This window comes from Lysinibacillus xylanilyticus, assembly GCF_001183605.1.
GTDB lineage: Bacteria > Bacillota > Bacilli > Bacillales_A > Planococcaceae > Lysinibacillus > Lysinibacillus xylanilyticus.
Genome location: NZ_LFXJ01000008.1, coordinates 403,700 through 456,391, shown reverse-complemented (window position 1 = coordinate 456,391; position 52,692 = coordinate 403,700). Strand labels below are relative to the sequence as shown.

General features: G+C 37.8%; 52 protein-coding genes, 1 pseudogene, 1 riboswitch and 1 other annotated feature. Of the genes and pseudogenes, 8 read left to right on the top strand and 45 right to left on the bottom strand.

All coding sequences use genetic code 11. The features are described from left to right. Nucleotides 1–135: 135 nt before the first annotated feature. Nucleotides 136–1,962 carry a translation elongation factor 4 gene (lepA, locus tag ACZ11_RS17285; RefSeq protein ID WP_049667766.1) on the bottom strand — a complete coding sequence of 609 codons (1,827 nt, stop codon included), beginning with the start codon at nucleotides 1,960–1,962 and terminating at the stop codon, nucleotides 136–138. 228 nt (nucleotides 1,963–2,190) lie between these two features. Here lepA and ACZ11_RS27095 point away from each other — a divergent pair. After that, a pseudogene (locus ACZ11_RS27095) lies at nucleotides 2,191–2,337 on the top strand (GNAT family N-acetyltransferase); the annotation flags it as partial. Between the two features lie 386 nt (nucleotides 2,338–2,723). Here the strand turns inward: ACZ11_RS27095 and ACZ11_RS17280 are convergent. From ACZ11_RS17280 to gpr, 5 genes are all read right to left on the bottom strand, one after another. After that, nucleotides 2,724–2,993, bottom strand: coding sequence for an FmdB family zinc ribbon protein (locus ACZ11_RS17280; RefSeq protein WP_049667765.1), 270 nt, complete (start codon nucleotides 2,991–2,993; stop codon nucleotides 2,724–2,726). Nucleotides 2,994–3,013: 20 nt separating this feature from the next. Next, nucleotides 3,014–4,192: a formamidase gene (gene fmdA, locus ACZ11_RS17275; RefSeq protein ID WP_049667764.1), complete on the bottom strand. Its 1,179-nt coding sequence runs from the start codon at nucleotides 4,190–4,192 to the stop codon at nucleotides 3,014–3,016. 481 nt (nucleotides 4,193–4,673) lie between these two features. After that, nucleotides 4,674–6,569, bottom strand: a complete 1,896-nt coding sequence (locus ACZ11_RS17270; protein ID WP_049667763.1) for an acyltransferase family protein — start codon at nucleotides 6,567–6,569, stop codon at nucleotides 4,674–4,676. 558 nt (nucleotides 6,570–7,127) lie between these two features. Further along, entirely contained in the window at nucleotides 7,128–8,036 is a 909-nt protein-coding gene (gene spoIIP / locus ACZ11_RS17265; RefSeq protein ID WP_236690897.1) for a stage II sporulation protein P, read from the bottom strand. Nucleotides 8,037–8,088: 52 nt separating this feature from the next. Beyond that, nucleotides 8,089–9,105, bottom strand: coding sequence for a GPR endopeptidase (gpr, locus tag ACZ11_RS17260; protein WP_049667761.1), 1,017 nt, complete (start codon nucleotides 9,103–9,105; stop codon nucleotides 8,089–8,091). Nucleotides 9,106–9,267: 162 nt separating this feature from the next. Here gpr and rpsT point away from each other — a divergent pair, with 162 nt between their 5' ends. Further along, nucleotides 9,268–9,516, top strand: a complete 249-nt coding sequence (gene rpsT, locus ACZ11_RS17255; RefSeq protein ID WP_049667760.1) for a 30S ribosomal protein S20 — start codon at nucleotides 9,268–9,270, stop codon at nucleotides 9,514–9,516. A gap of 171 nt (nucleotides 9,517–9,687) precedes the next feature. Here rpsT and holA read toward each other — a convergent pair whose 3' ends face one another. Beyond that, on the bottom strand, nucleotides 9,688–10,698 hold the full coding sequence (holA, locus tag ACZ11_RS17250; protein ID WP_049667759.1) for a DNA polymerase III subunit delta: 1,011 nt from the start codon (nucleotides 10,696–10,698) through the stop codon (nucleotides 9,688–9,690). A 164-nt stretch (nucleotides 10,699–10,862) separates the two neighbouring features. Between holA and ACZ11_RS25340 the strand changes: the two genes are divergently transcribed. Continuing rightward, nucleotides 10,863–11,000: a YqzM family protein gene (locus ACZ11_RS25340; RefSeq protein ID WP_049667758.1), complete on the top strand. Its 138-nt coding sequence runs from the start codon at nucleotides 10,863–10,865 to the stop codon at nucleotides 10,998–11,000. On the opposite strand, the gene ACZ11_RS17240 is transcribed toward ACZ11_RS25340, so the two are convergent. The 13 genes from ACZ11_RS17240 to ACZ11_RS17185 form a co-directional block, all read right to left on the bottom strand. Continuing rightward, nucleotides 11,001–13,214 carry a DNA internalization-related competence protein ComEC/Rec2 gene (locus tag ACZ11_RS17240; protein WP_236690896.1) on the bottom strand — a complete coding sequence of 738 codons (2,214 nt, stop codon included), beginning with the start codon at nucleotides 13,212–13,214 and terminating at the stop codon, nucleotides 11,001–11,003. 107 nt (nucleotides 13,215–13,321) lie between these two features. Beyond that, on the bottom strand, nucleotides 13,322–13,891 hold the full coding sequence (locus ACZ11_RS17235) for a ComE operon protein 2 (RefSeq protein ID WP_049667756.1): 570 nt from the start codon (nucleotides 13,889–13,891) through the stop codon (nucleotides 13,322–13,324). 125 nt (nucleotides 13,892–14,016) lie between these two features. Further along, on the bottom strand, nucleotides 14,017–14,664 hold the full coding sequence (locus ACZ11_RS17230; protein ID WP_049667755.1) for a helix-hairpin-helix domain-containing protein: 648 nt from the start codon (nucleotides 14,662–14,664) through the stop codon (nucleotides 14,017–14,019). A gap of 106 nt (nucleotides 14,665–14,770) precedes the next feature. Next, the gene (locus ACZ11_RS27090; RefSeq protein WP_236690895.1) at nucleotides 14,771–14,926 is read right to left on the bottom strand and encodes a hypothetical protein; all 156 of its coding nucleotides are present in this window, start codon (nucleotides 14,924–14,926) and stop codon (nucleotides 14,771–14,773) included. 720 nt (nucleotides 14,927–15,646) lie between these two features. Continuing rightward, entirely contained in the window at nucleotides 15,647–16,429 is a 783-nt protein-coding gene (locus ACZ11_RS17225) for a class I SAM-dependent DNA methyltransferase (protein ID WP_049667754.1), read from the bottom strand. After that, the gene (gene rsfS / locus ACZ11_RS17220) at nucleotides 16,390–16,734 is read right to left on the bottom strand and encodes a ribosome silencing factor (protein WP_049667753.1); all 345 of its coding nucleotides are present in this window, start codon (nucleotides 16,732–16,734) and stop codon (nucleotides 16,390–16,392) included. Before rsfS ends, ACZ11_RS17225 begins: the two co-directional genes overlap by 40 nt. Next, on the bottom strand, nucleotides 16,731–17,303 hold the full coding sequence (yqeK, locus tag ACZ11_RS17215; protein ID WP_049667752.1) for a bis(5'-nucleosyl)-tetraphosphatase (symmetrical) YqeK: 573 nt from the start codon (nucleotides 17,301–17,303) through the stop codon (nucleotides 16,731–16,733). Before yqeK ends, rsfS begins: the two co-directional genes overlap by 4 nt. After that, nucleotides 17,272–17,862: a nicotinate-nucleotide adenylyltransferase gene (locus tag ACZ11_RS17210; RefSeq protein ID WP_049667751.1), complete on the bottom strand. Its 591-nt coding sequence runs from the start codon at nucleotides 17,860–17,862 to the stop codon at nucleotides 17,272–17,274. Before ACZ11_RS17210 ends, yqeK begins: the two co-directional genes overlap by 32 nt. 9 nt (nucleotides 17,863–17,871) lie before the next feature. Next, complete coding sequence (yhbY, locus tag ACZ11_RS17205) at nucleotides 17,872–18,174, bottom strand: ribosome assembly RNA-binding protein YhbY (protein ID WP_049667750.1); 303 nt, start codon at nucleotides 18,172–18,174, stop codon at nucleotides 17,872–17,874. Nucleotides 18,175–18,179: 5 nt separating this feature from the next. After that, nucleotides 18,180–19,010, bottom strand: coding sequence for a shikimate dehydrogenase (gene aroE / locus ACZ11_RS17200; protein ID WP_049667749.1), 831 nt, complete (start codon nucleotides 19,008–19,010; stop codon nucleotides 18,180–18,182). Between the two features lie 30 nt (nucleotides 19,011–19,040). Then, complete coding sequence (gene yqeH / locus ACZ11_RS17195; protein ID WP_049667748.1) at nucleotides 19,041–20,144, bottom strand: ribosome biogenesis GTPase YqeH; 1,104 nt, start codon at nucleotides 20,142–20,144, stop codon at nucleotides 19,041–19,043. Then, a complete protein-coding gene (locus ACZ11_RS17190; protein ID WP_049667747.1) occupies nucleotides 20,141–20,662 on the bottom strand; it encodes a YqeG family HAD IIIA-type phosphatase in 522 nt (173 codons plus the stop codon). Before ACZ11_RS17190 ends, yqeH begins: the two co-directional genes overlap by 4 nt. Nucleotides 20,663–20,698: 36 nt before the next feature. Next, nucleotides 20,699–21,481, bottom strand: a complete 783-nt coding sequence (locus ACZ11_RS17185) for a phosphatidylserine decarboxylase (RefSeq protein WP_049667746.1) — start codon at nucleotides 21,479–21,481, stop codon at nucleotides 20,699–20,701. Nucleotides 21,482–21,617: 136 nt separating this feature from the next. Here ACZ11_RS17185 and pssA point away from each other — a divergent pair, with 136 nt between their 5' ends. Both pssA and sigK read left to right on the top strand, forming a co-directional pair. Next, the gene (gene pssA / locus ACZ11_RS17180; RefSeq protein WP_049667787.1) at nucleotides 21,618–22,118 is read left to right on the top strand and encodes a CDP-diacylglycerol--serine O-phosphatidyltransferase; all 501 of its coding nucleotides are present in this window, start codon (nucleotides 21,618–21,620) and stop codon (nucleotides 22,116–22,118) included. An 87-nt stretch (nucleotides 22,119–22,205) separates the two neighbouring features. Then, nucleotides 22,206–22,913 (top strand): RNA polymerase sporulation sigma factor SigK, encoded by a 708-nt coding sequence (sigK, locus tag ACZ11_RS17175; RefSeq protein ID WP_049667745.1) that lies wholly within the window; start codon nucleotides 22,206–22,208, stop codon nucleotides 22,911–22,913. Nucleotides 22,914–23,670: 757 nt separating this feature from the next. Here the strand turns inward: sigK and mtnN are convergent. From mtnN to hpaB, 23 genes are all read right to left on the bottom strand, one after another. Then, on the bottom strand, nucleotides 23,671–24,363 hold the full coding sequence (mtnN, locus tag ACZ11_RS17165; protein ID WP_049667743.1) for a 5'-methylthioadenosine/S-adenosylhomocysteine nucleosidase: 693 nt from the start codon (nucleotides 24,361–24,363) through the stop codon (nucleotides 23,671–23,673). 61 nt (nucleotides 24,364–24,424) lie between these two features. Continuing rightward, a complete protein-coding gene (locus tag ACZ11_RS17160) occupies nucleotides 24,425–25,078 on the bottom strand; it encodes a YrrS family protein (RefSeq protein WP_049667742.1) in 654 nt (217 codons plus the stop codon). 492 nt (nucleotides 25,079–25,570) lie between these two features. Then, nucleotides 25,571–26,059 carry a transcription elongation factor GreA gene (gene greA / locus ACZ11_RS17155; RefSeq protein WP_049667741.1) on the bottom strand — a complete coding sequence of 163 codons (489 nt, stop codon included), beginning with the start codon at nucleotides 26,057–26,059 and terminating at the stop codon, nucleotides 25,571–25,573. 187 nt (nucleotides 26,060–26,246) lie between these two features. Next, nucleotides 26,247–26,885 carry a uridine kinase gene (udk, locus tag ACZ11_RS17150; protein WP_049667740.1) on the bottom strand — a complete coding sequence of 213 codons (639 nt, stop codon included), beginning with the start codon at nucleotides 26,883–26,885 and terminating at the stop codon, nucleotides 26,247–26,249. Next, nucleotides 26,885–28,165 carry a peptidase U32 family protein gene (locus tag ACZ11_RS17145; protein ID WP_049667739.1) on the bottom strand — a complete coding sequence of 427 codons (1,281 nt, stop codon included), beginning with the start codon at nucleotides 28,163–28,165 and terminating at the stop codon, nucleotides 26,885–26,887. Before ACZ11_RS17145 ends, udk begins: the two co-directional genes overlap by 1 nt. 14 nt (nucleotides 28,166–28,179) lie before the next feature. Further along, the gene (locus tag ACZ11_RS17140) at nucleotides 28,180–29,112 is read right to left on the bottom strand and encodes a peptidase U32 family protein (RefSeq protein ID WP_049667738.1); all 933 of its coding nucleotides are present in this window, start codon (nucleotides 29,110–29,112) and stop codon (nucleotides 28,180–28,182) included. Between the two features lie 5 nt (nucleotides 29,113–29,117). Then, nucleotides 29,118–29,750 (bottom strand): O-methyltransferase, encoded by a 633-nt coding sequence (locus tag ACZ11_RS17135; RefSeq protein ID WP_049667737.1) that lies wholly within the window; start codon nucleotides 29,748–29,750, stop codon nucleotides 29,118–29,120. 595 nt (nucleotides 29,751–30,345) lie between these two features. Continuing rightward, a complete protein-coding gene (gene mltG, locus ACZ11_RS17130) occupies nucleotides 30,346–31,473 on the bottom strand; it encodes an endolytic transglycosylase MltG (protein ID WP_049667736.1) in 1,128 nt (375 codons plus the stop codon). Between the two features lie 329 nt (nucleotides 31,474–31,802). Continuing rightward, nucleotides 31,803–32,087, bottom strand: coding sequence for an acyl-CoA/acyl-ACP dehydrogenase (locus ACZ11_RS27085; RefSeq protein ID WP_053093231.1), 285 nt, complete (start codon nucleotides 32,085–32,087; stop codon nucleotides 31,803–31,805). Between the two features lie 15 nt (nucleotides 32,088–32,102). Next, nucleotides 32,103–32,861, bottom strand: coding sequence for an acyl-CoA dehydrogenase family protein (locus tag ACZ11_RS17125; protein WP_082172832.1), 759 nt, complete (start codon nucleotides 32,859–32,861; stop codon nucleotides 32,103–32,105). 64 nt (nucleotides 32,862–32,925) lie between these two features. After that, nucleotides 32,926–33,183, bottom strand: a complete 258-nt coding sequence (locus ACZ11_RS17120; RefSeq protein ID WP_049667735.1) for a hypothetical protein — start codon at nucleotides 33,181–33,183, stop codon at nucleotides 32,926–32,928. After that, nucleotides 33,183–34,526 (bottom strand): LLM class flavin-dependent oxidoreductase, encoded by a 1,344-nt coding sequence (locus ACZ11_RS17115; RefSeq protein ID WP_049667734.1) that lies wholly within the window; start codon nucleotides 34,524–34,526, stop codon nucleotides 33,183–33,185. Before ACZ11_RS17115 ends, ACZ11_RS17120 begins: the two co-directional genes overlap by 1 nt. A 94-nt stretch (nucleotides 34,527–34,620) precedes the next feature. Continuing rightward, nucleotides 34,621–35,457 (bottom strand): MetQ/NlpA family ABC transporter substrate-binding protein, encoded by an 837-nt coding sequence (locus ACZ11_RS17110; protein ID WP_049667733.1) that lies wholly within the window; start codon nucleotides 35,455–35,457, stop codon nucleotides 34,621–34,623. A gap of 14 nt (nucleotides 35,458–35,471) precedes the next feature. Then, nucleotides 35,472–36,125, bottom strand: a complete 654-nt coding sequence (locus ACZ11_RS17105) for a methionine ABC transporter permease (protein ID WP_049667732.1) — start codon at nucleotides 36,123–36,125, stop codon at nucleotides 35,472–35,474. Continuing rightward, complete coding sequence (locus tag ACZ11_RS17100) at nucleotides 36,067–37,146, bottom strand: methionine ABC transporter ATP-binding protein (protein WP_049667731.1); 1,080 nt, start codon at nucleotides 37,144–37,146, stop codon at nucleotides 36,067–36,069. The genes ACZ11_RS17105 and ACZ11_RS17100 overlap by 59 nt, the downstream gene beginning before the upstream one ends. Nucleotides 37,147–37,195: 49 nt before the next feature. After that, nucleotides 37,196–38,005 (bottom strand): MetQ/NlpA family ABC transporter substrate-binding protein, encoded by an 810-nt coding sequence (locus tag ACZ11_RS17095; protein WP_049667730.1) that lies wholly within the window; start codon nucleotides 38,003–38,005, stop codon nucleotides 37,196–37,198. 300 nt (nucleotides 38,006–38,305) lie between these two features. Beyond that, entirely contained in the window at nucleotides 38,306–38,833 is a 528-nt protein-coding gene (locus ACZ11_RS17090) for a DUF1292 domain-containing protein (protein ID WP_049667729.1), read from the bottom strand. A 328-nt stretch (nucleotides 38,834–39,161) separates the two neighbouring features. Then, entirely contained in the window at nucleotides 39,162–39,470 is a 309-nt protein-coding gene (locus ACZ11_RS17085; RefSeq protein ID WP_049667728.1) for a DUF1292 domain-containing protein, read from the bottom strand. An 18-nt stretch (nucleotides 39,471–39,488) separates the two neighbouring features. Further along, complete coding sequence (gene ruvX / locus ACZ11_RS17080; protein ID WP_049667727.1) at nucleotides 39,489–39,905, bottom strand: Holliday junction resolvase RuvX; 417 nt, start codon at nucleotides 39,903–39,905, stop codon at nucleotides 39,489–39,491. A 2-nt stretch (nucleotides 39,906–39,907) separates the two neighbouring features. After that, a complete protein-coding gene (locus ACZ11_RS17075; RefSeq protein ID WP_004226839.1) occupies nucleotides 39,908–40,174 on the bottom strand; it encodes an IreB family regulatory phosphoprotein in 267 nt (88 codons plus the stop codon). Between the two features lie 299 nt (nucleotides 40,175–40,473). Continuing rightward, on the bottom strand, nucleotides 40,474–43,134 hold the full coding sequence (gene alaS, locus ACZ11_RS17070) for an alanine--tRNA ligase (RefSeq protein WP_049667726.1): 2,661 nt from the start codon (nucleotides 43,132–43,134) through the stop codon (nucleotides 40,474–40,476). A gap of 175 nt (nucleotides 43,135–43,309) precedes the next feature. After that, nucleotides 43,310–43,524: a binding site (T-box leader), on the bottom strand. A gap of 70 nt (nucleotides 43,525–43,594) precedes the next feature. Continuing rightward, a complete protein-coding gene (locus tag ACZ11_RS17065) occupies nucleotides 43,595–44,560 on the bottom strand; it encodes a magnesium transporter CorA family protein (protein WP_049667725.1) in 966 nt (321 codons plus the stop codon). Nucleotides 44,561–44,846: 286 nt separating this feature from the next. Beyond that, nucleotides 44,847–45,012, bottom strand: a riboswitch (M-box (ykoK) riboswitch). Nucleotides 45,013–45,111: 99 nt separating this feature from the next. Continuing rightward, on the bottom strand, nucleotides 45,112–46,548 hold the full coding sequence (hpaB, locus tag ACZ11_RS17060; RefSeq protein ID WP_049667724.1) for a 4-hydroxyphenylacetate 3-monooxygenase, oxygenase component: 1,437 nt from the start codon (nucleotides 46,546–46,548) through the stop codon (nucleotides 45,112–45,114). Nucleotides 46,549–46,891: 343 nt separating this feature from the next. On the opposite strand from hpaB, the gene ACZ11_RS17055 reads away from it, so the two are divergent. Next, nucleotides 46,892–47,080, top strand: a complete 189-nt coding sequence (locus ACZ11_RS17055; protein WP_049667723.1) for a hypothetical protein — start codon at nucleotides 46,892–46,894, stop codon at nucleotides 47,078–47,080. A 261-nt stretch (nucleotides 47,081–47,341) separates the two neighbouring features. On the opposite strand, the gene recD2 is transcribed toward ACZ11_RS17055, so the two are convergent. Next, nucleotides 47,342–49,780, bottom strand: coding sequence for an SF1B family DNA helicase RecD2 (recD2, locus tag ACZ11_RS17050; protein ID WP_049667722.1), 2,439 nt, complete (start codon nucleotides 49,778–49,780; stop codon nucleotides 47,342–47,344). Nucleotides 49,781–50,024: 244 nt separating this feature from the next. Here recD2 and hisA point away from each other — a divergent pair, with 244 nt between their 5' ends. Next, nucleotides 50,025–50,792 carry a phosphoribosylformimino-5-aminoimidazole carboxamide ribotide isomerase gene (hisA, locus tag ACZ11_RS17045; protein WP_049667721.1) on the top strand — a complete coding sequence of 256 codons (768 nt, stop codon included), beginning with the start codon at nucleotides 50,025–50,027 and terminating at the stop codon, nucleotides 50,790–50,792. Between the two features lie 421 nt (nucleotides 50,793–51,213). After that, nucleotides 51,214–51,954: a GTP pyrophosphokinase gene (locus tag ACZ11_RS17040; protein ID WP_049667720.1), complete on the top strand. Its 741-nt coding sequence runs from the start codon at nucleotides 51,214–51,216 to the stop codon at nucleotides 51,952–51,954. 58 nt (nucleotides 51,955–52,012) lie between these two features. Here the strand turns inward: ACZ11_RS17040 and ACZ11_RS17035 are convergent, their stop codons facing one another. Then, complete coding sequence (locus tag ACZ11_RS17035) at nucleotides 52,013–52,672, bottom strand: tetratricopeptide repeat protein (RefSeq protein WP_049667719.1); 660 nt, start codon at nucleotides 52,670–52,672, stop codon at nucleotides 52,013–52,015. Nucleotides 52,673–52,692: the final 20 nt, after the last annotated feature.

Sequence of the window (52,692 nt, the reverse complement as noted above, 5' to 3'; positions counted from 1 at the left end):
ATATTTTTGATTCCATCGCAAAAGATTTATAAATTGCTGTCACAATTTAAAAGCGGTGGCAAATCGGTGGCAACTTCCACCATACTAATATAAAAACACACAATTCAAATCCTTATAAACGTTGTTATATCAACGTTACTTCGAATCATCCATCTTCAGAACAGCCATGAATGCTTCTTGTGGTACTTCGACTGAACCTACTTGTTTCATACGTTTTTTACCTTCTTTTTGTTTATCAAGAAGTTTTCGTTTACGGGAAATATCTCCACCGTAACATTTCGCTAATACGTTTTTACGCATGGCTTTAATTGTTGAACGAGCCACAATTTTTTGACCAACTGCTGCTTGAATTGGCACTTCAAATTGTTGACGTGGGATTAATTCTTTCAACTTTTCAACGATGATTTTACCACGCTCGTACGCAAAGTCACGGTGTACGATAAAGCTTAGTGCATCGACTTGCTCACCATTTAATAAGATATCCATCTTCACTAGTTTTGAAGTCTGGTAACCAATAAGTTCGTAGTCGAATGATGCATAGCCCTTCGTATTTGATTTTAAATAATCAAAGAAATCATAAACGATTTCTGATAACGGCATTTCATAAACAATGCTGACACGTGTCGTATCAATATAATCCATCGTCATAAAATTACCGCGCTTTAATTGACAAAGCTCCATAACAGCTCCTACATAATCGTTTGGTACCATAATTGTAGCTTTTACATATGGTTCTTCCACTCGATCAATTTTTTGAGGATCCGGCATAAATGATGGGTTGTCAACCTTAATTGTAGATCCATCCGTCATTTGAACATTGTAAATTACAGAAGGTGCTGTTGTAATTAAATCAATGTTAAATTCGCGCTCGATACGCTCTTGAATAATTTCCATATGTAGAAGCCCTAAGAAGCCACAACGGAAACCGAAACCAAGTGCTTGTGATGTCTCTGGTTCATATTGTAGTGCTGAGTCATTGAGCTCTAGCTTTTCTAACGCTTCACGTAAGTCATTATATTTTGCTGTATCGATTGGGTATAGTCCACAGTAAACCATTGGATTTAAACGGCGATAACCTGCTAATGGCTCAGATGCAGGGCGATTAGCAAATGTAACTGTATCCCCCACACGAGTATCACCTACATTTTTAATGGATGCTGTTAAATAGCCTACGTCACCTACTGTTAGTTCAGTCTGTGATACAACTTTTGGTGTGTGTACCCCTACTTCTATAACTTCAAATTCTGCTCCAGTAGCCATCATACGAATTTTATCGCCAGGTTTTACAGTACCATTCATGATTCGAATGGAAATAATAACACCTTTATAAGCATCATAAATAGAGTCAAAAATAAGGGCTTGTAGTGGTGCATCTGGATCACCAGTTGGTGCAGGTACCTTCTCTACAATTTGCTCTAAAATATCTTCAATTCCGATGCCAGCCTTGGCAGAAGCTAGTACCGCTTCAGAAGCATCTAATCCGATTACATCTTCAACTTCTTGACGTACACGTTCTGGATCTGCTGCTGGTAGATCGATTTTATTGATAACTGGTAAAATTTCTAGGTCATTATCAAGGGCTAAATAAACATTTGCTAATGTTTGCGCTTCAATACCTTGTGCTGCGTCCACAACTAAAATTGCGCCCTCACATGCAGCTAAACTACGTGATACTTCGTATGTGAAATCGACGTGTCCTGGTGTGTCGATTAAATGGAATATATACACTTCGCCATCTTTCGCTTCATATTTTAATTGGACTGCATTTAATTTAATCGTAATGCCTCGCTCACGCTCTAAATCCATTGAGTCAAGGAGCTGTGCTTTCATTTCACGAGATGTTAATGATTTCGTTTGCTCTAAAATACGGTCAGCAAGCGTTGATTTCCCGTGGTCAATATGTGCAATAATAGAGAAATTTCGGATATTCTCTTGTCTTTTTAAACGTGCTTCTCGGTTCATCTTTTCCACTCCTAATTAAACTATAATAAATTATACTATGAACCTTATACAAACCACAACAATAGAACGGCATAAATGCTGTTAAATCAATGATTATTCTAAATAGTGTGCCGTTCCTCTGCAAAACAATGCATTTAAAAGAAATAGTGTGGGGCTGATTGAGGCTGATGAAAACGGCGAGCGTGTGTACAGGAATGTGTGAGTAAGAAAGATTGAGGCTAATTGCTTAATCAAATCCACGGCGGCATATTAGGAGAAATTTGTTGGAATTGGTTAGAGATCTATACACTGATGATTGATGAAGATATTCGCGGATTATGTTACGGTTCTAACTTATTATTTGAAATCGAACAAATTACTTTAAATAACAAATGTTATGCCTCTCCGTTTGTCAGAATTGTGTCTAAGTTATGTCCAGGCCAGCTGTTAAACCGCTTGGCGCTTTAATAATGCACTTCAAGACTCCACAAAAAGCTGATTGGCCATTTTACAACGGGCAATCAGCTATTTTGTCGTATAGAGATGATTAATATACGTTGAATTGAACTACTCGTCACTTAGCTAACGCTTGAAGTGGGAGTCTTCTGTCGGGATCTGATAAAAAATCCTACCGACAACGCTCGGCGCTTGGGGATACCACCCGCAATAAACTAAACAGAAAACTACTGTCAGTCTTATTATTTTCACCTATCACAGTAGGCGCCTTCGCTGAATGATAGAATAGCATCTTTATCCAATATATTCAGTAAAGCAACAGGCGCTTACCCGAATTGCCACGGACGATTTGCACCCGCCTTTTTCCTTGGCTTATTGGGCCCTAATTCTTTTCGACTCATAATTTGCGGCTCCATTCCCTTTTCGATTTGCGAACTAAGTGCTCTCGAAAGTGAATACACATTCGGTGCAAAATAGACCCGATTTGACTCTAATTGGCAAATAGGACAAGTTGATTTGTCTTTATTCCCTGCCATTGATTTAAAAAATAACGTAAAATCTCCACAATCATTGCATCGAAATGTGTAACTAGGCAAGAATAAACCTCCTTATCCTATCATTTTGGCATAATATTTTTATCGAATATTTTTGTAGGGATTGCAATGGTACAACAAGCATTTGGAACATCGACTATGCCATTGATTCGACTTTCAACTGGTGCTGTACTCAGCAGCATATAGGCTTGTTCACCTGTATAACCCAGCGTTTTTAAATACTCAATGGCATTCAAGCATGCCCGACGAAACGCAAGAGTAGCATCTAAATAATGTTGTTTCCCATCCTTATTATCTACTGAAATCCCTTGGAAAACGAGGAAATCATTATAGTTTGGATCTACTGGGCCCGGTTGGAATACAGGATTTTCGTAAATTTTATAGGTTTCCATGCCACCTTTAATGACATCCACCTTTAGATCAATCCATCCTGCCATCTCGATACCACCACAAAATGTGATTTCTCCATCCCCTTGTGAAAAATGAAGATCTCCTACCGATAACTTCGCTCCCTCCACAAATACTGGGAAGAAGATTTTCGACCCTTTAGATAGATTTTTAATATCACAGTTCCCGCCATTTTCCCTTGGTGGTACTGTTCGAGCTCCTTCCTTAGCTACTCGATCAAACTCAGTCCCTTTTAATGTGCCGAGCACTGCCCTCTCCGGAGTCGGTGCATTGGCCAATGTTGGAACCCGGCCCGGGTTGGTCATGATGAGTTCTTTTTCTCGTTCATTCCATTTTTGCAAAAGTTCCATAGAGGGAGCAACGCCTATTAAGCCAGGATGGATAATCCCAGCAAACTTCACACCAGGTACATGTCTCGAAGTGGTATAAATGCCTTCAAAATCCCAGATTGATTTAGCTGCTTCTGGAAATTCGTCAACTAAGAAACTTCCCCCATTCTCTCTTGCGAAAATGCCGTTAAACCCCCACGCCGAATCTTGAAAAGTACCAATATCTAAAATATCTACGACAAGTAAATCTCCAGGTTCAACGCCGTTCACATAGACCGGTCCACTCAACACATGAACACGTGCAAGATTCACATCCCGAATATCATTTGGACTATCATCATTTTTAATTTGTCCATCTGTCCAGTCTTTACATTCCATTCTAAAAGAAGTGCCTGGATCTACTGAAAATGCTGCTGGTATGTCTGGGTGCCATCGATTGTGACCAGGATGTGCCTGTTCTTCCATTGATTTGCTTAAATCTAATTTGTACAGAGTTTTCACCATTTGATTTACTCCCCCCAGTTTATATCTAAGTGACGTATGCGATTTCATATTATCAAAGATAAGTAGAAGCGTCAAATTATTTTGAATATTCTATCTTTCTTTCGAGGAACAAACTAGAATGAATCGAGCTCAATCAAATGTATTATTTCATATTTAAAAACCTCACACATTCAGTATCCCCTTTAACTCATCCTAATTATCTAAATATTGTGGTTATTTATCAGAAAAATGGATGCAAACAACTATTTATATATAGCTGGATTATTTAATTTCTTTGTCATTTATTGTGCATCTAAAAATGGTTTGTAACTAGGATCATTAATCTTTCTTTTTTTTACGCAAATATGTACTGACAATAAAGTACAGTAAATAGCGTGCCATTTCCTCTGCAATCAATAAAAAAATGATAAAGAGTGCTTAAGATTTTCCTGCAAAAAATATCCAGCTACACTTACGTGCACTCTGGATATTTTATTACTAATTATATATTTATTGTTTGTTGGATAAGGTTTGTTAACGTATTAACACCTTTTTGTTCTAAATGTACGCCATCTGGAGCAAAGAATTCTGGATGGTTGATAGCAGCAGAATGCCAATCAATCAATGTAATATTATTATGCTCTTGAGCTTTTTGTTGTAATGAATAATTCACTTTACCTTCCCAAGAACGCGGTACCCGAGTATTCACTAAGTAAATATCTGCATTGGAGAAAGCTTCAAGTAGTGTTTCGATCTGATCATTCGTAAAGAAACCATTTGTGCCAAGTTGAATAATAACTGCTTTATTTGGCTGATTAAAACTAGCATAATTTGGTGCAAGTTCGACAGCTTGTGAAACTTGACGACCAATTTTTGCATCAATTGTAATGTTAGGATAGATATTATGTAAGCTTGTAGCAATATCTATCATTAAAGAATCTCCAATAGCTAATATCCCATTATAGGATTCATTAGGGTTAGCAGTTGCATCATTTTCTCCTTGCTTAGGTTCTTCTTTGTCCGATTGAGGGTTAGTTTCAATTTTTTCGTTCTCAACATTCGATGAATCGCTTTCTGTAGTTTCTTTTTCCGCTACTGAGTCATTATGCTTCGAAGGTTGTTCTCCACCATTTATTATAATTTCTGTTGGCTTAGATTCTTTTGATTGTGTTTGTTCTTCTCCTACAACGCCTGTCATTCCAGTAAAAAATACTAGAAGGAATAGTGGAACAAGCACCGTAGAAATTTTTCTAGTAAATGAAAAGCTGCCCCATTTATTTTTATTAAATACAAGATACTGTCGATAATAGGAGCGGAATCCTTCCTTCCGTATTGGCATTTCGATAAAACGATATGATAATTCAGCGATAATTAAAATAAGAACTAGCTGTAAAGCAACTCGCCAGTATGCAGGATTACCTATTTCATGGACTGGAGTGCCCAACACCATAATCGGATAATGCCATAGATAAATTCCATACGATCTTGAACCAATCCAACGTAGAGGCTTCAAAGAAAGTAATTTTCCTAAAATGCTAATCGGATGGCATACACACGCTATTAATATTGCTGCATTCAGACAGAAAAGGAACATGCCTCCTCTATATAAGAAAGTTTGATATTCATCTACAAAAATAATACTTAAAATGAAAATACTAAAAGCTACCAAACTTATAGCGTTTAGTTTATTGACATGGTCAGTAGATAGTTTTTGAGAAGATAGTCTTTTCATCGGCCAAATGAGAGCTAGCCAGCAACCTATAAGTAATTCAAAGGATCGTGTATCTGTCCCGTAATAAATACGGCTAGGATCAGCTCCTGGCTCATACAGTACGCCCATTAAAACAGCTGAGCATATTGCACCGATAAAGATAAAAATGGCTAATTTACTCTGTTTTTTAACAAGATAAAGCCCTAGCATTAACAGAATTGGCCAAATAAGATAAAATTGTTCTTCAATCGCTAAAGACCATAGATTTTTTATAGGTGAAGGGGATCCAAAGCTATCAAAATAAGAGAGCTTATGAAAAATGAACCACCAATTACTTGAATAAAAAATAGAGGAAATTGCGTCTCCGCGCAATGTATTTAGAAGTTCCTTATGAAATAAGGTAGCCCAAGCGAATGAAGTAATGATCATTACGTACGCAGCAGGTAATAAGCGTCGAAATCGACCAATCCAAAATTTACCTAGCCCTACTGTTAACTGATTTCCTTTTAAAGGTAAAATAGTAGAGGTTATTAAGTAACCTGATAAAACAAAAAAGATATCAACCCCTAGGAACCCACCACTGGCCCATTTGAAGTTAAAATGATAAGCTATCACAGCTAGTACTGCTAAAGCTCGAATCCCATCTAACCCGGGGATATAACGATGATTGACTGTCTTGCCTGACATAATATTCCTTCCTCTTCTTCCGATAATCTACAAACCTTTTTATAGTGTAAATTTTTTAAAGTCAATATCGTCCCCTTTTAACTAATGATTCGGTACATTCACTTATATAAATGACGGATGAGTATAAATAAAAGTTTACGATATCTTTAAATATTCTTGTGATCACTAAACAACTCGAAAATAAACTTTTCATATGTATGTTTTCCTTCATCTTTTTAAAAATAAAGGTTAATCTTTTTCATATTTTATCCATCAAAAAAGCATCTCCAAAATGGTAGATGCTTTAAAAGCGTATTTCGCCTATTGCATATGCCGATACAAAACTTTTACAGCTCATCGTCAAATCTTTATGTGCTGACTCGAAAATTATAAGGCAAGAAATGAATAATTAAAAGGCTTTACAACTATTTTTTCTAAAAAAAAATTCCTGGTATTTTTGTTAACAATCATTCAATTTTCATACTTTGTCCAAAAAATTTTTAAGTGCAACGTTTCAACAGAAAATTGGCAAAAAGAAGGCTATAAAAAATCCCTGCTTTCGCCAATTCCAAATTAAAATTATTGTTGTTTTCCTGTAATGAAGGATTTTGATATAGCTTTTCCTATTACAGCAATTGTACGATTCAATTCTTCTCCCGTATTGTCAATTCCACCCAGTTCAATTAATATCATTTCTTTTGTCAAATCTTGATTATAACGTCCATCTACATTGTCACCACTTTTTGATATAACACCTCTAGAAATCTTTGGCACAATTTCATTCATTGCAGCAGATAGACTTTCTGCATAAGCAGTATTCCATCTATAATTCTTATGTTCTGCACCAATAACAATTGCAATCCGTGCATAGGATTCATTGTTATATGTTAAAGTTGTCGCATTTTTCTTGGCAGAATCTCGATGCAAATCAATAACTAAATCGTAGGATTGCTCTTGTAAACGTTTTTCTAAATAAGGACGTACAAAGTTGTAAGAATCCGGAAAACTTTTCCCTTTAAGTTTTAGTTCCTTCATAACATCAACATCTAAAACGTCCGTTTGTATACCATTCATGCTAAAATGCTTAGAAATAGTATCTTTTAAATTTAAAATATTTGTTTTTTCATCATAAACGGCTGCTTTCCCGCTAGCAGCCTTCACCACTGGTTGATATGATTCCTGTGAATGCGTAAATAATAACAATACCTTAAATGGATCTTTTGATGAATCTTGTGTTTGATCTTGTGTTTGATCTTGTGTTTCCACTTTTGTTTGATCTTGTGTTTCCTCTTTAGTTTCCTCTTTTGTCTGCTCCAGTGCACTTTGTTCAGCTAAATTAGTAGCGGCATACACGACTTGTTTATCCTCTGGTTCTTTAATCGGAGTCGATGCTTGCTTGTTGAACGGAAGTTGCCCAGCAATGACAGGTAATACGAAGAAGAACAATAATAAACCAAATGACCACTGTAGTTTTTTTAGCAAAGTCACACCCTCCTCCACATATCGTATGGAGGGGGTGTGACTTTTAGAACGAAAAAAATTATAGATTATTGGCCCATTTCATAAGCATAGATGACACGAGTATTGCATATTTATCTACCCAATAATCCGCTTCCTTTGGCGTAACCATCAGCTGTTTATGCGAGGCTGCGAAAGTCTCTGCAAACAATTCCTGACGCTCTTCTTTAGACCACGTAGCCCATTCACCAAAAATCGGCTCAACTAAAGACATATCTAGTTCTTTATTTATATCTGGTTGCCAAGACGACAATGACAATTTCGATGAAGGTTTACTCCGCTCTGCCACCCGTGCAGCTATAGAACGTAACATTACCTCTACAGCATCCGCAATTAATACAGGTGCATCAACTACTGTTGGGACACCAATTGCGGTAACAGGAATACCAAGCATCTCATATGAAATTTCCTTACGCTGATTTCCTACACCTGAACCAGGGTGTATTCCTGTATCCGTTAATTGAATTGTTTTACATAAGCGATCACTAGCTCTCGTTGCAAGTGCGTCCACGACAATAATTAATTTAGGTTTAAGCCGCTCTGCCAACGCCGCTACAAATTCACCAGTTTCATATCCTGTTTGCCCCGTTACACCAGGCGCATACATGACGAATTTTTCATCAATTACATCTAAACTATGCAAATGATCAATAAGATACGGTCCTATAGCATCTGGTGTAATTGTACGATTCCCTAAACCGATAATTAAAATTTTGTCATCTTCTTTCCATGACATAGATTCATGCATATTTTTAAAATTCACAAGTAATTCTTTTTCAAGCTGCTCAAATCCATCCTGATCTTCTAGTGTCAAAGTAGGCACAGAAAGAGTAATGTACTGCCCTTTCTTCTTTCCAATTTGCTTCTCACCTTCTGCATTAACGAGCACATCAGTGATTTTTACCCGACCAGTATTGCGATCTTCAATTTGAATACCACTCGACTCTTTAAGCGTATCCTTTTGTTCTTTCGTTTGATGTAAAACTACCTCTTCAGACTCATCAATCAAATCCGTACGTTGCCAATTAAAATTTTGCATACAGTTCACCTCAACTGTAGTTTGTTCAAACTGTCAAGTAAATATTCTTTGCATTTATCTATTGCAATTTGTCCAAGCGTTTGTTAAAATGATTTTTGTTGTATTGACACAAGAAATCAATGAGAAGATATCATCTCGTACCTATTTTAGGAGGTGAAACATATGCCAAACATTAAATCTGCGATTAAACGCGTAAAAGTTAACGAAAAAGCTAACGCTGCTAACACTCAAGCTAAATCTGCAATGCGTACTACAGTGAAAAAAGCTGAAAACGCTGTTGCTGCTAAAGCTGAAAACACGCAAGAACTTTTACAAGCAGCTTATAAATCTTTAGATAAAGCAGCTTCAAAAGGACTTATCCACAAAAACGCGGCGGCTCGTAAAAAGTCTCGCCTTGCTAAAAAAGCGTAATTGTTAAAAAAGATCAGTTTACTCTATTAGGAGTAGCTGATCTTTTTAATTTATAAGAAAATTAATTACGCCTTGTCGTAACTTCATTATCCCACTATTGTACTTACTTTAAAGAGCTGCCCATATTGCTTCGGACAGCTCATCAATAGATGTTTTCTTATCGCTATACCCTTAAAGTTGACGCAATAAAAAGAGTTCTAAATAACGCTCACGATTGCCTCCTGTTGATTTCAGTTGTAAATCGACCTCTGCTAACTGATATAACGCCTTCAATAAGCTTTCCTCTGATGGACGATTTCGCTGCTCAACCATCAACTTGACACGATAAGGATGTATTTTTAAATTTTTTGCGATTTGCTGTGGATGATAGCCCTTTTTTAATAAATAAAAAACATTGGACATCGTACGTACATTTGATGCAAGCAATCCAACAAGCATGATAGGCTCTTGCTTTTGACGTAGTAAATCGTGATAAATAGAAAGTGCCCCTACAGAATCGTTCGCAAAATAAGCATTTAACATTTTAAAGGCATCCTGCTCTAACGTTTTTGCCACTAAATCCTCGACTAGCGTAGTAGTTATTTCACCACCATCTCCTATATAAAGAGTTAGCTTCTCAATTTCCATTTGCAACTGTAGCATATTCGCTCCAACCATTGAGACAAGCTGCTCAATCGCATTTTGTGAAATGCTGTTGCCCTCCGCTTTAACTATACTCTGTATCCACACAGCTAAGTCCTGCTCCTTCGGTGTTTCAGCTTGGACTAAAAACGCATGCTCCTTCATCATCTTTGTCACTTTTTTACGTTCATCCAATTTTTCATAAGGTGCGATAAAAACTGTTACTGAAAAATCAGAAGGATTAGCAAGCCATGCTTCTAAGCGTTTAATATCATGGTCAATTTTTTCTTTTCCTTTTTCGGTTGCCTTTAAAAAGGATGCGTTTTTAGCAATGATTAGCTTCCGCTCAGAGAAAAAAGGAATTGTATCTGCTTCATCCATAACGGCATCCACTGGCACTTCTTCCAAATCAAATGTTGACATCTCTATCTCTTCTTCGGGTCCAATTGCTTCTTTTAACCGTTTAACTGTTTCATCTATAAAATAGCCTTCCTCACCCACGAGTAAATAAACTGGTGAGAGCTCTCCTTTTTTGATATTATTCCAAACCGTTGAAATCATAATTTTCCCTCCATCTAGCAATACTACTAGTATACATGATTTGAATTCCTTTGTGACTTTGACCGAATTGTGTCGATTCTTTGCCACATGGTAAATTCTCCTTTTCGATATAGCTTTTATGAAAACGATGTCTTATAATAAATAACAGAATTGGAGGGATAACAATGAATCCATTTGAAGGAAAAAACATACAATGTCGCCGTAACGATGCAATCGATTCTGGAGTTGGCTTCGGTGTATCATTCGGAATGTTTGCAATTATGTTTCTCATCGCAATAGTAGTAGAAGTAGCATCTAGATAATTAAATGTAATGTACGAGGTAAAAGACCTTGCTCATTGGGACAAGGTCTTTTTCCTTTTGCACAGACCAACTATTTCCACGAATTTTTACTTCAATCGTCCCAACTATTCCTGTTGTTAATATAAATAAATCTCGACTTGTAAAACGCTTCACAACCTCATCATGCGGATGACGATAGCGATTATTAAGCCCAGCGCTGAAAATGGTTAATTCAGGTCGTAACAGCTCTACAAAAGGCTCAATACTTGATGTTTTACTCCCATGGTGTCCAGCCTTCAACAATGTCATATTCGCTAATAGCTTGTTGTAAAGATGAATAAGCTCCTGTTCACCATGTTCCTCTAAGTCACCCGTTAACAATGCTCTAAATGACCCCTGTTGCATATATAAAACAATTGAATCATCATTACCCTCATAAAGGGTGTCACGGGGCCAGAGATAATAAAAACTAGTTTCTCCTACGCGCCACGCTGTCCCCTGCATTTTTTCTTTCACAGGAACTTTCTGCTTTTTGGCTTCCATCAGTAAATCCCGCATTACAGGTTTATCCATTGAACCAGGAGTGAGGTGAATTTCACGCATGTTAATCTCTTGCAAAATCTCTTCAGCTCCCTCTACGTGATCGGCATCCGCATGAGTGGCGATAAAAATATCAATGTCCCGTATCCCTCTACCTTTCAAAAACGGTACAACAACTTGTCTCCCAACCTCATATGGGCTTTCTGAAGTCTTCCATCCTTCTTGCTCAAAGCGTAGTAAGCCGCCTGAATCAATAACATATACAGCCCTTCTAAACGGTAATTCAATAACAGTACAATCACCCTGACCAACGTTTAAAAATGTAAGCTTAGTTTCGTTAAACAACATTGGCGATAAATGAATACATAATGCAGGAATGAACATGACAACTGCAAATTTACCATAATGTTTTATTTCGATAAAATAGAAACCCGCTAATACACTTATCAAAGCCACGCAAATAAGCCATATAGCAGGCTTCCCTGGCGACCACAGCTGAAACGGCAATTCCTGAAGATATAATATAAACTTTGTAAGCCAAACTCGGAGCGGCTCGTACCCAACAAACAAAGCTTTTGCTACTGGCATTGATATAAACGTTATTACAAACATAGCAATATTTAAGGGCAAAATAACAAAGGAAAATAGAGGTACGAAAATAATATTTGCTAAAAATGAAGAAATTGAAATTTCATAAAAATGATGAAGTAATAATGGATAAACAAGAAGCTGGCACACAAATGTAATGAAAAATGAACGGATTAACCAGTTCGAGGATCTTCTTAAAATGACGCCAGAATAGACAAGACTAACCGTTGCTAAATATGACAATTGAAAGCCGATCTGATAAATGACACCTGGTTCAAGTAGGACAAAGCAAAGAAAACTAATTGCTAGGGCATCATCAATCGATATTTGCCACCTAGCGTAACGCATCAGCATGACTAATTCTACGACAGATACTGCACGCCATACAGAAGGAGCACCGCCAGCTAGCACCCCATAGATAGGTAAGACGATGAGCAAAACTATAGTCGCCATTTCCTTCCGTATGCCTATACGTAAAAGACCTTCAAAAAACAACCATGAGACAAGCGCCACATGCAGACCAGAGATAGCAAATAGATGTGTGATACCAAGCTTTTGATAGGCTCTCTGAAGCTCATGATCGACTTGATCCTGTGATCCTATTAGAAGTGCTTGTGCCTCTGCAACTAGTGACTCTGGGAATGTTGTTTCAATATGTTTTTTCATAGAGTGTCTCTGTTTAGCAAGAAACGAACGAATGGATTTATTCTCTTCTATAAAGGTCCAGCTTGAAATTTCAAATATTCCCCTGGCACCTTTACTTATCAAATATTTTTCCATAGAAAACGCATACGCATGTGCAGGAGGAAGAGGTGCTATAAGTTCTCCTTGAACTAGATAGGTCCTACCTGTCAATGAAGTAGTTTCATAAAAGCTTTTCTCTTCTTCTGATGAAAATGTAAAGACGACATACAGCTTCTCACCTGTTTCAGTTTTGACAAAGCCTCTAAGCTTTTGACCAGTTATTTTATATTCACTCGACCAAGTTATTTGGAATGCTGACGGTAGAGGGGGAGATTCCGTCAATTGAAATGTAATAATGAAGAAATAGGAAAGAAATCCACTGATGATAACAAGCGCTGAAATTAAACGTGTTTCACCTTTCAATTTAAGCCATAACGCTAAAAACAGAAGTATAGAGAGTAGCCAAGCTGACTTGTGTGCCGCTATTGAAGCAACAAGTACAGCTAGTGCTACGTAAATCCATTTATGCTTTAAAGCTCTTTGCCAAATAATGCACTCACCTTCTGTTCATATGGGAGCAATTTTTCTGCAGGCATACCACTCTCACGTAGCTCGTTTAGCATGTCTATATACAAGGCTAATTTTTCTTCGCTTAAAAAGTCGATTTTGCGTTCATCAAACGGAACGTGTACAACCTCTACACCTGCTTTTTCAAATAATTCTTGTGCATAAGGGTTATTTTTATAATCGGTAGCGTAATACACACGTTCAATACCTGCTTGAATAATAGATTTCGTACATGGCAGACACGGGAAATGTGTAACATATAAGTCTGCACCTTTTGTAGGCGTACCATATTTAGCACATTGTAGCAGTGCATTCATCTCAGCATGCACTGTACGTACACAATGGTTATCAACAACGTAGCAGCCTTGTTCAATACAATGTTCATCACCTGTAATTGAACCATTATAGCCACCTGCAATAATTCGCTTATCCCTAACGACAGTTGCTCCTACCGCAAGTCTTGTACATGTACTACGTAATGCGAGTAAATGGCTTTGCGCCATGAAAAATTGATCCCAAGTAATTCGCTCCATATGACTACCTCCGAAAATTTACTTATATTGATTATTTACGCTGTGCTTTTATTGCAACAGTCCTTTTCTACTATCAGTGTAGCCCTTTTTGAAAAGAGTCGTCAATATCATAAAACTTACTGTCATTACTTAACTGTAATAAAATCCTTTAGTTTCTCAAATGTTTTGTCGCCAATACCACTCACTTTTTTTAAATCCTCAATTGTTTTAAAGCCACCATTCTCCTCACGGTACGAAATAATGCTTTGCGCCTTTGATGGACCAATACCTGATAATGTCGTAAGCATTGCTTCATCTGCTTTATTTAAATTGACCTTTTGGTCTTTCATACCGTTGTCACCTTGTGATGTTCCACTAGTAGGCATTTCCAAGAGATTAGGAGTAATTTCGTCTAGCTTTTCACCCTTTTGAGGAATGTAAATAACCATCTCATCCTCAACTTTTTGCGCATGATTAATGAGTTGCGTATCAGCATCCTGAGTGTAGCCACCTGCAAGCTTTACTGCATCTATAATTCGCTGGTCAGTCTGTAACTCATAGACACCTGGATACATAACAGCACCCTTTATATCAACAAATACCTGCTGTATGACCGCTTCCTCAACAGATTCTTTCATATCAGGTTGTTCAATAGGTTGGATTGTTTCGATGAGCTCTTCTTGGGGAGGTGAAGAGTCAGAACTCGAAAAAAAGAAGTAACAGAGTCCACTGATTATAAGTATGCCGGGGAGCAACATACTTTTTTTATACTTTTGCCAAAAAGATTGGATCATCAAATAACATCCTTTCCTTTGCAAAAGGTAATCATATGGAGTCAATTTCATCTTACATTATCATTCATGCGTTGAAAAGATAAATTATTTATAGAAAGTGCTAAGACTAATAATGAAAGCCCATCACCATAACGTGGGGTTGATTTCCGTTCTGACTGGAGCTTTGTTGCTGTCGCTTCGCTTTCGCGCAGATAAAACATTTGTCGCTGTCGCTTCGCTTTCGTGCAGTTAAAACATTGTTGCTGTCGCTTCGCTTTCGCACAGAGCAAAGCTTCCTGGGGGCGTCCGATGAGCCGCTTCGCTCCAGGGTCTCGGGCCAACAGATGTTTTTTACGCGAAAGCGAAGCGGCAACAAAAGGGTTTCATTCTGTGCGAAAGCGTAGTGTAACGTAGCGACAGCAACAGGGGTTTCATTCTGTGCGAAAGCGTAGTGCAACGTAGCGGNTGTCGCTGTCGCTTCGCTTTCGTGCAGTTAAAACATTGTTGCTGTCGCTTCGCTTTCGCACAGAGCAAAGCTTCCTGGGGGCGTCCGATGAGCCGCTTCGCTCCAGGGTCTCGGGCCAACAGATGTTTTTTACGCGAAAGCGAAGCGGCAACAAAAGGGTTTCATTCTGTGCGAAAGCGTAGTGTAACGTAGCGACAGCAACAGGGGTTTCATTCTGTGCGAAAGCGTAGTGCAACGTAGCGGCAGCAACAGCACCGATGTTGGTCACGAAGGCGTTATCACAGGACGTGATGATTTTAGCTTTCGTTCCACTGTCGCTGATCCCCAAGGAGTCGCCCAGTCTCCACTCCAATCAACTTAATCACTTTTATTTCTACCGTTACAATAGGAAAAGAACCACAGTGCATATTTGTGCAAAGTGGCTCTTTTTAAGCAATACTTTATTAAGGTTTTCGTCTTCTAGAAGATCTTTAAATTCCGCTTGAAACAATGAAAAGTAAAAACGCTCACTGGTTAGTTAACCAGCAAGCTGTTTTACTATTTCACCGCACGGATAAAAATGCGTTCACTTTCATATTCAGGGCATTCATCTGTAAAATCTGCTGTTATTTCTACATGTTTAAAGCCAATTTCCTGAAGCCATGCCATATATTGCTCAATCGAGAATGTGCGTTGGTTATGTTCCTCGTCAAAGCGTTCATACAGACCACTCTCAGCATCACGCACATAAAACGTCATTTGGTGGATAACTGAATGTTCGAAATCGCCAGGTTCCGTATGCCATACATAGCTAATATCACCATCGTCATACGTAAAAGGTCCGTCTAAAAATATATCATTCATTTTAAATAATGAATGTACGTCAAAAAACAGCTGGCCTCCATCTCGTAAAGCACTATAAATTCGTTCTAATGTTGAATAAACTGCTTTTTCTTCAATTACATAATTCAGCGAATCAATAGCAATCGTTACAACGTCAAGCGCCTCAAAGCCCTCTAATTCATCCATCGACAGACAATAGAGGGGTACATGTAATCCTGCATCAGCAAAGCGCTCTGCGGCAATTGAGAGCATATTTTCAGATAAGTCAATTCCACTCACCTTGTAACCCGCCTTCGCAAACAGCAGACCAAGTACACCTGTACCACAGCCGATATCTAAAAGATTTGGGAATTGACTGCTCGGTGCATGCTGCAAAACCCATTCCACATAAAGATTGTAAGGGATATCGGTTTGCAGCTCATCATACACTTGAGCAAAACGTTCGTAACTACTCACACTTAAGCCTCTGGCATGTCTAGTTGCGGTGCATCGCCCCATAGACGCTCTAGGTTATAATAAGCGCGTTCATCTTTATGGAATACATGCGCTACTACATCTCCAAGATCAACAAGTACCCAGCGTGCTGCATCAAAGCCTTCTACACGGCGAATTTCATAGCCCTCTTTTTCTGCTATCTCTTGTAATTCACGTGCGATTGCTTGCACTTGGCGATCAGAATTACCATGAGCAATAATAAAGTAATCCGCTAAAAGTGAAATGCCTTGCATATTTAAAACGACAATATCCTCACCATGTTTGTCGTCAATTGCTTTGTAAGCTGATTGTAATAAAGTTGAAGTCATCCTTCACTGTCCTCTCTTTTTATCATATCGTTATAACATTCTATTGATAATGGATAAATTGGTTGTTTTGTGTCAATTAAAAATGCCAATGTATGGCGCACACAAGCACTCATCGCTTTATCCAAATTTTTCATTGCTTTTTTTCGCAGACGATCAACACCATCAAATTTACGATTAGGTTCAATCATATCTGCAACAAAAATTATTTTTTCTAGACGGCTCATGCCCACGCGTCCTGTAGTATGAAAACGAATAGCATTTAACATATCCTCATCTATAATGCCAAATTCGCTTTCTGCAATATATGCACCAACTGGACCATGCAGTAATTCACTACCCCAGCCAATAAGGCGAGCATCTAATTTTTCGTCACGGACGATTTTCTCCATCCATTCGATATCTGCATATTTTGCAATATCGTGAAGGATGGCAGCTATCTCAGCCTTTTTTTCATCCTCACCATATAATGTTGCTAGCTCAATGGCTGTTTCCATTACACCAATGGTATGAATATAGCGCTTCTCAGGCATGCGTGGCTTAATCGCTGCCAAGTACTGTTCGCGTTCCATATAGACCTTCCTCTCGTATGAACGTCTCTACCTCTTCAGGTAGTAAAAAAGTAACCGTTCCTCCATTGGCAAGTCGTTCACGAATCAGTGTGGACGATAAATCGATTTGGGGAGCCTCCACCATTACTATAGGATACTCTGTAGTGGCCTCTGTTCCTGGACGCTTTACTCCTACAAATTGCACAAGCTTCACTAATTCATCAATACAGTACCATGTATGAAGCGAATCAATCATGTCGCCTCCAATGATGAAGTAAAACTTCACATTAGGCTCTCTTATACACATCGCAGAAAGTGTTTTATATGAATAGGATACGCCACCCTTCTCCACCTCATACGACTCCATAGAAAAATACGGATATGGACTTATTGCACGCTTTACCATTTCAAGGCGTTCCTCATCGCTAGCATCATGACGCGCGAACTTATGTGGTGGCAACGCATTGGGCATAAAGCGAACTTCATTGAGATCTAATGCATGCATTACTTCATTAGCCATCATTAAATGTCCATTATGTGGTGGATTAAATGTACCTCCCAGTAAACCGACCTTTTTCATCGTCTCACCTTATTTCGTTGCTTTTGGTAATACAATCTTTTTATGATTGCGTGACTCTTTATATAAAACAACTGTCAGTCCAATTAATTGTACAAGCTCTGCATGAGTACCTTTAGCAAGTGCTTCTGCAACTTCATGCTTGTCCTCCTCACAGTTATCTAAAATACGTACCTTAATCAACTCTCGTACTTCTAATGCTTCACGGATTTGCTTTGTCATTTCGTCATTAACGCCGCCTTTTCCTACTTGGAAAATCGGTGATAAATGGTGTGCTTCTGCACGTAAAAAACGTTTTTGTTTACCTGTTAACATAAAAATTAATTTCCTCCTAATTGCGCCTTTAATTGCGCAATCATTGAATTTGTATTTGGGTATTCACCAATCCAATGCTCAAAAGCAATTGCCCCTTGGTGAACGAACATTCCAAGACCCGTAACGACGGTTGCTCCTTTTTCCTCAGCCGCTTTTAAAAAAGGCGTCATTAATGGATTATACACAATATCGGCCACAATTGCGCCTTTTGCAAGTCGTTCTAGTGAAAATGGCATTGAAAAATTGCCCGTAGCAAGTCCAGCCGATGTCATTTGCACTAAAATGCCGAAATCAGCTAATGTTTCCTCAGCCTCTGCTAAAGAAATAGCATTACCTATACCCATTTCATCGACAATTGCTTGGGCATTTGCCACTGTGCGGTTTGCAATTGTTAAATTCGTATAACCTTGCTGCTGCATTGCAAAAGCAATACCACGAGCAGCACCGCCCGCACCAATAAGAAGAACTGACTTGTCTTGATGTGACTTACCGACTGCCTCTTCTAACGAGCGTACAAAACCAACACCGTCTGTATTGTATCCCTTTAATCTACCTTCTTTTGTTCGGACAACCGTATTGACAGCTCCCATTTTTTGGGCCAACTCATCTAGCTCGTCTAAATAAGGAATGATCGCTGTTTTATGTGGGATTGTAATATTCCAGCCACTAGCACCTAATGTTTTCAAGCCAGCAACCGCTGACTCCAAATTTTCAGAAGATACATGCACTGGAATATACGTCGCATCTATCGACATTTCCTCGAACCAAGCATTATGCATCGTTGGGGATTTTGAATGCTTAATCGGATCACCCATAACTGCAAACCATTTCTTCATTTCCTAGTCCCTCTTCTCTACTTGTACATCCTAAATAAGTGATGGGCGAATTGAAACTTGCACACCCTTTGGCGCATAAGCCGCTACAACTACATTGGCATGCTGCACAGTAATCCATCCAAGACCAGAGAATACAACATCTGTTTTCGCTTCTTTGATAGAGAACTCATGACGCACTAATGGCGGTAGCTGTTCTATAAATTCAGCAGTTGGAGGCGCCAACAATTCACCCTTATGCTCTGCATACAATGCATCTGCCTTCTCCAGCTTTGTTCGGTGTATTGGTAAGTCATTTGCCACGTGAACCGTAAATGCTGAACGATCTCCTTGAATAAAGTCAAAGCGGGCAAGGGCGCCGATAAATAATGTTTGTCCAGCATTTTGTTGATACACTTTTGGCTTTATTTCTTTTTTAGGCATAATATATTTTAATTCGCTAGAGTCAATATGGTGTGCCATCTGATGATGATTAATAATTCCTGGAGTATCATATAATGCACTACCATCATCTAATGGAATTTCAATCATATCTAAAGTGGTACCTGGGAAATGAGAAGTTGTAATAATCTCACCTTCACCAGTAGCCTGCTTGATAATGCGATTAATGAACGTGGATTTCCCAACATTTGTACAACCTACAACGTACACATTTTGTCCATTACGGTACTCATCAATGGCTTCCATAGCTTCGGCCATCCCGTTACCTTTATGGGCACTCACTAAAAGTACATCGACAGGTTGTAGACCAAGAGCCTTTGCTTCACGTTTTAGCCAATTAATCACTTTTTTCGGTTTCACAGATTTCGGTAATAAATCGGCTTTATTCGCGATTAATAACACTGGATTATTACCTACGAAGCGGTGAAGTCCTGGTAGCCAGCTCCCATTGAAGTCAAATATATCAACAATTTTTACGATTAAGCCTTGCTGTGTTCCAAGACCGTTTAATATGCGTAAAAAGTCGTCATCTGTTAATGACACTGGTTGAATTTCATTATAATTTTTCAAACGGAAGCAACGTTGGCAAATGACCACGTCTTTTTCTAATGATGATGGGGGTGCATACCCAACTGCTGTTTTATCTTCTGTTTGAATTGTTGTACCACAGCCAATACAATTTGGCATTTCGTTCATTCTTTTTCCTCCCAAGTACTGATTCCTTTTCGTTTTAAATTATTGAACACACGACGTTCAATAAATCGGTTGAATTTTGTTACGAGACCATCTGATTGTGCAACTGGTTTTACTAGTACCGTATGCAAGCCTAAGCGATTAGCGCCCATTACATCTGTTAGTAGTTGGTCTCCTACCATTACTACTTCCTGTGGTCGTAGCCCTAATTGAACAATTGCACTATAAAAGGCATTACGAAGTGGCTTTCTCGCCTTATGAATATAAGGAATACCTAATGGCTCAGCAAATTGCTTAACACGTGCTTCTTTGTTATTCGACGCAATAATAACACGAATGCCTGATTCTTTCATAATGCGTAGCCAAATAATAAGCTCTTCCGTTGCATCTGCGCGGTCCCATTCCACAAGCGTATTATCTAAATCCGTAATAATCCCTTTAATGCCTAAGTCTTGAAGCTTTTCCGGTGTAATTTCATAAATACTCGTGACAAATTCATCTGGTAATAAAAAATTATACAAAATAGCGACCCCTAATCTAAATGTATTATTCGACCATTATAGCATATTTGCGAAGGCTTCACCCATTCGAATTGGGCTTCCTTGTACAACATTTTCCGTAAATTCTATTGCATCCTTTTCAAACAGCATAACTACTGTTGAGCCGAATGAAAAATATCCGACTTCTTCACCCTTATGCCACTGTGTTGTTGTATTAGTGAGCATGATAGAGTTTACAAAGGTAGCACCAACTTTAATAAACGCTATCTGCTGATTATTCGCCACTTTCAGCTCCGTTACTGAACGATAATTGTGTGAAATAGGTTTTTTACCGTATGTAAGACCGAGCTGGTTAACAGGAAAAGATTTTTGACCAAGTGTATATTGTCTAAGCACTTCCCCATCAATCGGGCTATGAATACGGTGATAATCTGCAGGACTTAAGTAAAACACGATAAAATGTCCATCTGCATATTGTGTAGCACGTTCTGCATTGCCAAGTAAATCATGTAAAGCATAAGGCTTACCCTTTACATGAAATGTCATATCCCATTCGATACGTCCAAATGATTCCACTTTTGCATCCACTGGACTTACATAAGTAGTGGGATTTTGTTCAATTGGACGCGCATCTTCTAAAAGCTCTCTTGTAAAAAAGTCATGTAAACTTGAAAATTGTTGTTGTTTTTTTGAAACCTCTTCAAGATTAATGTCGTATACCTTCATATAACTAGGAATCATACGTTTACTCCACTTTGCTTTTGCAATAGATTGCAAAAGATGGGAGGATTGCTTACCATTTGTTAATTCAATCAAGCGTTGATATAGTTTTTCTTTCATAAAACAAAACCCCTATCGATTAATTTAGACTGTCAATTTTTTCGCATTCGAAGTATAATGGTACAATATCTTAAGTGCAAAGGAGTGATCCCCCTTGTTTTTTTATCACAAGTTGGTGGATACCACGGTTAAGAAAATGAAATCGCAAGCAGCAAACTTTATCACAATCAGTAATATGTCCTTCGGCGGCGCGGCCATAATGGCTACACTACACGAATACTATAGCTACAGTGTCTTGTTTATCTTTATTGCAGCCCTTCTTGATCGTTATGATGGAAAGGTAGCTAGAGCACTCGGACAAGTGTCTGATCTAGGTAAACAATTAGATTCTATGAGTGATATTATATCATTTGGTGTAGCGCCTGCATTATTAATGTATAAAGTTGTCTTAGTCGACTTTGGTTTCGTTGGAATGACAATGACAGTACTATACATCATTTGCGGTGCGATGAGATTAGCTCGCTTCAATATTTCTGATGCAAACGGTTATTTTACAGGGTTACCAATTACAGCTGCAGGTACGATCTTAACTTTAACGTATTTTGCATCTAATACGTTCCACCCGGCATTTTACCTTTTCCTATTCCCAATACTAGCATTACTCATGATTAGTACAATCACGTTAAAAAAAGTGTAACAGCGCATTTGCTGTTGCACTTTTTTTCATTTAACACAGTTTTATAACATATACTGTCGAAAAATGGGGAAAGGATGAAATCATTCAATGAGCGGAATTTTTACATCTATGTTGCAGTTATGGCTTGAGATCCCAGCGTTACTTGGCTATTTAAAGGGGCAAACATTCCATAAACCCTTTTCAAAAGAAGAGGAAGCTGCTTGTATTGAACGATTTTTAGGCGGTGATGAGCAAGCGCGTCTTGATCTAATTGAACGCAATATGAGACTCGTCGCACACGTTGTGAAAAAATTCCACCCAAAGCATGAACAACTTGATGATTATATTTCCATCGGTACTATTGGTCTTATGAAAGCTGTAGAAAGTTATACTCCTGACAAAAAAACACGCCTTGCCACTTATGCTGCCCGTTGTATCGAAAATGAAATTTTAATGCATCTTCGTACACAGAAAAAAGTGCAAAAAGATGTTTCCTTATTTGAGCCAATCGGTACAGATAAAGATGGTAATGCCCTACAAATCCGAGATCTCTTACAATGCGATGAAGAAAGTGCAACAGAAAAAATTGAACATAAAGAGCATGTTGCACAACTATATCATTATCTGCATATGCTTGACGAACGTGAACTCGAAATCGTTACACTCCGCTATGGTTTAAACCAGCAAGATGCACTTACACAAAAGGAAATCGCTGCACGTTTAAATATTTCTCGTAGCTATGTATCTCGCATTGAAAAGCGAGCACTTATTAAACTCTATCAATTATATAAACGAGATCAAAAAATAATTGAGTAATATATTGTAAATTGATAATTATATAATTTCAATATTTCCATTACATTATTCTGCAATTAATCTTGTATTTTTTGTTACAAAAGTATTAGGCTCGTCATAACGTGGGGTTGATTTATGTTCTTTAACGGGCGCTTTCCTGAGGGTGTCTGATGAGCCGATTAGGACAACAAATTTTTCTTGCGCGAAAGCGTAGTGCTAACGCAGCAGCAGCAGCGGGAGGTTGGTCACGTGGGCGATATCACAGGACGTGATGTTTTTAGCCTTCGTTCCCCTGCCTGCTCGCTCCAGAGTCTTATCTGTGATGCTATCTCCAAGGAGTCGCCACACCTCACTCCTATCACTTATATACTAAGCATACGTTTTACCAAACATCATCCCTAACTTTTAGTAATGAGCCAATCCTTAGTAAGTTCGCGTCGCGTAACTATGAAGCAATAAAAAAGCTCTCTTGCGATTGAATGTCGCAAGAGAGCTTTTTCTCTTAATGAAATTCTGCTGATTCTGATAGTTCTACCGAAATAAGTGTACCGAGTAACATTGTTATAATGACTACACCCACTGTTAAAAATAGCATTATGAATGCCTCCCATCTAAATATGAAGAGATTTATTTAACAACAGTTTAGCATTAGCGAGACTTTCAAACTGTGATTTTTCTCACACTAAAAGCCACTCATTTTGACTATTTTGTGTAGTTTATCTCGCAGATTTGTGAATACGAAAAATCAGTGGGGATGAAGAAAACCCCACTGGAATATTTATAACGATTCTATAGCTTTAAGTACGATTTGTGTGGAATGCTTTGCAGCTACTGGTAAAAACTCATCGAAGCTAATATTCGATTCTTTTCCAGCAATATCTGATAAAGCACGAATAACAACAAACGGCGTACCAAATTGATAACACACTTGTGCAACAGCTGCTGCTTCCATCTCCACTGCCTTCATTTGTGGGAAATGGCGTCGGACATCTTCTACACGAACAGGATCATTCATAAAGGCATCACCTGAGCAAATTAAACCAATACCATATTGGTGCTCTCCAACAGCCTCTACTGCCTCTTCAGCCACTTTCATAAGTTTTTCATCTGATTTATAAGCTGCTGGCATACCTGCCATCTGACCCATTTCATAACCGAAAATCGTAACATCTACATCATGATGACGAACTTCATCCGAAATAACGACTGCACCTACTTCAAGAGTTTCATCATAGCCGCCTGCAGAGCCCGTATTAATGACTACATCAGGCTTAAATTCATGTAATAGAATAGTAGTTGACATTGCAGCATTTACTTTACCAATACCGCTCTTTAATAAAACTACCTCTTTCCCTTTATAAGTTCCTGTTGTATACTCACTGCCTGCGATTGTTGAACTTTCTGCATTATCTAATGATGCTCTTAAAAGCTCTACTTCCTCTTCCATTGCGCCGATTACTGCAATTTTCATCTCTCTGTTACTTCCCTTCTTTAATCAACTCTATTAAAAATAAACAAACGTTTTATTTTCGTCAATAGGCGCCATCTAATGTATTTAGTTGCTCAAGTTTTACTGTTGTCCAGCCTTCGTTGTCGACCCATTCCATACTAACGCGATACATTTTTGTCTTATCATTTGTTGAAACTGTTGCAATAGCTGAATTAGCGCTACCGTTATTCCCCATACGCCAAACAATCATATTGTCCTTTCCGATGCCTGTAACGGCCGAAACTGTTGCTACCTTTTCAGCCCAGTCTACTGATTTATCATCGTAAGAAGACACATGCTGACCTGTTTGTGTTGTAGGTGTAGGTTGCCAGTTTTCATTTGTTATGACCTTGTCAACAATTGGGTTGTCTGAAGTAGTTTCAGTAGTAGCGTCCTGTTCAGATGTTTGTGATTCTTCTGTAGGCTCTTCCTTTGCTGGTTTTTCCTCTTTAGCTGATACATCATTATTTTGCTCTTTAGAAGGCTCTTCCTTCACATCTTCTTTATCGTTCTTCTGCTCCTGTTTTGGCTCGTCTTTCTCAGCCTTTCCTGCATCATCCTGCCATTTAAACACAAATGTTGCTGTTATAATAATTAATATCACGACAATACCAATTAAAACATTCAATAGTTTATCTAGCTTTTTATTACGAGATGGCTGCAAATGACGACTGCTTCGAGTTTTTCGTTCACTCATGAAGTCTCCCCCTCTCTAGCCAATATTCTATCAAGTTCAACAGTACTTGCAAAATAATTGTGCTCATATATTTTTTCGTAGAGAAAAATATAGACATCTCGACGTATTTTCCAACGATTTATGGATCATCACCAAAACGTGTGGTTGATTTCCGTTCCGACTGCGCGCTTTATCTCTGACGCTTCGCTTTCGCGCAGAGCAAAGCTTCCTAGTGGCGTCCAGCCTCCACTCCAATCAACCTATTTACATAGTATATGTTTTAGCAAATGTCATCCACAACTTTCGGTGACGAACCATATTTTCATCATTTATGTGAAAATTTACATATAATGCAGATTCAAGAATCATTTTTTCCTTGGCATAGTTGCTGTTGTCGCTTCGCTTTCGCACAGATAAACCCTTTTGTTTCTGTCGCTACAAAAAAACATTTGCGGATGAAAAAAAAGCAGCTAGCTCTCCTTTAAAAAGATAAGCTAACTGCTTGTACTAAAATTATTTTATTGAAATAATTTTAACTTTCATTTCACCACCAGGTGTTTGTACGACAACCTCTTCGCCTTCAGCACGACCAAGCAAGCCTTTAGCAATTGGTGATTCATTCGAAATACGGAACTCCATTGGATCTGCCTCAGCCGAACCAACAATTGTATACGATTCCTCATCTGTTGATGGTTTCCCATTAATAACTTCTACAAATGTAACCGTTTTCCCTAGTGATACTACACTGTTGTCTGTTTCATCCTCAGAAATAATAACTGCGTTACGAATCATTGATTTTAATGTAGAAATTCGACCTTCTAAAAAGGCTTGTTCTTCTTTTGCAGAATCATACTCAGCATTTTCAGAAAGATCCCCGAAATCACGAGCGATTTTAATACGTTCTACGATTTCCTTACGTGTTTCTGTTTCTAATTTCACTAATTCTTCTTCTAATTTTCTTTTACCTTCAGCTGTCATTGGGTATTGTTTTTCGTTTGCCAAAGTTCTTCACTCCTTGTTTTCGTCAATATAAAAACATAAAACTCGATTAAGTGCCTAGTAGGATTCACTTAATCGAATTTTATTATTTTTAAACGGTTTCAAATTACTCTTTGACCTAATAGTATGCATGCCTTTCTGAAATATGTACAGATTTGCATGTAAATATTGTCAATACAACTCTATCTTATTACAATACGTTGTCGGTTTCAAGGATAGTTTTAATCTTAGTTACCATTAAATCAATCGCAACCTCATTATCCCCACCTTCAGGAATAATAATATCAGCATAACGTTTCGTCGGTTCAATAAATAAATTATGCATTGGACGCACTGCCGATAAATATTGGTCGATTACAGAATCGGTTGTACGTCCACGCTCTTTTATATCACGCATTATACGACGAATAATACGTAAATCTGAGTCCGTATCTACAAATAATTTAATGTCCATTAAATCACGTAAATCTGCATCTTCTAACACTAAAATACCTTCTAGTATAATAACATCTACAGGCTCTACATGAATAACTTCTTGAGCTCTTGTATGCTGCACATAATCATATACTGGCTTTTCGATTGGTTGACGGACCAATAATTTTTTTAGGTGTTCAATTAACAAATCATTATCAAACGCTAACGGATGGTCATAGTTTGTACCTAAACGCTCCTCAAACGTTAAATGACTTTGATCTTTATAATAAAAATCTTGTTCAATTACAACTACTGAATGATCGCGGAAAACATCATAAATAGCACGGGTCACACTCGTCTTTCCCGAGCATGAGCCACCAGCGATTCCGATGACGACTGGACGCTTTGCTGCCATTATTTATTCTCCTTTCGCATCATGTTATGTGGTTTTAATGGTGTATCGCATTTAAATTTAACAATTTGTAGTGGATGACGTGCCGCATCTAAGCTATTGCCATCCTCGTCCCAAATCTCACCCATTGTAAAACGGAAATTTTCGATTTCTGGTCCAAAGAACTCTACCTCATCACCAGGTTTAAAATAGTTACGTTGTTGCATTGTAACAATTTTTGTTTCAGTGTCATGCTCCAAAATTAAACCAGCAAACTCATAAGTTGTTTTACGTCCATGAACACCAAACATTTGCTCCTCCTGGCCAGGGGCATCATGGAAGAATGCTTCAGCAGTATCTCGGTTAGCACATTTGTCTAGTTCTTCAAGCCATTCACGTTTAATTTTGAAATTTTCAGGGTCAGCACAATAAGCGTCAATCACTTTGCGGTACACTGAAACAACTGTAGCAACATAGTGAATTGATTTCATACGACCTTCTACTTTTAATGAATCAATACCAAGCTCAATCATATGTGGAATTGCTTCAATCAGCTTTAAGTCTTTCGGACTCATAGCAAAAGGTGCGTGGTTATCATCGAAAAGTGCCTTTTCTTCGCCATCTTCTAGCTCATATAAATCATAGTCCCAACGACAAGATTGACAGCAACCACCACGGTTAGAGTCACGAGCAGTCATATGATTTGAAAGTACACAGCGACCAGAATAGGCGATACACATTGCTCCATGAACGAAAGCCTCAATTTCAATATCGACTTTTTCTTTCATCAGCTTCATTTCTTCGCCGCCAACTTCACGTGCTAATACTACACGATGTAAGCCTTCTTCTTTCCAGTACTGTACTGCCTTCCAGTTCGATAAAGATTGCTGTGTAGAAAGGTGAATTTCAAGCTTTGGTGCAGCTGTACGGCATGTTTCAATGATTAATGGGTCCGCTACTATAATGCCTGTAACACCTGCAGATTCAATATCTTGTAAATATTGCTCTAAGCCGTCCATATTTTCATTGTGTGCGAAAATATTTGTCGTAACATATATTTTTGCACCGTATTTATTGGCGAATTCAACACCTTCGCGCATTTCTTCAATTGAGAAGTTATCTGCGTTTGAACGTAGACCGAACTCTCGTCCACCGATAAATACAGCATCCGCTCCATAATGAACTGCTACTTTTAATTTTTCTAAACTACCTGCAGGGGCAAGTAGCTCTGGTTTTTTTGTAATGACACGTTTACCGTCTACAATCTCACGGATTTTGTCATTTTGCTCTAATACTAATGCCATGTTCTTGCCACCTCCTAGTAAACTGTTTCCTTGAAGATAAAGCCAGTATCAAGAGGTCTGATGGTAGGCTGAATTTCTTCAATTTTAACTAATAAATCATCTTTAATATCTTCGTAAGCATCTTCTGATTCGTCAAAATATGTGTCAATTGCTTGACGATAAGCTTCTGTTACTGTGACCACATATTCTGGCGCTTGAAGAACACCCTCAATTTTCAATGCATCAATGCCACCTTCGAATAATTCGCCAAGCTCATCAATAATGCACATATCGTTTGGACTGAAAATATGAGTACCGTTAGCGTCCTCATAAATCGGATATTTATTATTACGTTCATCATCATGAATGAACATATTGCGGTTTTCCTTACGATTTTCAATTTCCATTACTTTATCTTGATATAAGAAATAATGGCCTAGTAATGGACGTTTTGATTGGAACATACATGTCATTCCATGTACTTGAACCTCAATCTCTACTTCTGTATTTTCTTTAATTTCTAGCACTTCATCTAAAGAAAGTTCACGTGAAAGCACTGCTCGAGTTGCTCCGCGTTTCCCCCAATAATTTGCAGTAAACCAGTTCGTTGCAGTCGTTTCTGGATTCCAGTGTAGCGGTATTGTTACACCTTGCTCACGACGGATGATTAATACTGCTGGATCACCATAAATTAAACGGTCAACACCAATACGTTGCATTTCTTTTAAATATTCGGCAAGCGCATCCAATTTTTCATTATGGAATAACGCATTTACCGCAACATAAACCTTTTTACCCGCTGCATGAATTAGCTTTGTAGCTTCTTCCACTTCACTAACAGAAAATTCTCCAGCTAGGCGTAGACCAAATTGTTGTTCACCAATGACAAAAGCATCTGCTCCAGCCTGTAAAAGTGCTTTTACATGGTCCACTGATTGTGGTGTAACAAGCAATTCAGGTTTTTTCATAATAGTCACCTCTTCAAACATAATAATAAACCATCACCAACTGGTAAAAATGCACTTGTGTAATCAGGATGCTGCATAATCCATTCGGTGAAGTTTTTTAAATTGCGAATCATTGTACGCTTACGACGCGGTACATCTTTTAAATCCAAATCTGATAAGCCATGCATATACATATTATCGATATACAGAACTCCTCCAGATTTTACAAGAGGCGCGTACTTTTCAAAAAAGCGTTGATATTGTCCCTTTGCAGCATCGATAAAAACCGCATCGAAGGTCGTTTGAATTGCTTCATCGTTCACCTCTAAGGCGTCACCTTCAATGACCGTAATACGATCTGATACCGTGGAACGCTCAATATAAGCTTTTGCTCGAGTAACACGCTCTATATCACGCTCGATTGTAACAATCTGCACATTTGGTAAAGCCTCTGCCATCCTTATTGCAGAATAACCAATTGCTGTACCAATCTCTAAAATTTTCGACGGATTTTGAATACGTAGCAGTTGATTTAGTGCATCAATGCCTGAAAGTTGCATAATCGGTACATGATTCTCCTCCGCAAATGCTTCCATTTCTAAAAGCAATTCATTACGTGGTTGAATAAATGATTGTATATATGCATCTGATAATTCCATTTTTTAGTTCACCCTCATATCAATTATGCCTCGGCATAATTGTGTCTGGAATCGGCTTTGTGCTTAGGCCTGCTGGATGCAGGTCAGTTAGCCGTTATCGCATGGATGCGATGGTTTTAGGCTAACATCCTTTAAGAACTCCTTACCGATTTCCGTGACATCCGCCGGAGGCTTTAACTTCTTTCAGCGGATGTTTGTACACAGCTGAAAAGTGACTTGAAATCGCATTCATCTCTCCACCTATAGAGGTGTGAGACTACTGTAGCTGACGCTTCGCTTTCGCTACAAAAGAGATCTGCTGAAAGAAGTTAATAGGCAACGAGCAATACTCGTTGTCTGTACTTCATCATTTAGCAACAAAAAGAAAAAGACCAAACGTGATGTCTTGGTACTTCGTCATACAAAAATGAGCAATTGTTTTATAAGCTCAACAATTGCCACCACGTATATTATTCCGCATTAACGGACAGATTGAATTTTTTCCATGCGGATCGATTAAAAATCACAATTTATAATAGCACGAAAATAGAAGGAAAGCTATTTTTCTTTCCTTCTACCCACATTATTGCTATTTAATTTTTTCTATTTAAAGTACTTACTCTGCTTTTTTTATATATTTATCTACTTTCTGTAAATGTTCATCGTATGTTTTCGAGAAGTGATTGACACCTTTTTTATCCGCTAAGAAGAAGAGGTAGTCCGTTTTACTTGGATTAAGCACTGCTTCAATTGAAGTTTTTCCAGCACCCGCAATAGGACCTGGTGGTAAGCCTTTATTTTTGTAAGTATTATAGGCATTATCTACTTCTAAATCTTCATATAATACACGATCTTTATGGGAACCAAGTGCATATAAAACAGTTGGGTCTGTTTGTAGTGGCATGCCTTGATCGATACGATTATAGAATACGCTCGCAATTGTTTCTCGATCTGTTTGAGCAGTAGCCTCTCTTTCCAGTAATGAAGCGAATGTTAATAATTGATGTACTGACATTTTCTTTTCAGTTAAAACATCGTTGTAATTTTTCACAACCTTGTCCATTGCTCTTACCATTTCGTCTACGATCGATTCTAATGATGGCTTCTCTTCAAAATAAGAATAAGTTGCAGGGAATAAATAACCCTCTAAATCATGTCGAATATTCTCGGCTAAAACCGCATCCGTTACAAGCTCAGGATATTTAGCCTTCATTTGTTGCACAAACGCATCACTTGTTACTAAGTCCATAAATTCTTTTTGAGTGTACGGCGTTTTCTTTTCCACAATGTTACCAATTTGTTCAAGTGTTAAACCTTCAGGAATTGTCATTGTAAAGACAGGCTTACGGTAGACCTTCCCGGTTTTTAAACTTTCGATTAGCTCATCGAATGTCATTGCTTGTGTTAAATCATAGTTTCCTGCTTGGAACTGGGATTCATTTTTAAATTTAGCATAGTATTTAAAAACACGAGCATCTTTAATAACTCCTTTTTTCTCTAGTAGAGTTGAAATAGAGCTTAAATTTGAGCCTATTGGCACTTCAACTGCTATTGTTTTAGTCGCATCTGGATCCATTGGTTCTAAGGCACTCTTCACATAATTATAACCAAGTAAACCGACAATCCCTGATATTAGAACAAAAGCAATTGCTACAATAGCAACGATTTTTCTCACAATTTTTACCTCGGATTTTCTTTCTTGCATTTTTGAAAACATTTCTTGTTTTTTCGAACCGTTATTCACGGGTTTCCCCCCTATCACTCCATTATCATACTAGAAATCAACTTTCACGACAAACAGAAATAGATAATTCAGTAAAAATAGATCATATCAATTATGGCTTGGACAAAAGAAAGAATATAATAAATCAAAGTTGATTTTCAGTTCAATAAAATTTCATCAAAACTGTTCTTTGTCTTCCATATAATATCAGAGAAATCCAGTTAGATTATACGGGGATAGGTTTAATTATTAATCAGAGGAACTCCTTCCATATGAAAAACAAAAATCTGCCAACTAGTTTGTTAGCAGATTTAATAATATTCTCTAATTATCTCAAAATAAAGTGATATCTATAATTGAAAAGCTTCTTGTTTGACATCGACAAGTAAACCTTTTGCAAGCTGTGCAATAACTACAGCATCAGCCGGAGGATTAAAACGGCTACATTGAACGTCTCGAAATAGTCGTTGTAATTTACTAGTTTTAGACAGACTTCGTCCCCAACAACTTGCATTGCTTTTTTTTACGATGTCAATCGCATTGTTACAAATAACATACTTTGCAATACTAACATCTTCAGAAAGTTGGTCCTTAATCGCAGGATTTTGTTTAACTTGCGCTGCGATACTATACAATGTTCGACGTGCCGTTTAAAGCACTTCTATTTCACCAATTTTTTGTTGGACATGACTTGCGTGTGCGATAGTATTTTCTAAGCTATATGAATAGGTATTTTTAGCAAAATCTATTGCATAATCCCTAGCTGCACCAGCAACTCCTAAGTAAACAGCTGGAATTTCTAACGAATAGACGCGTCCATCCGCTAAAAAACGATTTACTTCCTTTGGACGGTGTTTGTATAGCAATGCCTCCTCTGGAACAAATGTGTCATGGAAAATAATATCATGACTACCTGTTGCACGCATTCCCATCGCATCCCATGTATGAATAACCTTTACCTGATCATTTTTGGTTATTAAAAATTCAGCTGTTAAATTTTCTTCTTCTATAAAAGCGATAATCGTAAATTGTTTTAATATTGGGGCTAAGGAAGCAAAAGCCTTTTCGCCTGTAATGATATAGCCTCCAGGCACTTTTTTCGCAATTGTTCCCGGTAAACTTCCACGAGAGATATTCCCCTTCCCTCGCTCGCTATTTATAATATTTAAGAGAGAACCTTCTTTAACTGCTTTATGGCACAATTCCGCAAATATAGGCTCAGGCCATGTATCCGCCTCACGAACGTTCAAAAAAGTTAATAAGTGCCACCCAACAGACAATGCAGTAGAACCATCACCTTTAGCTAATTGTTCCTGTACTAATAACATTTCATAAAGAGAAATTTCCTCGCCGCCGTATTTTTTCGGCACCGTTAATTTAAAATAGCCAGCATCCTTTAAGATTATCAATTATGCCAAGTCATAATTGCGTCCGGAATCGGCTTTGTGCTTAGGCCTGCTGGATGCAGGTCAGTTAACCGTTATCGCATGGATGCGATGATTTTAGGTTAACATCCTTTAAGAACTCCTTTCCGATTCCGCGACATCCGCCGGAGGCTTTAACTTCTTTCAGCGGGTGTTTTGACGCCCGCTGAAAGAAGTTAAAATGCTCAAACGAAAATTCTCCACTCTCATCATATTTACCAGCTGTCTTGTCAATTTGTTGTGCCAATTCAAGAGCATACTGAACTAGCTGCTGCTCACGTTCGTTCCGAATAAAAACATTACTCATCAATGAGTCACCTTGCTTTTAGTAAATCTATTTTGTGGTTTTTTCAGCCCTAAATGTTCTCTTAGTGTTGAGCCTGTATACTCTTTACGATAAATACCACGCTCTTGTAAAATTGGCACAACTTTGTTCACAAAATCCTCTAAATCGCGTGGCAATAACGGAAACTGTAACATAAAGCCATCTGCCGCCTCTTCTGTAATCCACCGCTCCATCTCATCAGCAATTTGTGTTGCTGTGCCAACAAAGGCATCGCGCTTGGCAGGACCAAAAAGGCGTGCATATAAATCACCGACTTTTAAATTTTCTTTTTTAATAATCTCTAAATGCTCGTAGAAATGACTTTGAATACTATTGACCTCTGGAAAATCCACTTCGATTGCAGGAGTATCTAACGAGTACTTTGAGAAATCAACATTTCCCATATAACCCGAAACAAATTTCAAACTCTCATATGGGTCAATCAACGACTGTAATTCATTATACTTACGGATGGCCTCTTCCTCCGTATCACCCACAATTGGCGATATCCCCTGAAACACAAGTAACTCCTCGTCGGTGCGCCCAAATGGAGCAAGCTGTGCCTTTAAGTGGCGATAATGCTCCTTGGACTTCTCAATATCATCCCAATGAACAAAAACGACCTCCGCTGTTCGTGCTGCTAATTTTTGACCTGGTTTTGAAGCACCAGCCTGCACAATAACAGGCTGACCCTGAACGGAACGTGCAATATTCAACGGACCTTTCACTGACAAATATTTGCCTTTAAAAGCGGTCTCATGTACTTTATTGCGATCATAAAAAATATTATTATCACGGTCGTAGACAAAAGCATCGTCCTCCCATGAATCCCATAATGACTGAACTACATCAATAAATTCCTCTGCCCGTTCGTAACGATGATCGTGCTCCCAATGTCTGTCACGGCTGAAGTTTAAGGCCGTCTGCCCTGTTGCATCTGCTGTTGTCACTAGATTCCATCCGACTCTACCATTACTAATATGATCTACGGACATTAGCTGCCTTGCTAACACATATGGCTCACAATATGTGGTTGATGCAGTTGCCCCAAGCCCAATTTTTGTTGTCGCAGCTGCCAAAGCTGTAATCTGAATAAGAGGATCAAAGCGATTTAAAATATGTGGATGTGATTCATGATTGATCGCTAAACTATCCGCAACAAAGGCAATATCGAACTTGCCTTTTTCAGCAATTTGAGCCGCCTTTTGCAATGCATTAATATCGATGCTTGCATTTACTTTTGCAGACGGATGTTTCCAGGCTGCAGCATGCATTCCTGCCCCAATTAAATATAATGCAAGCTTTAACTCCTTTTTCTTAGTCATCTTCTCGTCATCTCCTTCTTTTCATATGAATCAAATTCGCGATCGCTTTGCTTTCACACAGATTTCAGGAAGTTTTAGGCCAATATATTGTAAGTTAATGAAGATAAAACTCTTTCCATGTAGCTAATTCATCTAATGGCATTTTTACAGGAATATAATTGCCATTAGAAACATCTTTAATGAAATTAGTAGTTTCTTCACGCTGATAGATGGCAACAATTTTTTCCAATGTCTCATTGTCCTTATCTTCAGATCTTGCCACGATGACATTAATAAATGGCTTAGCCGTTTCATTCTCATGAATAATGGCATCTTTCAATAGTAGGCCAGCCTCGACAGCAACCCCATTATTAATGACCGCAAAATCTGCATCCTCCATAACCCTAGGTGTCGTCGCACCATCAACCGGTAAAATGTTTAATTTCTTTGGATTATCTTTAATTCGATCCTCTCCACCATTACCATCAAAATTATCCGTAACCGTCAACAAGCCATATTCTTGTAGCAGCATTAAAGCTCTACCCCAGTTAGAAGGATCGTTTGGTACAGCAATTTTCGCTCCCTCTTTAATATCATCCAATGATTTATATTTATTAGAATATAGGCCTATCGGAGCCATAATCGTTGTGCCAATTGCCTCTAAATCTGTTTTGTTATTCGTATTAAATAAATTTAAGTAAGCGACATGCTGAAACGCATTGATATCAACCTCCCCCTCCGACAATGCTTGGTTCGGGTCATATTGCGCTGAGAATGTCACTAAGTCGAGGCGAATATCTTCCTTAGCAGCCTGTTCTTTTATATACTCCCATGTTTTCAATTCTGAGCTACGGATACCAACCTTCACAGTATCTTTTTCATCTGCTTTTGCACAAGCAACTAGTAGGAACAATAATGCAATTAATCCTAATATATTATTTAATTTCCTCATATTAAAATTCTCCTTTATGACACTCTGCGTAATTTCCGTTCTAGACTATTTCCAATACTTTGAATGATTTGTACTAGTACTACTAAAATCACCACCGTTACTAAAATCGTTACATTGTCAAAGCGTTGATAGCCGTAAGTAATGGCTACATCACCAAGGCCACCGCCTCCAACTGCCCCTGCCATTGCAGTCGCTCCAATAAGCCCTATTGTTGCAGTCGTGACACTTAATATTAAAGAGGGGAAGGCTTCAGGTAGCAAAAACTTTTGGATAATTTGAAGTGGAGAGGCACCCATTGCCTTCGCCGCTTCAATAATGCCTTCATCCACTTCCAATAATGAATTTTCTATTAATCTCGATATATATGGCCCTATATGCAAGACAAGCGGTACAATAGCAGCTGTTGTACCTATTGCTGTTCCAACGAGCAAGCGTGTAAATGGAATGATAGCAACAAGCAAAATAATGAACGGAATAGAGCGCAGGGTGTTAACGATGGGATTGATGATTGAGAAGATTATTTTATTTTCAAGAATATGCCCTTTTCTCGTCACAACTAAAGTTATACCTAAAATAAAGCCCAAAATAGCTCCAAAAAATAGCGAAATACTAACCATGTACAGCGTATCTAGCACTGCGTCGATAATGATTTGCGAGCTCACCTTCATCTGCAATAACCTCCTCTATTTGAATATCTTTCGTTTGAATAAATTGATGCGCCTTGTCTATTTCTTTGTCTGTGCCAACTAGCTCAACGATTAAATTACCAAAGGGAATCCCTTGTAGCTCTGTAATATTGCCAAACAGTACATTGACATCAACATCAAATTTTTTCGCTACTTGAGAGACGACTGGTTGCCCAACATCTACACCTATAAATTTAAGGTTGTAAATCTTTTTAGAATGATCTTTCGTTTTTAATTGCTCGTAGACAGATTGTGGAATGTCATCTCGAACTACCGATTGTACAAAGTTTTTAGTCGTCTCCTCTTGCGGTGCAGAAAAAATTTCAAGTACATTGCCCGTTTCAATAACTCTTCCGTTTTCCATAACAGCTACACGATTGCAAATATCCCTTATGACTTCCATTTCATGCGTAATCATTAAAATGGTAATGCCATACTCGATATTGACTCGCTTTAGTAGCTCCAATATAGATTTAGTCGTTTGCGGGTCAAGAGCTGAGGTTGCCTCATCACATAATAGAATTGTTGGCTTTGTGACAAGTGCACGAGCAATGCCCACTCTCTGCTTTTGTCCACCTGACAGCTCATCGATATAACGCTCGGCTTTGTCCTGTAAACCGACAAACGACAAAACCTCCCTTACTTGACCTTCAATGTTTGATTTTTTAACGCCACTTAATACTAAAGGCATCGCAACATTTTCGAAGACAGTTTTTGAACGGAGAAGATTGAAATGTTGAAAAATCATACCAATGTTTTTCATTTCCTCGCGAAGCTGCTTTTTACTTAATGTTGTCAGCTCTTTACCATTCACAAGAACGCGACCAGACGTCGGTTCCTCCAATAAATTCACTGTCCGTATTAATGTACTTTTGCCAGCACCGCTAAAGCCTATAACGCCAAAAATATCACCCTTCTGAATCGTTAAATTAATGTTATTCAATGCCGTTACAACGGTTGTTCCTACCTGAAATTCCTTTGTCATTTCGATAAATTCAATCATTTCACGTTTACCTCCTTAGCATTTCATTTTGACTACTCTCGACTTTAAGCTAAAATGCTGGAACGACAGCACCTTTATACTGATCTTCAAAAAAGTTTCGCGCCTTTTCGCTTGTCAGCCATTTAACGACTTTTTGAATCGCGGGATCATTCTGTTTTTCTTTTGTCGTCGCAATAATATTGACATATGGCGATTCAGGACCTTCTATAATAAGAGCATCCTTCATAGGGTTGTAACCCCCTTCTAAGGCGTAGTTCGTATTAATAGCTGATGCGTCTACATCATCTAATGAACGAGTCAATAACTGAGAATCAACACCGATAAATTGAATATTTTTTTCGTTTTTTGTAATATCCTCAACTGTATAGTCATTTTCCTTTGCTTTATTTAATTCAATTAGTCCATTATTTTTAAATAGTAGTAAAGCTCGAGAAAAATTGACGACATCATTCGGGACGGAAACCTTTGCGTTTTGCGGTAAATCATTAATATTTTTAATTTTTTTAGAGTACACACCAAATGGTTCAATATGAATTCCTTTTACACTCACTAAATCTAAATGACTTTCTTTATTCGTTTGCTCTAAAAAGGGAATGTGTTGAAAATAGTTAAAATCTAGTTCACCATCTGCCGTTTGCTGATTTGTTTGAACAGCATCTTTTAAAATAGTAATGTCTAATTTCACACCATCTTTTTCAAGATCCTTTGCTAAATACTCTAGTACTTCCGCATGTGGCACATTGGCTGCCCCCACCTTTAACGTTACTGTTTCATCTTTGCTCGCTTCTCCTCTGTTTGTGCAACCTGCCAACAAACCTATTATTAATACACTAAATAGTAGGCCCCATATTGTCCTCATTTAATTTCCCCCTTTTCAAATTAACTTACTTGGTTTAATTTAAAACAAATCTTATCTGTTTACTTATGATTGGTCAATGCTCGATATCTCATTTTATCTACAAATATTCGAAAATTCAGATAAAATAATAAGCAGAAAATTCCGTTTTATCTATAAAATTTACTAAATTAGCTCTAAAATGCATAAATTCCATTTTAATATAGAATATTTTTACATATGAGATAGAAATATTCTATTAATACTCTACAAGCCACTTAATAAAAAAAACTCTGAGTAGCATTTTACCACTCAGAGTTCTAATTATAATTCATTTAATACATCTTCAACAAAAGCCCATTCTTCATCTGTTTCAATCGGTAATAATTCATCAATCGTTCCGTCATTTCCAGATACATATTGTGAAGCAAAAATATCTCGCTCTTCAATTGGCTCGTCCGTTGCTAGAACATAAAGTACATAGGATTTGCCAAATTGTTCTGATGAAAATGTATGAATAACCTCACATACCTGATCTGCCCCATCTTCATCTGTTATTGTAAATAGTTGCGGCTCTTCTTCAAATTCGTCTAGAAGTGTCAGGACTACCTCATTAATCATTTCCCATTCTGCATCTGTTTCAACTGGCAGTAGATTTGTCATTTCTCCATTGTTATCATCATAATCAAATGTCATAGCAGAAATGTCTCCAGGAATTTCATTACCCTCTTCGTCGATTAACGAAAACAATACATATGATTTTTCATCCGCATCGAAAGTGAAGACAACACGACACTTTTGCTCCTTACCATTCTCACCAACTATAAGAAATTCTTGCGTTTCTTCGTTCATTTAATCTCCTCCTTAACAGCTTTATGGCACATCACCATAACGTGTGGTTGATTTCCGTTCCAGCTGGGCGCGTCCGTTGAGCCGCTTGGGCCAACACGATGTTGGTCACGAAGGCGTTATCACAGGACGTGATGGTTTTAGCCTTCGTTCCTCTATTTGCTGATCCCCAAGGAGTCGCCCAGCCTCCACTCCAGTCAACAATATACAGGGCATATATAAAAATGTCATCCACAACTTTTAGTAATGAGCCAGCTTTATTCTTTCAAAAGTAAAAAAGGAACAAGGAGTGCTTGTTGCAATCCTTGTTCCACACTTTTAAAGATTACGATTATTCCTCGTTTTCATCCTCTAAAGCGTTTAATACGTCTTCTACCATATCCCACTCTGCTTCAGTTTCGATTGGTGTTAACTCACCATCTTCACCATTTTCAGATGGAACGAATGAAGATACGAAGATTTCTACAGAGCCATCTTCATCTTCTTCTGCGCCTACCATAGAGTAAAATACGTATGATTTGCCAAATTCAGCTGATTCATGTACGTGAATTACTTCACAAAGCTGTTCATTTCCGTTCTCGTCAATCACTGTAATGTGTTGTACATGTAATTCTTCTTCATGGTTATGCTCTTGTGCCATGTGGTGTCACCTCATCAATTAATTTTTGCTATCCAAGTAGCCTTGTAAAATCATCACAGCAGCCATTTTATCAATGACTTGCTTACGTTTTTTGCGACTCACGTCTGCTTCGATTAGCATACGCTCAGCAGCCATCGTAGTTAAACGCTCATCCCAAAGCTTGACCGGTAGTGAAAATGTTTCTTCTAAAAGCTTTTTATAGTTTTCAGAAGCCTCAGCACGCGGTCCAACCGTATTATTCATGTTTTTCGGGTATCCTACAACAAATTCTGTTATAGCATACTCCTTCACTAGCTCGGCTATTCGTTCAATGCCGAACTCGCCGTTAGCTTCATCAATTTTTACGGTTTCAATACCTTGGGCCGTCCACCCTAAAGCATCACTTACAGCAACGCCAACGGTTTTTGACCCAACGTCTAATCCCATAATTCTCATTTCTAGTCCTCGTTGTTCTTTTTAATATAAAACTTAACAAGCTCTTCTAGAATTTCGTCACGCTCAAGCTTGCGAATTAAATTACGAGCATCCTGATGGCGAGGAATATACGCCGGATCACCAGAAAGTAAATAACCGACAATCTGATTGATAGGATTATATCCCTTTTCCTCTAATGAAGAATGTACTTTCAACATTACCTGCTTGACTTCCTGTTCCATTGATTCTTCTGGAAAATTAAATTTCATAGTTTGATCAAATGAACTCATGACCAGCACCTCGCTTTCAGAAATAAGGAGATGTGCAAAAGCTCATCTCCAATTTCTCTTTATTATAACATGTTTTGGCGTATTATCAATTATGCCTCGGCATAATTGCGTTCGGAATCGGCTTTGTGTTTAGGCCTGCAGATGTTTTTTGCGCGAAAGCGAAGCGGCAGCAGCACCGATGCAGGTCAGTTAGCCGTTATCGCATGGATGCGATGATCTTAGGCTAACATCCCCTAAGAACTCCTTTTCCGATTCCGTGACATCCGCCGGAGGCTTTAACTTCTTTTCGCTGAAAGAAGTTAAATGGATTTAACATAATCATACACAGAAAGTAGTGCTTCATCAAGTTTTGATGCTTCTTTTGCACCTGCCATCGCCATATCTGGACGACCGCCACCTTTACCACCACATGCTTCTGCGACCATTTTCACAATATTTCCTGCGTGGTAATTGCCACCAACTAAATCTTTTGTTACACCAGCACATAGCATAACCTTTTCGCCATCGGCAGCGCCAAGAACGATAACAGCTTTAGGCATTTTTGCTTTCAAGTCATCCATCATTTGACGCAGTTGGTTATTGTCCTTCGCCTCAACTTTAGTAGATAAAACAGTTACATCGCCAAATGTTTGCGCTGCATCCACAATTGCACCTGCTTGTGCATTCGCGATTTTTTGTGATAATGCCTCATTTTCACGTTGTAACTCTTTGTAGTCAGCTTGTAATGCATGTACTTTTTTCACAATATCTTTTGGATTTGCTTTTAATAATGCTGCAGCTTCGTTTAATAAAGCTTCTTCCTCTTTTACTGCTTCATAAGCAACTTTACCTGTCACAGCCTCGATACGACGTGTACCTGCACCGATACCACCTTCTGAAACAATTTTGAAGAAGCCAATTTCAGAAGAACGTTTTACGTGAATACCACCGCATAGCTCAATAGAGTAGTCACCAATTGAAACAACGCGAACGATATCGCCATATTTCTCACCGAATAGCGCCATTGCTCCCATAGCTTTCGCTTCATCGATGCCTTTTTCTTCAATAACGACCTCTATATCATCCCACACTTTTTCATTTACAATACGTTCAATTTGTTGTAATTCCTCTTTTGTCACTTGTCCGAAGTGAGAGAAGTCAAAGCGTAAGCGATCAGGTCCTACATATGATCCAGCTTGGCTAACATGGTCGCCAAGTACATCTTTTAATGCACGTTGCATAATATGTGTTGCTGTATGGTTTTTAATAATTAAATTACGATCTTCACGGTTAACTACTGCTTTCACAGCATCTTCAACCTGCATTTCGCCAGATTCTACAAGTACAGTATGAAGCGGCTGACCATTTGGAGCTTTTTGTACATCTTTTACAATGGCAGTAAAGCTATCATTAGAAATAACACCGCTATCCGCAATTTGACCACCCATTTCAGCATAGAATGGTGTTTTAGCTAAAATAACTAGTGCTTCTTGCCCTTCAGCCGCCACTTTTGACACTTGACCGTTAACAATTATCGCTGCAATTTCTGTTTCTGTCGTTAATGTATCATAGCCTACAAATTCACTTGCAACCGTCAAGTTTGCTAGCACTTCGTTTTGTACTTGCATAGAATCAACATCCTGACGAGCTGCACGTGCGCGTTCACGTTGTTCTTCCATTGCTGCTTCAAAGCCTTCATGATCTACCTTCATGCCTACTTCTTCTGCATACTCTTCTGTTAATTCGATTGGGAAACCGTAAGTATCATATAAACGGAATGCATCTGCACCTGGAATATAGTCATGGCCAGCTGCTTTTTGAGCTTCTACTACTTCGTTAAAGATAGCAAGACCACCGTCTAATGTTTCATGGAAGCGAATTTCTTCATTTTTAATAACACGTTGGATAAACTCGCATTTTTCCGTTACTTCTGGGTAGAAATCATTCATAATTTCACCAACAGTTGGTACTAATTCAAACATAAATGGCTTTTCAATGCCGATTTGTTTTGCATAACGCACTGCACGACGTAGTAAACGACGTAATACATAACCACGACCTTCATTTGAAGGAAGAGCACCATCACCAATGGCAAACGCCACTGTACGGATATGGTCAGCGATAACTTTAAATGGTGTGTTGATATCTTCTTCTGAACCGAAGATTTCACTTAGCGCTACTTCACCTGGACGTTTGTATTTGCGATTTGCTAACTGCTCGATTTTTTCAATAATAGGCATGAATAAATCAGTATCAAAGTTCGTTGGAACATTTTGAACAACTGATACAATACGCTCTAGACCCATACCAGTATCAATATTTTGCTTTGGAAGTGGTGTATACGTACCATCAGGATTATGGTTGAATTGAGAGAACACTAAGTTCCAAATTTCAAGATAGCGTTCATTTTCACCACCTGGATACATTTCCGGATCATTTTCATCTGAACCGTAATCTTCCCCACGGTCATAGAAAATTTCTGAGTTAGGACCAGATGGACCTTCACCGATATCCCAGAAGTTCCCCTCAAGTCGGATTAAACGCTCTTCAGGAATACCAATTTCGTTATGCCAAACGTCATACGCTTCTTGATCTTCAGGATGGATCGTAATAGATAAAAGCTCTGGATCAAAGCCCATCCATTTTTTATCTGTTAAGAATTCCCAAGCAAAATGAATAGCTTCTTTTTTGAAGTAGTCCCCAATTGAGAAGTTACCTAGCATTTCAAAAAATGTATGGTGTCGAGCTGTTTTACCTACATTTTCAATATCATTTGTACGAATTGATTTTTGAGCATTTGTAATACGGGGATTTTCAGGAATAATACGACCATCGAAATATGGTTTAAGTGTTGCAACACCTGAGTTAATCCAAAGTAATGATGGGTCATTGATTGGCACTAGTGGTGCTGATGGCTCATGATGATGACCTTTTTCTTTAAAGAATTCTAAATACATGCGGCGAATTTCTACTGCTTTCATTTGAAAAGTTCCTCCCTATATGTTTTGTAAAATCACGAAATGAATCCGCAAATCAAGTTTGCCTTGGCGAATGTAGCTGACGCTCCGCTTTCGCGCAGATAAACAATGTAGCTGGCGCTTCAGATAGACAGTGTGCCATTGGCGTGCAGATAAACATAAAAAAGCCCTCATCCCGTAAAGGGACGAGGACTTATGATTTGTCTCGCGGTACCACCCTAGTTGTAAGTAAAAGTATACTTACCTCTTTAGCACTTGTAACGTAAGTGAACGGCAGGGATTAACTGCACTCTGGAGTAGCTTTCGGCATTTGCTATTGTGAGGATTTTTTCAGCCAAGAAATCCCTTTCTTTTACACGCACAAATACGTACTTTTTCCATCATCGTTTTTTACAATTTTCTAACGAGAATTATAAAAAAAATATTTTCTTCTGTCAATTGGCACTATAATTGCTAATCATAACTAAGCAATCATTTTTTTAAAATATGCCCACATTCCCCAAGTAAAAACGACTAGGAAAACACTAATTATTATTGTCGCTATTGGAGAATCTTGATATGGCAACGGGACATTCATGCCAAAAAAGCTTGTGATTACTGATAAAGGTAACATAATAGTTGAAATGACTGTTAATAAATTGAGCTTTTCTATCGATTTACCACTTATAATAGAAAAATACGTATCTAAGGTACTGTTTACTAAATCTCTATATGTTTCTGTAGATTCTACAATTCGTTCTAAATGATCATTTAAATCTTTATAGAAAGGTATATTTTCCTCACGAATTTCAAATTTCCACTGACCATTACTATTTGAAAAAATTCTTTTTTGCGGCATAATTGTTTGTCGAATTAAAATAATAGTTCGTTTTAGTGCAAGGAATTCTTCCGTAACTTCTTTTGGTTCATAATCATATATTTCTTCTTCAAGCTCGTCAATTCGTGCTCTAATTCGCTCTAAAACCGGGAAGTATTCATCCGTAATTCCATCGATAATAGTATGCAATAGAAAATCGGTACCTTTATCTAAATATTTTGTACTGTTTAAGCACACATTCTCGATGTGACCTAGCCATTTAAGTTTTTGTTTATGAACCGTTACTACATAGTTAGGACCCATAAAAATGTTTAATTCTACTGTTGTTATTTCATTGCTACTTTTTTCGTTATAAATTGGTGCATGGAAAACGAAAAATTTGTACTCGCCGTAATTATCCATTTTAGGACGTGAGCCTTCATGAAGACAATCCTCAACTGCTAATGGATGGAAACCAAATATTTCAGCTATATCATTCAATTCATTGTAGTTGTAAGCATATAAATCAACCCATAATAAATCCTCATTATGAAGGTCATGATTAAATTTTTTAATATCGAAATCATGTTGTACTGCGCTTTTTCCTTTTTCAAAATAATGGATTTTAATCATTGTTCCTCACCTCATGTTTTATTATTTAAGGACAACAAACAGGTGACGTTATTGATTGTAATTTAGCTTGTTTTAAAAGCATTTCTCATCAATACCCATTTGTTTTTGGCGATAAGAAATCGACAATCCTTAATTCTTCACTACTACTTAACTTTTTCGTACTCGGTTCAGGGCTACTATCCATTTCTCATCACCTTCCTTAAATAACAAAAACACGCCTCCGACGAATGAAGGCGTGTTGAATACACATATCAAAGAAAAGCATAGTTTCAAACACTACTCTGCTTTCTTCCTTCAAACGTTGAGTTTTAGCACTATACGGCATAGGATTTATACCAGCTACGTTAAAAAACACCTTATTTCGATGATTTCTGTTGACCCATTGGCGTCTCTCGACATTTTTGGGCAGTAGCGTATCTCCAGCATAGGAGCCTCACCTAACGAAGGGACTGTTATTTTGTTAATTTCTTTGTTCCTGTACATCATAATGTAAAGTAAAATAACTGTCAAACAAAATTAAAAATACAGAAAATTAGATATTATCTAATAAATTAATTATTATCTTTCAAAAAGTTTTCTACACGATTAACTAATTCTTCCCTATCATAACTTCTATAAAGTGCACTTGCTAAACGGACTGAGTCCCCAAAGAAAAAGCGCTCATACAGTGTTTGTCTTGTGCCAAAGCTGCTCATCGTTAAATCCCAAGCTAAGCGGAATTTTTTGACGCGCTCCTTTCCTCCATCCTGAGAAGACTGTAAATAATGCTCAAGGTCGCCGTCATCCACATTAAATGCTTTTTCACTTGGAATGGACATTAATCCGCTTGCACCAAGTAACTGGATAATTTCTGTAAAGGTCGGATATATTTTAGGGAACATCTGAATAGCTACTTGTACTGTTGGAAGGTCAGGTCTTATAAAACCAAAATCATCTCTTTTTGCTTCTACTTCGGACTTTATCAGCAAGGCCTTCATCGTTTCTAATGTCACGATGATATCAACAACCTTTTGCTGCACATGTTGATATTCGCCGATATTTATTGTATTTACAATTGACTGTACAACACCTAAGACAAATTCTGTTTTGGCAATTTGACGTGTAAGAACTTGATGTAAACCATAAGTTTGAAAACCACTAACGTTCAAAAAGTTATTGGCAACTTCTACATTTTCATAATAAAAGACGCGTTCCCACGGTACTAAAACATTATCAAACACAACAATTGCATCCATTTCCTCATAACGACTACTTAATGGATAATCAAAAAACGATTCCCCTCCGACAAATGATTGTCTACATAAAAACTTTAAACCTTTTGTATTACTTGGTATTGAGAAAGAATAGCCTTTTCCTTCATCAAAACCATTTGTTGATATAACAAGGAGTTCATCTGTAATTCCTCCCTGTGTCGCTAGTAATCTCGCACCTTTAATTACTAACCCCTCATTCGTTTTATCTACAATTTTAGCAGCGATTGTAACATCTTCTTCTTCAAAATAAAATTTTTGACGGTTTACTTGTGGCTCAATAAATGTATGCGTCATAGTCAAATCATTCTCACGAGCATACTCATAAAATTTTAACAAATGCTGAGGGAAACAATTCGGCTTATCTTTCAAATATTCTGCTATCGAAGCTAGAGCCATTAGTGTCGTATTCATGTAATCCGGACTTCTCCCCATAAGGCCATGATTGGATAATGCCCACTCTCGTATTGCATTACGTCTTTTTTCGAGATCTTCGACAGTCACCGCTTGAAGGAAAGACATACCTACACGCTTATTACTCGTAGGTGAAATATATGTCATCTTTTCAAGCAATTCCTTTTCATTTTGTATATCAAAAAGCCTTGCCTGACTCTGCATTATTCCCTTAAATGCTGGATGCTCCGACACCTTCCCTGTGACAACTTTCCCATCAATCGAAATATATGTTTTCAAAGCGTCAATACGGTCAATATATTGCTGTCCTGTAATTACTGGCATGCAGTCACCCCTAAACGTTACAAATATTTTATACTTTTTCAGTATATGAAATTTCCTAATATTAGGTTCCACTTTATCCAACTGTATTATATCAAATCCTCAAATCACCTAAACTGTACTATATTATAAACACAGTTAAAAACCCACCTTTATTGCACGATTTTTCAGTTATTTTAGATAAAAACGGTTTCAATTAGCACATTTTTAACGAGTTCAATTTTGTGACACATTCATAAAAAAGTCCTCATCGACTAGTACAGAATTACTAGAATTTATAGATATCCAGGTGTAAGATAGCTTCGTAACTAAATCAAATACATCTTTTTATTAAAGGAGAATATATATGAACAAACAAATCATTTCGTATGTGGCGGAAATGGAAGCTGCTTTAATGAATAAAATGGAGGATCATAATGAGGAGAATCTTTTATTTACGATTGCTTCAGATATGATAGCCAAAGAAAAAGATCAATTCAAAAATGTATGCCAAGCATATGAAGTAGTTAAACATCATCTAGTTGGAATTCACTAAATCAATTACGCCTCGGCATAATTGTAGCTGTCGCTTTGCTTTCGCTACAGATAAAACTAAAACCTTGTTGCTGTCGCTTCGCTTTCGCACAGATAAATTGCCACAGGACGTGGCGTTCTTAGACTGAGTTCCTCCATTTCAGCGGATTTGATATTTGGCACTCGCTGAAATAAGTTAAAAAAATTGCATAACAAAACCCGATCAATTCGAATTGATCGGGTTTTGTATTTTATATGGCACTTCATAAAATATTATCAACTTTTACTCATCTAAATAATCATACGGCGATACTCCGTCCATTCCAATCAATGGATGGATATATGGTTCTGTTTCTACCGTTAGCTTGAAATCAATCTCAATGGATTGTTTTTCATTTTGTAAATCCTCTTTTAAAGGAACAGTTTCTGCTTCTACAACTTTCTCCGCAACATTCATTGGATTGAGTCTTGCACGTAGAGACGTAAAGCGCTGTAAATCATCCGTACGCTGTAAGCCATCTGCTAGCACATCAGGCTCACCGCATAAAATCAAGAAATTTTTTGCACGCGTTATACCTGTATATAACAAATTACGTCGCAGCATTTTAGAATATCCTCTGACAACCGGCATTATAACTGTTTGGAACTCAGAGCCTTGCGATTTATGAATTGAACAACAGTAGGCAAGTGTCAATTGATTGAGGTCACTACGTTGATAAGTTACTTCAATACCATCGAATGACACAACAAGCAAATCTTGTTTCTCAATTGTTTCCTTTGCCTTAATAATACTGATTACCTCACCCATATCACCATTAAAAACATTGCTCTCTGGTTGATTAACAAGCTGTAAGACCTTATCCTTTATGCGATATGTGACATCACCAAAGACGAGCTCTTTTCTAGTACCTGTATCGTTAGGATTAATAAGGTTCTGAATCATTTTATTTAAATTGTCTATTCCTGCGGGACCTTTGTACATTGGTGCTAACACTTGGATATTACGAATTTCTTGACCTTTGGCAACCGCACTTTTCACCACTTGTGTGACAACGTTTGCTACCTGATCTGAGGAGGCTTTAATAAATGAACGGTCAGACGTTTTTAACGTTAGGTCATTTGTGATATTACCACGTTTAATTTGATGAGCAAGTTCAATAATCGTTGAGCCCTCTGCTTGTCGATATACATCTGTTAATTCAACAGTTGGTATTTGCCCGGAAGCCAACAAATCCTTTAACACCTGTCCTGGTCCTACTGGTGGAAGCTGATCTTGATCGCCAACAAATACAACTTGAACATCCTCATGCAAGGATTTTAATAATTGATGCGCGAGCCAAGTATCGACCATCGACATTTCATCTACAATAATGAGTTTCCCTGTAACTTCACGTTCAGTTTCTTCCTCTTTCTCCTGACCAGTAAAGCCTAGCAGTCGATGAATTGTCATTGCTGGAAGTTCTGTTGATTCCGATAAACGCTTGGCAGCACGTCCTGTTGGAGCACATAAAATAATCGGAAATGGTTCTTCTTTTTGTGCGTATTCCTTCGGGTTTAATGATAGTCCGTGTAACTTTGCATACACTTCTACTACACCCCGAACAACAGTTGTTTTACCAGTACCAGGGCCACCAGTTAAAATCATAACAGCTGAGTTTAAAGCTTGCTCAATAGCATTCGCTTGTGTTTCAGCATATGTGACATTGAGCATCTCTTCTGTTTCACCAATCGCTTTACGTATTTCGTCTTTGCTAAAATGTTCAGCCTTATTGTTACGTTCGATTAAAGCTAATATTTTTGATGCAATTCCGACTTCTGAGAAATATAGAGATGGTAAATATAATCTCGTCTCTTCCCCACAAATTTTACTTTCCTCACGCAATTCGATACAAGCTTTAGAAATGGTCTCAAAAGGAATATCTTCTCGTTGGCTTTGCTCAAGCATATCTTTTACTAGCGGTAAAACATGTTCTGCATCTAAATACACATGCCCGTCCGATAAAGCTGCAGTATTTAGAGTATGTAAAATCGCCGCCTTAATACGGTCTGGATGATTGCCAGTAATCCCTAATTTTGCACCTAGCTCATCGGCACGAAAGAAACCCACACCCTCTACATCTTCAATAAGGCGGTATGGATTTTCAGTTAATAATTCAACTGCCTCGGTTCGGTATGTTTGGTAAATTTTCATGCCGAGCTGTGGTCCGAAACCCCATTCATTAAGTTGAATCATCACTCGTTCTAAGCCTAAATTTTGTTCAATCGTACGATGGATAACCTCTTTTTTTTCAGCAGATAGTCGAGGTACAGCATCAAGCGCATTTGGATCCTCTAAAATAAGACGTAACGCATTCGCCCCGAGCTTTTCTACGATTGTTTCAGCAGTTTTTCTTCCGATTCCAACAAACAAATCACTCGATAAGTAATGAATAATCCCTTGCTCTGTTGCTGGTACTTCTTTTGAAAACGTCTCAATTTGAAATTGCACACCATATTTTGGATGTTGTTTCATTATACCTGTAAAACGATATTGTTCATCCATTTGTAACGGCGGAAAATATCCAACAACTATTATTTCCTTATCCTCATACTGTAAGTTGGTCTCTTGAATTTTCACACGAACTATCGAATACATATTTTGCGCATTATGGAAGATAGAGACGATTGGACGTCCGAGTATAAAAAATTTATTTAGTTCAAATAAATCATGATTCTCTGCCATTTGCGGTTCGCCCTTTCGTATTCATTTCAATCATTATATTTTACCACAGCATACTGTGAAAAATCGTTTAAAAAGAGAATTCACTAAATTTTTATCAACATTGTATTTGACGCTTTGGCTTTCGCTACATAAAACATGCTGAAAGAAGTTTGAAATGTATTGATAAATAATATTTCGCAGTTTTTATCAACCTTTCCATGCTATGATATAGGTGAATTTGTCGCACGGAAGGATTGTGAAACTATTGGAATTTAGACCTTGCATCGATTTACACGATGGCAAAGTAAAACAAATTGTTGGTAGCACACTAGGTCATAAAGATCAAGAAGTTATCGAGAACTTTATTTCAAATCATGACTCTAGTTATTATGCAAAAATGTTTGCCAAGGATCAATTAACAGGCGGTCACGTCATTATGCTAGGTGATGGAAACGAAGAAGCAGCATTAGCAGCATTAGCAACATATCCTCAAGGGTTGCAGGTTGGTGGCGGGATCACCACGGAAAATGCAAAAAAGTATATTGATGCGGGAGCTTCCCACGTTATTGTCACATCATTTATATTCTATGATGGTAAACTCAATTTAGATCGACTTAAACAATTAGTACAGATTATCGGTAAACAGCATCTTGTCATTGATTTAAGCTGCCGTATGCGAGATGGAAAGTGGTTTGTTGTTACTGATAAATGGACAAAGTTTAGTGATTTTGAAGTAAATGCTGAGTCTATTGCATTTATCGAAAATTACTGTGATGAACTGCTTATTCACGCTGTTGATGTGGAAGGAAAAAAAGGCGGTATGCAGGAAAGCTTAGTGCATGATTTAGCCACTTGGACAACAATTCCAACAACATATGCTGGTGGGGTTCGTTCTTTAGACGACTTAAAGAAATTTAAAAATATCGCCAATGGGAGACTTCATGTTACAATCGGTAGCGCTCTTTCAATTTTTGGTGGAGATTTACCTTATTCAGACGTGGTAAATTATTGCAAAAAAGGCGAGGTATTGTGAAGTTAATATAAAAGGATCATGTTTTTCCTTTTCAGAAACAAGTTTAGAACGCATTAGAATACGAAGGAAAATTCTCTTTCGTTGCATATACAGCTAGATGAAATGCTACTTGAGTTTTCGAAATCTTTAAAATTAACATATGCTTCTTACGTGAGTAAAAAATGAGGCCATGTATCGGCATTTGTATTGATTTACAAATATTCGTTGATGAATTTAATAAACGATGCAACTTAAATGCTAAAATTATCGTTTGATGATAAGGGGACTAAACATCCCCTTTTTTTATTAAAACAAGAATACTACATAATTTAGAGCACATATTTCTGTTTAGTAGCTATTTTTGTTAAGCTATTATTTAATGAGATCAGTAATAAGAAAATTTCATTAATGTTATTTGCTAGAAGAAAGGATTTTATGAAGAATGAAAAATGAGCTCGAAGCAATCACTTTAAAAAACCTACAGTCAGAAATAACACGTTTCTTTTTAGCCTATAGATTTGCCTTACAAGAAATTGAAACAAAAATAAATATTTTACAAGAAGAGTTTAAATTAATTCATGAATATAACCCGATAGAGCATATATCAACTCGAGTAAAATCACCAAAAAGTATATTATCGAAGATCCAGAAAAAGAACCTTGAGACATCAATTGAAGCGATTCGTGAAAACATTCGTGATATCGCGGGTGTGCGAATTACATGCTCCTTTGTTGAGGATATTTATAAAGTAAGTGCCATGTTACGGGCGCAAAATGATATTGAAGTTGTGGATGTAAAGGATTATATTAAATCCCCAAAGGAGAATGGCTATCAAAGCTTGCATCTTATTATAAAAATTCCAATTTTCATGTCTGATCGTATGGAAAGCGTTTATACAGAAATTCAAATCCGTACAATTGCAATGGACTTCTGGGCTAGCCTTGAACATAAAATCTATTACAAATACAACAAAGAAGTACCTGAACATATACGTTTGGAATTGAAGGAGGCTGCCATTCAAGCTGCTGAACTGGATCGAAAAATGGAACGACTTAATGAAGAAATAAATATTCTAAAAGCGAATGAAGAAGAGACGTCATTAGATGCAATGCCTATTGCTTATTTAGCACAATATCTATCTAAACTACCACTTGATTATTCTTCTGAGGATAATCAAGACTAAACTCAATATTTAAAAGGATGCCGAAATAATTCTGGCATCCTTTCTACTATAAGCTATTTTAGTTAAATCGTTGTGCAATCATATCATAAATATAACGTGCTTGGTCGTAATCTGGCTGTAATGTAAAGGCTTGTTTTAGGTGGTACATAGCATCTTTTGTTTGCTCAGTAGATACAGCATATAGTACACCTAAATTATAATGTGCATCTGCGTTATTCCAGTCCTGTTCGATCAAATAGTCTAATTCCTTTTTACCTTCATCGAACATTTCTAGCGCACATAGCACGATGGCATATGCTAGACGAATCTGTGTGTCTTCTGGTGCAAGCTCTGAAGCTCGTTGTAAATATGGCAGTGCAAGCTTCGGATTTTCCATTCGCTCAAAACATTTGCCCATCATATAATACACATCTGCGCCTTCAATTTTATGTTTTAATGCTTGCTCATAAAGCTTTACTGCTTCCGCATATCGTTCCGCATTATAATATAAATTTGCTAAACCATAATAAGCAGTTGCTGCCGTTTCATCAACAGTGATTGCTTTTTGAAAAAAACGCTCTGCACGTTCAGTATCCTCTAAGACCGCTAAGAGATTTCCGAAGTTCACATAACCAATTGGGTTTTCAGGCTCTTCTTCAATCGCTTGTGTAAAAAGTTGTGCAGCTTCCTCGTAGCGCTTTTCTTGAAACGCTTGAATGCCCTGCTCGTTAAAATCCATTGTTTTCCCTCACCTCTATG

Coding starts and splice junctions, on each gene's coding strand:
- lepA (WP_049667766.1), bottom strand. CDS start 1,962: ATGAACCGAGAAGCACGTTTAAAAAGACAAGAGAATATCCGAAATTTC.
- fmdA (WP_049667764.1), bottom strand. CDS start 4,192: ATGGTGAAAACTCTGTACAAATTAGATTTAAGCAAATCAATGGAAGAA.
- ACZ11_RS17270 (WP_049667763.1), bottom strand. CDS start 6,569: ATGTCAGGCAAGACAGTCAATCATCGTTATATCCCCGGGTTAGATGGG.
- gpr (WP_049667761.1), bottom strand. CDS start 9,105: ATGCAAAATTTTAATTGGCAACGTACGGATTTGATTGATGAGTCTGAA.
- rpsT (WP_049667760.1), top strand. CDS start 9,268: ATGCCAAACATTAAATCTGCGATTAAACGCGTAAAAGTTAACGAAAAA.
- holA (WP_049667759.1), bottom strand. CDS start 10,698: ATGATTTCAACGGTTTGGAATAATATCAAAAAAGGAGAGCTCTCACCA.
- ACZ11_RS25340 (WP_049667758.1), top strand. CDS start 10,863: ATGAATCCATTTGAAGGAAAAAACATACAATGTCGCCGTAACGATGCA.
- ACZ11_RS17235 (WP_049667756.1), bottom strand. CDS start 13,891: ATGGAGCGAATTACTTGGGATCAATTTTTCATGGCGCAAAGCCATTTA.
- ACZ11_RS17230 (WP_049667755.1), bottom strand. CDS start 14,664: ATGATCCAATCTTTTTGGCAAAAGTATAAAAAAAGTATGTTGCTCCCC.
- ACZ11_RS17225 (WP_049667754.1), bottom strand. CDS start 16,429: ATGGGGCGATGCACCGCAACTAGACATGCCAGAGGCTTAAGTGTGAGT.
- rsfS (WP_049667753.1), bottom strand. CDS start 16,734: ATGACTTCAACTTTATTACAATCAGCTTACAAAGCAATTGACGACAAA.
- yqeK (WP_049667752.1), bottom strand. CDS start 17,303: ATGGAACGCGAACAGTACTTGGCAGCGATTAAGCCACGCATGCCTGAG.
- ACZ11_RS17210 (WP_049667751.1), bottom strand. CDS start 17,862: ATGAAAAAGGTCGGTTTACTGGGAGGTACATTTAATCCACCACATAAT.
- yhbY (WP_049667750.1), bottom strand. CDS start 18,174: ATGTTAACAGGTAAACAAAAACGTTTTTTACGTGCAGAAGCACACCAT.
- aroE (WP_049667749.1), bottom strand. CDS start 19,010: ATGAAGAAATGGTTTGCAGTTATGGGTGATCCGATTAAGCATTCAAAA.
- yqeH (WP_049667748.1), bottom strand. CDS start 20,144: ATGAACGAAATGCCAAATTGTATTGGCTGTGGTACAACAATTCAAACA.
- ACZ11_RS17185 (WP_049667746.1), bottom strand. CDS start 21,481: ATGAAAGAAAAACTATATCAACGCTTGATTGAATTAACAAATGGTAAG.
- pssA (WP_049667787.1), top strand. CDS start 21,618: ATGAAATCGCAAGCAGCAAACTTTATCACAATCAGTAATATGTCCTTC.
- sigK (WP_049667745.1), top strand. CDS start 22,206: ATGAGCGGAATTTTTACATCTATGTTGCAGTTATGGCTTGAGATCCCA.
- mtnN (WP_049667743.1), bottom strand. CDS start 24,363: ATGAAAATTGCAGTAATCGGCGCAATGGAAGAGGAAGTAGAGCTTTTA.
- ACZ11_RS17160 (WP_049667742.1), bottom strand. CDS start 25,078: ATGAGTGAACGAAAAACTCGAAGCAGTCGTCATTTGCAGCCATCTCGT.
- udk (WP_049667740.1), bottom strand. CDS start 26,885: ATGGCAGCAAAGCGTCCAGTCGTCATCGGAATCGCTGGTGGCTCATGC.
- ACZ11_RS17145 (WP_049667739.1), bottom strand. CDS start 28,165: ATGGCATTAGTATTAGAGCAAAATGACAAAATCCGTGAGATTGTAGAC.
- ACZ11_RS17140 (WP_049667738.1), bottom strand. CDS start 29,112: ATGAAAAAACCTGAATTGCTTGTTACACCACAATCAGTGGACCATGTA.
- ACZ11_RS17135 (WP_049667737.1), bottom strand. CDS start 29,750: ATGGAATTATCAGATGCATATATACAATCATTTATTCAACCACGTAAT.
- ACZ11_RS17120 (WP_049667735.1), bottom strand. CDS start 33,183: ATGAGTAATGTTTTTATTCGGAACGAACGTGAGCAGCAGCTAGTTCAG.
- ACZ11_RS17115 (WP_049667734.1), bottom strand. CDS start 34,526: ATGACTAAGAAAAAGGAGTTAAAGCTTGCATTATATTTAATTGGGGCA.
- ACZ11_RS17110 (WP_049667733.1), bottom strand. CDS start 35,457: ATGAGGAAATTAAATAATATATTAGGATTAATTGCATTATTGTTCCTA.
- ACZ11_RS17105 (WP_049667732.1), bottom strand. CDS start 36,125: ATGAAGGTGAGCTCGCAAATCATTATCGACGCAGTGCTAGATACGCTG.
- ACZ11_RS17100 (WP_049667731.1), bottom strand. CDS start 37,146: ATGATTGAATTTATCGAAATGACAAAGGAATTTCAGGTAGGAACAACC.
- ACZ11_RS17095 (WP_049667730.1), bottom strand. CDS start 38,005: ATGAGGACAATATGGGGCCTACTATTTAGTGTATTAATAATAGGTTTG.
- ACZ11_RS17090 (WP_049667729.1), bottom strand. CDS start 38,833: ATGAACGAAGAAACGCAAGAATTTCTTATAGTTGGTGAGAATGGTAAG.
- ACZ11_RS17085 (WP_049667728.1), bottom strand. CDS start 39,470: ATGGCACAAGAGCATAACCATGAAGAAGAATTACATGTACAACACATT.
- ruvX (WP_049667727.1), bottom strand. CDS start 39,905: ATGAGAATTATGGGATTAGACGTTGGGTCAAAAACCGTTGGCGTTGCT.
- ACZ11_RS17075 (WP_004226839.1), bottom strand. CDS start 40,174: ATGAGTTCATTTGATCAAACTATGAAATTTAATTTTCCAGAAGAATCA.
- alaS (WP_049667726.1), bottom strand. CDS start 43,134: ATGAAAGCAGTAGAAATTCGCCGCATGTATTTAGAATTCTTTAAAGAA.
- ACZ11_RS17065 (WP_049667725.1), bottom strand. CDS start 44,560: ATGATTAAAATCCATTATTTTGAAAAAGGAAAAAGCGCAGTACAACAT.
- hpaB (WP_049667724.1), bottom strand. CDS start 46,548: ATGCCAGTAATTACAGGACAGCAATATATTGACCGTATTGACGCTTTG.
- ACZ11_RS17055 (WP_049667723.1), top strand. CDS start 46,892: ATGAACAAACAAATCATTTCGTATGTGGCGGAAATGGAAGCTGCTTTA.
- recD2 (WP_049667722.1), bottom strand. CDS start 49,780: ATGGCAGAGAATCATGATTTATTTGAACTAAATAAATTTTTTATACTC.
- ACZ11_RS17040 (WP_049667720.1), top strand. CDS start 51,214: ATGAAAAATGAGCTCGAAGCAATCACTTTAAAAAACCTACAGTCAGAA.
- ACZ11_RS17035 (WP_049667719.1), bottom strand. CDS start 52,672: ATGGATTTTAACGAGCAGGGCATTCAAGCGTTTCAAGAAAAGCGCTAC.